This is a genomic window from Rhizobium sp. FKY42, from assembly GCF_005222835.1.
GTDB lineage: Bacteria > Pseudomonadota > Alphaproteobacteria > Rhizobiales > Rhizobiaceae > Neorhizobium.
On record NZ_STGA01000065.1, the window covers coordinates 24,845 to 82,515 of the forward strand.

Consider the following 57,671-nt stretch of genomic DNA (forward strand, 5'->3'; position numbering starts at 1 on the left):
CGGCAGGCGCGCGACAGCATGCTCGGCCTGATGAAGACCTGCCAAAAGCTTGGTCTGTCGTTCTGGCACTATCTGGGCGATCGGCTGGGGATCGGCGACGACAATCATCCTATTCCGCTCCTTGCTTCCATGGTTGCGGCACGCGCCTGACGCCTCATCCCTGCCCATTGGGCTGGCACTGCCACCGATTTTGCCCCGCTTACGTTTCGACCCGAGCTTGAAACTACCCCTAGTCTTTTGAAAATACGAAACAAAATTCGACATTGGAACGCTAAAGTTGCCTTGATGTCCGCTAGTCAGACCTAGATTTAGCAAGATGCTTACCACCGATAAGTAACCCTTATCGGTGGTGATAGAGTCTGTTAGGTTGACCAACCTCAAAACGGCGCTTATTATTTGGAAATCCGAGCTGGAGAAAGCGTCCGATGAGCACCACCGTCAAGATTTCAGAGGCCAAGGCGCATCTGTCAGAGTTGTTGGCGCGTGTCGAGGCAGGCGAAGACGTCATCATCGCGCGGGGCAACGACCCGATTGTACGGCTCTCACGCATTCGCAAGGAGACCGATCGGCAAATTCTGCTCGCCGAGGTCCGAGCTGCGCGCACCAAGATGCATCCCGTGACGCATGAGGAGATCATGACGTGGCGCGACGAGGGGCGCCGGTGACGGATTTTGTGATCGATGCATCGATGGCAGTCGCCTGGCTGATTCCAGAAGAATTTACAGATTCCGCCGATGCGGTGGTCGCGACAATATCGGATGCCTGCATCGCCCCTTCTCTGTTCTGGTTCGAAGTTCGCAATATCCTTGCCATGTCAGAACGCCGAGGTCGGCTCGGAACGGGTGGTGCATTGATCTCCATGGAACGGCTGCGCAGATTGCCGATCGACGATGCCGGGATTGGCAGCGACAGCGCGATCCTGCTCTTGGCCTCAAGCCATGTCATCAGCGCCTACGACGCGGCCTATCTCTCCTTGGCACTCAACAGGAACTTGCCTTTGGCAACGCTGGACCGGAAGCTCGCCAATGCGGCTCGCAAGGAAGGTCTCACCGTCCTTGGGCCGTTTGCACATGGCGACTGAACCGGATGCGTTGGCCCAGCGCGTCGCCGAACTCGACACCATTGTTGCAGTGTTGCCGATGGAACGTCGCGACGAGCTGGCAGAACTGCTGACGGACCAAGACGTCGAGACACTGCGCCATCTGGTCAACGAGGGCATGGGTGCCAATACGTTGCGAGCACTCACCTCGGATCTCGCCTACCTGCAGGCATGGTCACTCGCTGCAACAGACCGATCCCTGCCCTGGCCCGCGCCGGAGGCTCTCCTGCTGAAGTTTGTCGCCCATCACCTCTGGGATCCGGAGAAGCGCATAACAGATCCGGATCATGGCATGCCGCATGAAGTTGACCATCATAGATTGCGGCGAGCGCCAAGAGACGGCGCGTCTGGGCCGAATGCTTGCTCTGGCGGGCCAGACGCCGAAGACCTTCTGCGTCAAAATCCGACCGCAATGAAATCGCTGCTGTCATGGGAAACCTCCGGTTTGCACCAGAGATTCTGAATTCATCACATTTTGGAAAGCCCAAGAGTCGAATTCAGCGAGGGGACGTATAATACATACATTAGCGTGTAATTATATTAAGTCTTCCGATGTTAACCCGGCTCCCCTCATCTGTCTTCATTGCCCACAATCACAAGAAGAACATAATTATATTATTTTAGTCCCTTGAGCGTCTATGAGGTAAATGCTAAAAACCGATCAATGATCACATAAAATTGCATTAGAGAATAATATGAATAAAAGTGAAGACAAAGACCATACAGGACGGTCAGGCCCTGCTCTGTTGTCAATTGTTGTTCCTGTCTTCAACGAAGAAGAAGCAATTGATATCTTTATTAAAACTGTCAGAAAACATCTTTCATACAACAGTATTCTCTACGAAATCATTTTCGTGAACGACGGCAGTCACGACTCAACCTTGAGCACTGCACTCTCCCTGCAGACCAAAGAACCTTCCATCAAGGTCATCAACCTAAGCAGGAACTTCGGCAAGGAAGCTGCCATGTCTGCCGGGTTGGAATATGCCAAGGGTGACGCGGTCATCGTTATGGATGTTGACCTGCAAGAACCACCTGAACTCATTCCGCAAATGATCGCTAAATGGCGAGAAGGCTATGATGTCGTTTATGGAAAACGTATCTGCCGCCAGACGGATTCTCGTCTGAAGCGCCTGACGGCGGGCCTTTTCTACAAGGGCTTCAACAGGATTGCGGATTTCAAGATTCCCGCGGATGTCGGCGATTTTCGCCTGATGGATCGGGCCGTAGTCGATGCATTGAACGCACTCCCGGAACGAGTCCGGTTTATGAAGGGGCTTTTTGCCTGGGTTGGCTTCAAAAGCTATGCGGTTGAGTTCGAACGCCGCGAGCGCCAGGCCGGGTCAACCAAGTTCAATTACTGGAAGCTCTGGAACTTCGCGATCGATGGCATCACGTCGTTCTCAACCATCCCATTGCGGATCTGGACCTATTTTGGCCTGCTGATTGCCGGATTGGCTTTCCTCTACGGTAGCTTCATTGTGTTGAAGACGTTGGTGTTCGGCGTGGATGTACCGGGCTACGCATCACTCACCACCTTCATTTTATTCCTGGGCGGGGTGCAACTGATTGGCCTAGGCGTACTCGGGGAATATCTTGGCCGCGTCTATGTCGAGGTGAAACAGCGCCCTCTCTATTTGACGGCCAAGATCTACGAAAACACACCGATGGCGTCTTCCACCGGGGATAAGGCGTGAGCCGGCTGAGTATTTCCGGGACCCCTTTTCCGCAGATCCGGCAATTTCTGTTCTTCGGTCTGGTCGGCGCCTCTTCTACCGCCGTTCATTATATCGTGGCGCTCGTCCTTTCGCAGTTCGTCACACTTGCCTGGGCAAATCCGGCCGGTTTCATGACCGCCTTCCTCGTCTCATATTTCGGGCACACGCATCTGACCTTCGGCGTTGAAAAGATGCATCGTAGCCACGGCAGTCGCCTGCCACGGTTCGCGCTGGTGGCCTTTGCTGGATTTTGCCTGACGCAGGGCATTGTCATGACACTGTCGTCTCACTCTACTCTACCAAACTGGTTGATCCTGGCCGTCGCGCTGGCAGTGGTGCCAATCCTGACCTTCCTCGCCACAAAGTTCTGGGTTTTCAGCGTAAAAGGCAGCACAAGACAAGAGAACACATACCAATCCGCACAAATCCGGGCGGCTGTCCTGGCCTATGGATGCGCCTCCTGTCTGGCGGTGTTCTTTTTTTTTCTCACCTATCCGCATCCGATCGGCTTTCTGCAGGGAACCAGCGCCTATTTCGATAACGGCGACGTGCTTCAGCATGTCACTGGCTGGCTGCTTTTCGCGAAAGATGCGTGGCGCTGGCCGCTTTTGAAGACAGAGCTTATCAATCCGCCCAGCGGCGCGCATGTCGCGTTAATGGATAGCATTCCGCTCGCGGCGCTTTTGTTCAAACCCTTACAGCCATGGCTGCCTGAAAACTTTCATTATTTTGGCCTATGGCATCTGCTGAACAAACTGGCGCTGGCCTGCGGTGCTATATTCCTGCTGCGAAGCCTTCGGCAGAGAAATCTCCTGATCGGACTGTCCGGCGCCTTGCTGGCGCTCCTCTTGCCAGCAACAATCGCACGACTGCCACATACGGCGCTTGCATCTCAGGGCTTGCTGCTAGTTGCGCTCGGTCTTTATTTCAGGGCAGTCCGAAAAGAGCGGCTGGAACGCTGGCATACCATTGCGTTCACGGGTCTGAACGGAGCGCTGCTGCTGATCCACCCCTATCTTTTGGCTATGGCTTTCCCGATCATGCTGGCAGCCGCCCTTGACCGCATGGCAAGGTATCGCGATTGGCAGAGTGCATTGGCGATGGTGGCTTGTAATCTTGGCTTCGTGGCTTCTCTTGCCCTCTTACTGGGCTATGGGGGCAGTCCAGGCGATACCAATGACACTTTCCGCATTTTCAGCATGAACCTCATCGGCCCCTTGTGCGGCGGTGCGTTATCTTTCTGCTCATCGGTAGATGCAACAGGCGGCCAATATGAAGGCTTGAACTATCTCGGTGCGGGCGTTCTGCTGATTACACTTGTGGCGATCCTGCGGTGGGACGGAAAGGCATTCCGTCGCTTCCTCTTTACACATCCGGCTTTTCTACTGTTGCTCGCGGGCCTCACAGTCTACGCCCTGTCCAATCATATCTATTTCGGACAACGTGAGGTCGCCTCCTACCCACTCTTCTTGCCACTCAAGTCCTTGGCAGAAACTTTTCGGGCGCCCGGACGCTTCTTCTGGCCGGTGGGATTTTCGATCCTGTTCCTGTCAATGGCCTATGGCCTGAAAGACAGAAAAATAGAGTTGGCACTACCGCTCCTGACCATCGCCATCGGTTTGCAATGGCTCGATACGAAGCCGTTCCGCGATGCGAACAATGCCATATTCGAAATTCCGAAGCCCTTTGATTACAGCGTCTGGAAAAACTTCAAACCTCGTTTCGAAGCCATTGCCATTGATACACCCTATGGATGCAATGCTGACGTTGAGAACATGAAATATATGTATTTTCAGATGGTTGCTGCGCGCAGAGCCGTGCCTGTCAATACAGCTTATCTGGCGCGTTCGGTAAATGACTGCTCGATCGAAACGACGAACCGCTCACTGCGACCCGAAACGCTTCACGTATTTTTCTCTCACCCCAAGACGGAAACGCTTGCTCAGGAAATCGATCAGGGCATTGCAGACGGTTCCTGTATGTATTGGAGCGGATGGAAGACGACACTCTGTCTGAGGGGGGCACGAAAAGAAGACTGGCAAAGCCTGCATCTTTTTTGAAGGGCCGCCGGCTAGACCAGCTCGCACCCCATGGAGGCTCTTGGCAAGAGCAACCTGTTCAGTTGCGATAGGCAGCAGGCGGAACCCGACCCCTGCCCTGCCCACTCGATGGCATCCCCAAAACGCGAAAACCCCCGGAGCAATCCGGGGGTTCCTCTGTCCAATCCGAGAGGGATTAGGCGAGAATGAAGTCAGCCTTGTCGATGTCGGCGAACGTTGTACCCGTTACCTTGATGGAAACGTCAGAACCTGCATTGAAGTTACCATCGTTGTTGGCATCGATGTAGATCATCGCATCACCACCACCGAGGTCCTGCTTCACGATCTTGCCCGTGCCAGTGAAAAAGCCCGAGAAGTCGCTGGCAAGCGCCGTTGTGCCGCCTGCTGTGTAGGTTGCAACAGTCGTATCAGAAGCAAAAGCGAGAGCCTTAATGTCGAACTTGTCAGAGGCCGTGGCATTGAAGCCGTTGATCGTGTCCAGATTAACAAGTGTAGACTTGTTAGCAGCGGTGTAAACGATCGTATCAGCGCCCGTACCGAGCGTGATCGTGTCAGCCTTTGTGCCGCCGGAGATGGTTTCGCCGTTGTTGGTAGCTGTGTAGGTCAGCTTGCCGGTAAGAGCAGAAGCATCAACCGTCTTGAGTGCAGCAGCCGTGCTCTGGTTGAGCGTCAGGTCGTTTGCGCCAGTGATGACCAGCTTGGTAGCCTGCGCAGCAGAGATCGTTGCAACGTTTGTGTCAGCAGCCGCAGCACCGGTGCTGTTTACCGTCAGCGTTTCGATCGCGTCTACGGTGATACCAAGACCAGTTGTAACCTTCGCGAGCGAGATAGCAGCCGAGTCAGCAGAACCGGCAGCATCACGGAAGGACAGAGCAACGTCACCGGCAGCATCGCCTGTGATGTTCTTGAATTCAACAGTCGCAGCCTTTTCAACGTTCGAAATCGTGAGCGTTTGACCAGTAGTAACGGCATCAATGATCTGAATTTTCTGAGCGCCAGAAACATCGTTTGCATTGAACGTTACGCCGCCTGCGAGCGTACCGTAGGTCAGATTGATGTTTTCAACGTTCTTGATGACAGCAGCTACGCTTGCACCTGCGGTAACTGCCATAGTCGCGTTCAGCGTATCGGTACCGGCGCCTCCGTCGATGGAGTCAGATGTTCCGAGATCGCCAGCAGCAACGGCGCGGAGAGTGTCATTACCAGCAGTTGTCTTGGTAGCATCGGTCGTCGTGTTCGGACCGATCGTGTCAGCGCCAGCAGCAAGCGTCAGCGTTACGCCAACGGTGCCCGTACCACCGTTTGTGGAAGCCGTGACCATAGCAGCAACAGCCGTATCAACTGCAGCAGCTGTCGGAACAGTCGCCGAAACGCTCGTTACGAAAGCACGGCCCTGAGCAGCGGCAGCCAGACCGGAGTAAGCTACAACTTCAGAACCTGTGTCGAGAGCCTTGGTGTAGAGATCTGCAGCAGCGATCTTGTTGTTGGAGATCGTGCGGTCAGTGCCCTGGGCGCCGTCAAGGATCGCGATTGCAATGTTGTTGATGTTGAGCGAGCCGTTTGCCAGCGCGTTGGAGAAGAAGTTCAGGCCAGTCAGGTCCGCATCGCGGCCGAACAGGGACTGGTAGATCGAGTTGATGATCTGAATGTTGTTCAGGCCCGTGAAGCGAGCCTGATACTCAGCCGTGGAGGCGAGGTTGCCGATACCGGACAGGTCAGCGCCGTTCTTCGTAACAGAGTTGAAGTAGTTCAGACCAGTCGGGTCAGCCGGACGGCCGAACAGCGCGACGTATACGCCCTGGATGGTAGCCATTGTAGAATTCCTCTCGATTGGAACGACCAATGTGTCGGTCGAGCCAAGAAGTATAGCGATCCACTCAACAGGTCAATAACTCACTATACGATTTTCTGCTAAAATTTCTCGCCTTTGGTGTATGATACTGAATCATAACATCTTTTTCCGCGCTTGAATCGCATAAATCTGGAAACCTTATGCGCATATTAGATTTTTTTCGCATTTTTTTCCTATTCATGATGAAATGTCGGCTCTTTTGCGGTTTACACAAGTCAATGATTCACTATATAAGGAGGCCTGTAACAGCGCGCGCTTTGGCAGCGGCGCCTGAGGGGCCGGGAAAGTCATGCACTCACAGTTGGAAAACGTGTCGACCAAGGATGAAGCCGCCGCACTACGGCGCGAAGCAGGTTCCTGGCTGAAGGAAAGGCGCGAGGCCGTGGGCCTCAGCCAGCGTGAACTCGCCGTCAAAGTCGGTATAGAGTATTATACATTTATCTCGCAGATCGAGGCAGGTCGCGGTCGGGTTCCGGCAGAGCGTTACGAGGCCTATGCCAATGCTCTCGGCATCAATCCGCGCGAGTTTACGCTGATCATGTTGAGCTATAACGAGCCGGCGATCTACCGCCTGCTGCAGATGAGCGCCAGGCCGGACGTGGCGCCTGCGCCTGAGAAAAGCGGCTCCGTGATCGTAGATCTGGAAAAACGGCTCTCCATGCTTGAGTCCATGCTCATCAAGTAAGAATAGGTATAGCGGCGACACATCACCATGCCGCTGCGCCAAACTCTCCGATCACCCATTCCTGGATGCGTCGCTGGCAGGCAGGGTCCAGATCCTGTGGCAGGTCCGCCATCGAGAAGAAACGCCCCTCGATGATTTCGAGGTTACGGCTGAAGCCGTCCGGTTGCGACACCTGTGCAGTGAACAGTACAATATGCTCCCGCCCCGAGCCCTTCGAATTGAAGTAGACATATCTTAGCGCAGGCTTGCCGAGGATCTGGAGATTGCCCTCTTCCCGCAATTCGGCAGCAAGCGCTTCTTCCACGCTGACACCATTATCCACCCCGCCGCCCGGCAGATGCCAACCCGGTGTATAGCTATGCCGAACAAGATAGATGCGGTTTTCCGCATCGGTGCAGATGGCCCGTACGGACAGGATCTTTCCGCTGAAAAATGAATAATGGAGCCGCAATATCTTCGAGAAGAGACGGCTGACGGCGGAAGCGAGATGCAATTTCATGGCGCTCTGATATCTTGGATTCTGCTGTGATGCACGTTTATCCTGGCTGATCTCCTGACGAGGAACGAAGATGGCCTCCTACACACTGGCTGGCCCCAAATGGGGCGACGCGACCTACGGCACAAGTGGTGGCCAGGTCACGTGGAGCTTTGCCACCCAAAGCTGGGGCGGGTTCAACTTCAAGCCGATAACGGACACCGCCTATCAGCAATTGGTACGCGATGCCTTTGCCGCCTGGTCTGCGGTTGCCAATATCAGCTTTGTCGAAATCCCCGATGGAACATCCGCGAAACTGCGGATCGGCTGGGATCAGATCGATGGGCCCGGCAAGACACTGGGCGAGGCAAGCTGGCAGGCAACATCGACCAACAATGTCAACTTCTCGATTTCGGGTGCCGAGATCCGCTTCGATACGGCCGAAAGCTGGTCCACCAACAAGAATACGACGACCGCAGGTCCGCTTTCCAATTTCTACACCACGGCCCTTCACGAAATCGGACATGCCATTGGTCTTGGTCATACCGATGACAAGAGCCAGATCATGTACGCGCTCGCCAATGATCAGGTGACCTTGAACACGGGGGATATAGCAGGGGCACAAGTCTTGTATGGCGCCGCGCCCATCCGCGGTTTTGTTGCCACCAATGGCAATGACACCTTCACGCTGACAACCGGCAATGACGTTATCGATGGCCTCGCGGGGGTAGACACCGCCATCTTTGCGGCAAGCCGCGCCCAGATCAACGTTGCCAGTTCTGGCGCCACGATTACCGCGACAGGCCAGGGTACAGACCAACTGACCAATATAGAGCGCCTTCAGTTCAATGATGGAACGCTGGCCTTCGACACGACGGGGAATGCCGGTCAGGCCTACCGCCTTTACAAGGCAGCTTTCGATCGTACGCCGGATCAATCAGGCCTTGGCTACTGGATCAAGCAACTGGACGCTGGCAAGGGCGATATCGTCTGGATGTCAGCCAATTTCATCGATTCCGCCGAGTTCAAGGCCACCTATGGCACGCCGCAAACGGTGAACAACACGGCCTTCGTCAATCTGGTCTACAAGAACGTGCTGGGACGATCGCCGGATGCTGCGGGCTTCAGCTTCTGGGAGGGCAAGCTGGCGGGTGGCTATCAGCGCGAGAAGCTGATGGCCGACTTTTCCGAAAGCACCGAGAACCAGACGAATGTGGCGACCGCCATCAAGGATGGGATCTGGTACGTATAGCCTGGTATGTGTAAATTACGCCACATATGCACATAACACGTGCAGAAACGACAACTTACCCTCCATCGCCATAAGCCTTCGGATTGCCAGATGACGCAATTTGGCATAGTGCTTTAGACCTTGCACTGCTGCTTCGAAGGCGGCACGGATAGCAATGAGTAAAACAGAGAACGGATTGCATGCGGATTCTGCCTTTCCCGACCAAGAACGCCCGCAAGCCCGCACCCCAGATTGCGGACTGGTCACAGCAGGAAATTGCAGATTTTTACCGCGCACACCGACTTCTGGCCGAAAACGGCGCAGCGATCGGGATTGATCGTGGCCTGAGCGATATCGGCGAACCATGGCTCGTTTTCTTTGACCAGAGCTCGCAGGACGTTTTCCTGCATGTGGCGCGCATCGATGACAGCTGCCATCTGATCTGCGACCCGCTGAACCTGCGAATTTCCGCTGCCAACATTGCCGCGCTGATCATGGAATTCGAGGCCGCCGTCCGCACCTCGCTGTCCATCCGCTCCGAGCGTGCGAAGAACGTCGTCATCCACCCGGCGGCACGCATCATCATGTCAATTTCCGCCATCTTCCTGCTGTTCAAGCTGGAAAATAGCGAAGCCCAGGCCAAGGGTCTGGCTGACAAGGTTTCCGTTGCCGGTGATGCCACGGGCCCGACCCGGCTGATCGACAAATCCAGCGCGGCCTTTGCGCGCGCGCAAAACGCATTCGCGCGCGCTTTCGATAGCGTGGACGCTCCAGCCAACGCCGCTCTTCTGGCAGGCGTCATTCTTGCTGGCGAACTCGCTATGTCGTTGGAAAAGACAACGACGAGCGTCACTACCGAGACTGCAAAGGCTGTAACGCTCCCGCCAGTTTCAGATGCTGCGATCCTTAATCTGGAAGGGTCGGAACAGCATAATATGGCCGTGCCTGAGAGCGAGACTGCAATTCATGTGCAATCATCGATACACGCGAAACAAGCCCCAGAGGTGCTTGGAACCGGCAGGTCTGGTGAAAGCGCCGCGCATCCGTCCATTCAATCTCCGCCGCTTGTCATAAAGCAGAATTCTTCGGCACCCGATGTTGCAGTGGTGGAACCGCACACAAATGCCTCTACTACGGTATCAAATCAGGACGTGGTGGTAAAAACCTCGGAGACGATGGCTCGCACGGCTGACACAGAGAGCAGCAGCAACGGCCTGAAGTCGCTCACAGAAGATAGCATCCAAACCGGTGGCATACTTCTCACTACAAAGACGACAACCACGACGACAACTACAACGACAAGCACATCTGAAACACCTGTGGCTGCGTCAGAACCCGTTGTGTCGGTATCAATCAGCACGCTGGATGAGGTAACGACCAAAGCGGGTTTTGCCCTGAAAACGAGCTTCGATATCGTCAAGGCCTATGCCCTTCAGGACTATCTGACGAAGCAGATGGGCGGCGAGTATACGTTCGAGTATCAGACAAACGGCAAGCTGCTCATCGAGCAGGTTGGTATCGACAATCTGAAAACCAGCGAGATCGGCATCTGGACGAACGTCATCGGCGATCAGAGCTCTGTTTCGGTTGTAGGCAAGGCGTCAATCATCGACGACGCGCTGACCTTTTTCAGCTGAGCCTGAAAAAACCTTATCCGGCCACATCCCGATAAATCTCCGCATAGGCGGCGGTCATGCGTTCTGCGGTAAACATCGCCTCATAGCGCCGCCGCGCCGCCGCGCCGTAACGGGCGCATAATGCCTCGTCGCGCCAAAGCACCTGCATGGCGGACGCCAGCGCCTGCGGGTCGGCAGGCACAATAGTCAATCCTGTCTCACCGTTAAGGTTCACATAGCTGGTGCCGGTTCCGATTTCGCAGGAAATCATCGGCTTTCCCGCCATGGCAGCTTCAACCAGCGACAGACCGAACGCTTCGGAACGCAAATGCGAGGGAAAAACAAGCGCACGGCAGAGCGAAAGCAGCGCCGTCTTGTCGAGATCCTCAAGCGGCCCCAGAAAATGAAGGTCGCTCAATCCATCGGCTGCGGCGCGGCTGCGAAACTCCTCTTCCGCACCGCCACCGCCAATCACTACGATCGGCAATTGCGTAAGCTTTGCGGCCTCATAGAGAATGTGGATACCCTTGTAATAGCGCAGCACGCCGACGAAGAGAAAGAAACCACCCGGAAAACGCTGGCGCCAATGGTCTGTTCGTGCCGAATCAGCGGCGGGATAATCCGCTTCAGCCAGACCGAGCGGCACCACCTCAACCTTGTCGCGATGACGTTGAAGCACCGGGCTGGAAGCCAGATAATTCGGCGACGTGGCAATGATTCGATTCGCGCGTCCCAGAAACCGGTGCATCAGCGGGCTATAGAGCTTCAAGAGCAGCTTCTGCTTCACGATGTCGGAATGGTAGGTCACCACCACCGGCTTGTCATGCGGCACCACCATTTCCACCATATCCATAAAGGGCCAGGGGAAATGATAGTTGATGACATCGGCCTCGCTTGCGAGCCGCCGGAACGCCCCGAAAGCCTCGCGAGAGAAGCCGGTGGAGGCGACATCGAAGTCGCACTTCACCTGCGTCACGCGATGATCATCGAATTCAAAGGGCTCAGGCCTGGGGGCTGGACTCAAGGAAAGAACGCCTGCCTCAATCCCATGTACGCGGCACCCCTTCGCCAGGGCGTGAATGGTTCGCTCTACACCGCCAAACGTATCGGGCCAGTAGGTTTTGAAGAAATGAAGAACGCGCATGAGAATTCCGTAACAAACATGAATTCTCTTTTGCCGGTTTGCCGTGGCGGGGGCAAGGCATCTTGTCCAAAACGCAAAACGGCGACCAAATGGCCGCCGCTCAATGCAAGAGTATCAACACATCTCATTCGACCGAGTCTCAGTCTCCAAGACGCGCCTCAAGACGGCGCAGCCGCTCCTCGAGATCGGAGATGGAAGCCGCCTTGGCTTCAACCTCTTCCTTTGGTTCTTCGAGCAACCGGAAAATGATCGGGTCGTTATAGCGCAGCATGGTCATGGTGAATTCACGGGGAGAAACGCGCAAGGCCGCAGAATAAGCCTCGTAGCGCTCTGCCGGAACACGGCCGCGGCCTGCCTCAATCTGTGAAATGAAGGTGTAATATTCGATACCGACGCGCGCCGCGAGCTCGCGCTGGCTAAGGCCCGCCGCCTCACGTTTTTCCTTCAGCCAGGCGCCGCCTTCGCGCCGCAGGGCAACGGTGTCGTCCCGGCTCAAGACCTGCTGAAGTTGCGAACTCATTGGCGCTGTACCCTTCGGAATGGAAAGAGGTTTACACAAGGCGTGTATCTGTTCTCACTCTATAGTGCGAATGCTTAACTTTTGTAAAGCGCAAATCATTTCCTCGAGCCATATTTTTGCCAGAAGGCTTATCAGATCCCTATGAAAGCTGCATTGCACCGGCAAAAATCGTTCTTTAAGCGAGGAAAACGCAGTTATCTTCTCCTATGGTTGCAAAATGACGTGAAAAATTACAGCAATCACTATAGCAGCTTATTGACCAATGACTGCACTGCGTATAGCAATCACTACCGACCACCAAAACGGTCGTTCCAAATCTCGAGAGGAATTTCATTATGGCTACCATCCAGGGCGTATATCTCGCGCTGTTCGGCCGTCCGGCTGACCCGACGGGTCTCTCTTTCTTCAACTCCGTTACGAACAACGGTGCGAACCTGAGCGCGATCGGTAACCTCGCCACCCAGGCTGAGTACACGTCTCGCTTCACGGGCATGAGCAACGTTCAGATCATCAACTCGATCTACCAGTCCCTGTTTGGTCGCGATGCTGACGCAACGGGCCTGACGTTCTTCGCGAACCAGCTTGCCTCCGGTCGCCAGACGATCAACACGATTGCAATCAACATTCTTGACGGCGCAACGGGCTCTGACCTGACGACCGTTAACAACAAGATTGCTGCTGCAAACCTGTTCACGGCTTCGCTCGACACCGGTTCTGAGATCGTTGCTTATTCCGGTACAGCTGCTGCAGACGCTGGTCGCGCCTTCATCGCCGGCATAACGACCACTGTTCCGACGCAGGCTGCTGTTGATCTGGTTATTACCAACATCGTCAACAACCCGGCTCCGGCGACCACGACGGTTCTGACAACCGGCGTCGACAACTTCGTTGGTACGGTCAATAACGACCTGTTCACCGGCTTGAAGTCCGCTACAAACCCAACGCTTACGGCTTCGGACACAATCAACGGTGGCGCTGGCATCGATACGCTCAACATCACTGTCGATCAAGCTGGTAACGTTCTCGCTGGCGCGCAGATCTCCAACATCGAAATTGTTGGCATTCGTGCAACCGCCAACACTGCCAACGAACTCGATGCGACGGGTCTGACCAGTGTCGTGCTGACGGGTACCAACACGAGCACCACAGCTATTACGAACCTCGCCAACAGCGCAACGGTGACCGTCGGTTCTGGTGCTAACCTCACCGGTGCAATCACTGCTGGCTACGTTGCTGCTGCAACGACTACCAACATTGCTTATGCTGGCGGTACCTCTGGCGATCTGACTGCAAACGGCGCAACTGCCTTTACAACTGCAAACATTTCCTCCACCGGTTCTGCCAACAAGGCTGGTACGGTCACTGTTGGTGCAGCAACGACGATCAACGTCAATGCCACGACCAACTTCACGGCAACGGCTATCTCAACGACGGGCACAAACTCGACGCTGAAGGTTTCCGGCGTTGCTGAATCCGTAAACGTCGGCACGCTCGACAGCGACCTGCGCACGATTGATGCTTCTGGCCTCACCGCTGGTGGTTTGACGGCAACGCTTTCCAACGCTGCTCAGGTTGTTACCGGTGGTGCTGGCAACGACGTCATCAGCACAGGTGGCCTTGGCCTGCTGACCGGCTCTGTCAACGCTGGCGCTGGAACGGCTGACCGCCTCGTTCTGACGGCAACCGCTGACCTCGACACCACTGCAAAGGGCGCAAAGTACACCAACTTTGAAGTCCTCCAGGTTGAAAATGGCGTGACTGGTAACGTCGATAACATCGCTGGTATCACCGCAATCCGTATCAACGACGCGGGTGGCGCAACGGCTGTTAACAACCTGACGGCAACACAGGCCGGCGCAATCACGGTTGTTGCAGGCGATGCAACTGGTGCCATCACCATCGGCGTCAAGGGTGCCGCAACGGTTGGCCAGATCGACACAGTGAAGATCGACGCTAACGACGGTGCAACAACTGTTGGCACCATCGCTCTTGGCAAGATCGCTATGGCTGGCGTTGAAAATCTTGAGTTGACGGCAACGGACAACATCACGATTACCGACCTCACGGACTCTGCTGCTCTCTCCAGCATCGTCCTGAAGGGCGCAGGCACCATCAACATCACCACTGAAGCTCTGGCGACAGTGAATGCTCACATCGATGGTTCTGCTGCAACCGGTGTGCAGACGATCAATGCCAGCAACTTTGCAACCAACGGCATCAAGATCACGACTGGCTCCGCCGCTGATACCATCACAGGCTCTGCCCAGGCTGACAACATCACTTCCGGCGCAGGTAACGACACGATCACCGCAGGCGATGGCGCTGATACGGTGGTAGCAGGTGACGGCAATGACAGCATCACCGGTGGCGTTGGCGCTGACACGCTGACGGGTGGCGCAGGCGTTGACACGTTCGTTTACACGACCCTGACACACTCTCTCGCTGCTGCCGCAGACCGTATCACCGACTTTGTTGCCGGTACGGACAAGATCGACGTCACGACTGTTCCTGCTGCCATCCTGCAGGGCACAGCCTACACGGCAGCTGGCACAGGCACGCTTGCAACAGACATCGCAACAGCTCTGACAGCTGGTGGTGGTACTCTCGCTGCAGACGGTGCAGCAGTCGTCACGATCACCGGTACGGGCGCTGGTACCTACCTGATCCTGAACAACGGTACGGCTGGTTACGTTGCTGGTGACGACGCTGTCGTCAACATCACTGGCCTGACGGGCACTCTCACAGTCTCCGACTTCGTCTAAGACTTGTGTACACAAAATTGGACGGGGAGAGCGAAAGCTCTCCCCGTTTTTGTTTTGAGAGCAAGGCTATGAGCCGCATGCCTTGCACAAGGCTCCATCTCTACCCATCCTTCATGGCTCGCTTAAGGCATTTGAGGAAATTCGTATGACATCATCGCAATGGTCCTCCGGTTACGTCACCGACATTACCTATACCCATGGCTATTATAACGAGCTGAACATCCAGCGGGCGCGGCTTGCGCTCATCCAGGCGGGTTATGCTGCGCCGGAGATTACGAATGCCTGTGAGCTGGGCTTTGGTCAGGGCGTCAGCATTGCCATGCATGCGGCGGCGACCGAGGCCCGCTGGGCCGGAACGGATTTCAACCCCACCCAGGCTTTGCACGCGCAGGGGCTTGCGCGTGCATCCGGTGCGGATGCAGATTTTCGCGATCAGGCCTTTGCCGAGTTTTGTGAGCGAGACGATCTTCCGGAGTTCGATTTCATCGGCCTTCACGGCATCTGGAGCTGGATTTCCGATGAAAACCGCGGCGTGATCGTAGACTTTATTCGTCGCAAGCTGAAGGTCGGCGGCATTCTCTATATTAGCTACAACACCCAGCCCGGTTGGGCGGCGGCGGCACCTTTGCGCCATCTGATGACGGAAATTGGCGCAAACCTCATTTCGCCTGCTGGCGGCAGCACGGCACGGGTCGAGGGTGCACTCGAATTCGTTGACAAGATTTTTGCGACCAATCCCAACTACCTCAAGGTCAATCCGGCCATCAAGGAACGCTTCGACGGCATCAAGAAGCAGAGCCGCTCCTACCTCGCGCATGAATATTTCAACCGCGACTGGCACCCCATGTATGTGGCGGATATGGCCCGCTGGCTCGGCCCCGCAAAGGTGAATTTTGCGGCCTCCGCGCATCTGCCGGACAGTGTCGACAACATCAACCTTACGCCCGAACAGCAGGTGCTGCTGAAAGAGATTCCAGACCCTATCCTGCGGGAAACCGTGCGTGATTACTGCGTGAACCAGCAGTTCCGCCGCGATCTCTGGGTCAAGGGTGGACGTACCCTTACCCCGCTTGAGAAGGTGGAGGCCCTGCAGGCTCTTCGCTTTGTTCTCACCATGCCGCGCGTCAATGTTCCCATGACGGTGGTCGGCTCCCAGGGCGGCGCCGGTCTTGCCGAGGCAATCTGCACGCCTATTCTCGATCTGATGGCGGACTTCAAGATCCGCACGATCGGCGAAATCGAAACAGGCCTGAAGGGAACGATCGGTTTCGAGCAAATCGTACAAGCGCTCGTTCTGTTGACCTCTGTCGGTGGTCTTGCCCCTGCTCAGGATACGGCCACCATTGCCAAAGCCAAAAAGCGGACCGAAAAGCTGAACCTGCACCTGATGGCAAGCGCCCGCAGCAGCGGCGACATTGGCTATCTCGCTTCGCCAGTCACCGGCGGCGGCGTTCAGGTTGGGCGGTTCAACCAGCTTTTCTGCTATGCGCTGAAGCAGGGCCGCAAGACGCCGGCAGACTGGGTAAACTTCGTTTATCAATGGCTGAGTGCCCAGGGTCAAAGAATTGTAAAGGAAGGCCGTATTCTGGAAACGGAAGAGGAAAACCGCGCTGAGCTGCTCCGCCAGGCCGAAGAGTTCAGCACAGGCATGCTGCCGGTTCTAAAAGCGCTGGAAATTGTTTGAGAGGACCAGCGCCAAACGACGTAAAGGATATCTGAATCCGGCGACTAAACTTGCATTTTGCGCCTAAAATATATTTCAAATTTTATCGCTTATGGTCTGCTGGTCAGTCAGGGGATGGGCGGTGATTCATGGCCAGTGCATTCAGGAATGTCGCTTCGGGTTCCGCGGTCATTGATGACCTTCTGGCCTCTCAGCGCTGGGGCGGTGGGTCGATTACGTTCGGCTTCACCACATCGGCCAGCCAGTACGGCACAAACTATGGCTCCGGCGAACCATCCAAGGGCTATCAGCCGCTCACATCCACCCAGATGTCGGCGGCGCGTGATGCTTTTGCAAGCTGGGCGGAGCTGATCAACCTCAAGATTACCGAGACATCTGCTGCCGCGACGGCAGATCTGCGTCTGGCATCGTCATCCGCACCGGCAACGGCCTGGGCCTATACGCCGGGCTCATCCGCCCAGTCAGGCGATATCTGGATGGGAACCACCAAGAATTATACCAACCCCGTCGACGGAAACTATGCCAAACTGACCTTCCTTCATGAGATTGGCCATGCATTGGGCCTGAACCATCCGCATGAACCCATTCTGACAACAGGCAATGATACGGAAGCGTCAGCAGGCGCCATATGCCCCTGTTGCGGGGGAGCCGCCCATGGAGAGAACTCTGGATTCGAGGCTTCCCCTGTTCTGGACGAGCCACTTTCGGTCAATGGCGATCCCATCGATTTTGGCACCATGGAAGACTACGACGCCATAGATGCCATGGCCTATAGCGTCATGAGCTATTCTTCTTATGCAGGAGATGGCCGCAATGGCTATACCAACGGCACCTGGGACTATGCACAGTCTCCCATGATCCGCGATATCGCCGCCGTGCAATATATGTATGGCGCGAACTTCCAGACCCGCTCATCAGACACGATCTATTCCTGGAGCACGACGACCGGCGAGAAGTTCATCAATGGCGTGGGTCAGGGTGCTCCCGGCGGCAACAAGGTGTTTGAGACGATCTGGGATGGCGGCGGGCGCGATACCATCAACCTGTCGAACTATTCCAGCGACCTGACGATCGATCTCTCGCCCGGTGGCTGGATTGATTTCAATAACAGCCAGGTTGCCAATCTCGGCAAGGGCAATTTTGCGCCCGGCAATGTAGCCATGTCGCTTCTTTATGAGGGCGACATGCGTTCCCTGATCGAGAATGCCGTGGGTGGCTCCGGTAATGACACGATCGTCGGAAATTTCGGCGGCAATGTGCTGATCGGAGGCGCGGGCAACGATTATATCGAGGCCATCGATGGTCACAGTATTCTCGGCGGCGGCACCATCAACAGCGAACTGGGCCTGTTGGGGCTGGATCGCAGCGCCTATATTTCCGTTGTCCCGACTATCAACGGGTTTGATGGAAACGACACGCTGATTGGCGGTAACGGTAACGATATCTTCGTGGTTGCCACCGGCAGCGATACCATCGACGGCTATCTGGGTATGGATACGCTGGTCATCGATACTGCATCGGCAAACCTCAAGCTGGTTGGCACGACGGGCAGCTTCACCATTGCCTATGGTACGGCAACCATTACCGCGAGCCATATCGATTTTCTGGTCACAAAGGACGGTATCTTCGCCATTTCCGGCTCCGATGCGGGCATCATTTCGCCGCGTCTGGTCGAGATCCAGAAGAATATATCGCTGGTTTACAATGCCGGTCTCGACCGCGCAATCGATGCATCCGGCCTCACTTACTGGTCCAACATGCTCAGCAATGGCGGCTCCCTGCGCGAACTGGCGAGCGGCATCATCAATGCGGATGAATTCGCCAAGCTGTTTGGAAACCCGACGAGCATGAACGACACGAGCTTCGTGCAAGTGCTCTACAAGAACGTACTGGATCGCGAGGGCGAGGCGGCCGGCCTCAACTATTGGGTCAGCACTCTCGCAAGCGGCGCAAATACACGCGCGGATGTTCTGGTTGGATTTTCCCTCAGTGAGGAAAACCGCGCAGCCGTGGGCAATGATACTCCCAAAATGCAGGTGGATGGCTCCAGCAACCCGGTGGAACTGGTGGCTGTCACACAAACGCAGTGGCACGATCTCTGGGCGTGAGAGACCCCACCCATCCGCCCTCTTTCATGGTTTCAACGCCACAGAGCATACATTCTGCTGGCGTAAAGAGGCTCATTGGCCTGCGAAAACCGTTCCATAGCCGCCTGCGATAGGGTAGAGCCCGTGTGCGAACCATGATTGACTGCAGGAGCTGACGGGCAATGTCCGACCATACGCCGACAATTGACGAGATTCTGGCCCGTGTGCGTGCCGAGACCGCGGCTGTCGCGGTAGAAGAAGCGCCACCAACCGGCCGTCGTCAGGGGCTTGGCACCATTCCCCTCGTACAGGAACCGGATGACGGCGAGAAGATCCCGCTCGGCCGCCCCTTCTATACGATCGAGGAATTCGCCGCTCTCGATGACGAAGATTTCCTGCGCAATGCCTATCGCGTCGTCTTGGGCCGCGACATGGATGGCGTCGGCCGCAGCTATTATCTCCCTGCCCTTCGCCAGGGTCACATCACGGTCGTGCGGGTGCTGAGCGCGCTTTCGCGCTCGGCAGAAGGCAAGGTGCGCGGCGTGAAGATCCGCTGGCTGCTGCCCGCAGCGGTGCTGGATCGTCTGGCCGGCCTGCCAGTCGTCGGCAAGATTTTCGAGCCCTTCATGCGGTTTCTGGTGCGCTCCACTACCAATCGTCGCCTTTCGCTTCTGTCGGAACGGCATACGGCGCTGATCCACGAAATCAACAGTACGCTGTCGGCCATCCGCAAGAACCAGGCGATCCATGATGCCAACCAGTCCTTCCTGGAAACGGCACAGTCCGCCGTCGAAAAGCGCATGACCTTGACGGAATATCGCGCCGCCGACGCCCGCGCCGATGCGGAAGCCTCCAAGGACAAGGCTATTGCCTCGCTGTCTGAAATCCGCTCCATCCGTCAGGAAATCGTGGCACAGCGCGCTGCCGTAAATGCGTTGATTGCGGATGCTCGCACGAAACTTCCGGCAGAGCACCAGGACATCGTCACCCAGCTGGAAGACGCATCGCTGGATTCGCTCTACGTCGCCTTCGAAAACCGCTTCCGTGGCTCGACAAGTGAGATCCTGCGCCGCTCCGAGCGCTATCTGCCTATCTTCAGAACCAACAAGCCCATTGCTGCCGGCGGCATTGTACTCGATATCGGCTGTGGCCGGGGCGAGTTCCTGTCTCTTCTCAAGCGCAACAATATCGCAACGCGCGGCATAGACCTCAACGGCGCCATGGTAGCGGAAGCCAGCGCGCTTGATCTTGATGTGCTGGAAGGTGATGCCATTGCCTATCTGCGATCACTGCCGGATAACAGTCTGGCGGCCATTACTGGCTTCCATATCGTCGAGCATATCAGCTTCAAGGAACTGGTCAGCCTGTTCGATACGGCAAACCGCGTGCTGATGCCGGGCGGCCTCGTGTTGTTCGAGACGCCAAACCCGGAAAATCTCGTCGTGGGTGCCTGCACCTTCAACTACGACCCCACGCACAACAAGCCGCTTCCGCCGGATTACCTGCGCTTCATTGCGGAAGCACGCGGCTTCACCAATGCCCGCATCATCCGCAAGGATGAGGACTGCGATCTCTCACAACCGGAAAGCGGCTTCGAGCCGCAAGAAGTCAACGACTGGTTCCGCCAGCCGGCAGACTATGCGCTCTATGCGGAAAAGCCAGCGGCTGAAACGGTCGAGAACGGTCAACACTGATGCGCGTGGGAATTGCCACAGTTCATACACCCGGCATTTACGGCGGGGCCGAGTTTCTGGTGGACGGTCTGGTGGAAGCGGTACGCGCCGCGGGCCATAGCGTTCACAAGATCTCGATGCCCTTTTATTTCGAGCCCGTCGATGCCGCCGCCCACACCATGGATCAGGCGTTGGGGGCAAACTACCTGCCTTTCAATGGCGGGCGTATCGATCGCATGATCTGCCTCAAGTTCCCGGCCTATATGCTGCGCCATCCCGACAAACGGGTCTGGCTGCTGCACCAGCATCGTGCGGCGTACGATCTCTACGGCACGCCCTATGGCTGGCTTCCAGGCAAGCCGGAAACAGACGCGCTGCGCGAGGACATCATCGCGGGCGATAATGAAAGCCTCGGCGGCATAGAGCCCGGATCGGCGCGGGCTGTCTTCACGATTGCGGAACGCGTCTGCCAGCGGCTGCGCGATTTCAACAAGATCGAGTCCAAGGCGCTCTATCACCCGCCCGCCAACTGGGAAGAATTCCGCTGCGAAGAGGCGCTGCCCTATATCTTCGTGCCGAGCCGTCTCGAAGGCCTGAAGCGGCAGGATCTGATGCTGAAGGCGCTTGCCGCCTGCAAGACGCCCATCAATGCCGTCATTGCAGGGTCAGGTGGTATGCGCAGTCATCTGGAGGCTATGACCGCGCAACTGGGTTTGAGCGATCGCGTTCGGTTTGTCGGCGCCATCAGCCGCGAGGATATGCTGAACTTCTATGCCCATGCATCTGCCGTCTTTTTCGGTCCGCTGGATGAGGATTACGGCTATGTGACGCTGGAAGCCATGCTCTCCGGTAAGCCAGTGGTTACCTGCCGCGATTCCGGCGGACCGCTGGAATTCGTCGTCCATGGCGAGACCGGCTATGTGACCGAGCCGGACCCGGCAGAAATTGCCGCGGCTCTCGAAAAACTGATGACGGATACTGCCCTTGCGAAGCGTCTGGGTCAGAACGGTCGCGCTCGCTATGAGGCTCTCAACATTACCTGGTCGCATGTGGTGGAAACGCTGCTGCAGGATCTTCCACCTCTGCCGCCTGCGCCGAAGAAGGATATCCTTCTATGAAAATTGCTCTCATTACGCCGCATCCGGTTCCGTTGGCGTTAGGCGGAGCCGAGAATCTATGGTGGGGTCTGCAACAGCATTTCGAAGAGCATACGGATCACCGTTGCGATATCGTCTCCATCATCGCACCGGAAGGCAATTTCTGGGATCTCATAAGTTCCTATGAAACCTTCTCCAAGTTCGATCTCTCAGCCTATGACTGCGTCATCTCCGGCAAATATCCCGGCTGGATGGTGAAGCATCCGAACCATGTCTGCTACATGCTGCATCGTTTGCGTGGCCTCTATGATACCTATCCGGCAAGCCAGCATCATCCAGCGGTGCTGAAACATCCGAAGCTCGGCAATCTGGCGGAATGGCTGGAAGAGGGGATAGCCAATCCCGATCCAGACCAGATCCCGGAGCTGTTCGACCGTCTTCGCGCCCTGCGGGACGCCGATCTGCCGCCAGAGGTCCTGGCTTTTCCGGGAGCCTTCAGCCGCGCTGTCATTCATTTTCTAGACAATGCGGCCCTCTCACCCATGCGCATGCAGCGCTATGCAGCGATTTCGGGCACAGTAGCGCGCCGCAAGAGCTATTTCCCGCCTGACATGCCGGTGGATGTGCTCTACCCGCCTCCGCATCGGGACAATTATGCTTGCGGCAAGAGCAACTACTTCTTCACGAGCAGCCGTCTGGATCGGCCGAAGCGGATTGATCTTCTGATCGAGGCCATGAAGTCGGTGAAGAATGATATCCCCCTCCTCATTGCAGGCACTGGCCCGGACGAAGCACGATTGAAAGCGATTGCCGGGGATGATCCGCGCATTCGTTTCCTCGGCTATGTGCCAGATGACGACATGCCGGGTCTCTATGCCGATGCGCGCGCCGTGCCTTTCATTCCTGTCGATGAGGATTATGGCCTTATCACCATTGAGGCGATGAAAAGCGGTAAGCCTGTCCTGACAGTCGTCGATAGCGGCGGCCCATGCGAATTCGTTCAGCACGGAAAAACGGGCTTCATCTGCCAGCCGCAACCCGCAGCCCTGGCTGAATGGCTGAACCGTTTGGCGACAAACGAAGACGAAGCCATTGCCATGGGCAAGGCAGCGCAGGAAAAGGTTTCCACCATCAACTGGGCGACCGTGGCCAAGGGTCTGCTAGAGATTGCGTCCCCTCAGGTGCGCACCCGTGTCATCCGCCCAAAGATTACCGTGGCTACGACCTTCAAGGTCTATCCGCCGATGAATGGCGGCCAGTCCCGCGTGTTTCATCTCTACCGCAATCTGGCGAAAACCTTCGATGTCGATCTCGTGACCCTCGGTTCCAACACCGATGTGCGACATGAGGCCGAGATCGCGCCGGGTCTGATGGAAATCACCATTCCACGAACAGATGCCAGTATGGAGGCTGAGTACCAGATTTCGCGACAGCTGGATAACAAGCCAGTGAGCGATGTTACGGTGAATGCCTTGGCGGGCCTGATCCCGGACTATATCGAAGCCTTGCGGGCCTCTGCACTGACCAGTCAGGTCGTCATTGCAAGCCACCCCTATATGGTGGAAGCTCTTAATCGCGCAGTTAGCGACAAACCGCTCTGGTACGAAGCGCATAATGTTGAATTGACATTGAAAACCGCTGTCTTCGGCGTTGGGGATGCCGCTTCCAGTATTCTGCGCGAGGTTGAAAAGGCAGAACGACAATGCTGGATTACCTCGCAACGCGTTTTTGCCTGCGCCAATCGCGATCTGGATGAGTTGGCCAAGATCTATGGCCCAACACGGGCACGCCTATCAGTCGTGCCAAACGGGGTATCGCTTGATCATGTTGCTTTTACAGATCTTGCAACCCGAAGAAGATTGCAGGAAAGAGCCGGCATAAAGGGTCACCAGCTCGCAATTTTCATGGGCAGCTGGCATGGTCCCAATTTGGAAGCAGTCGAGGAATTGATCCTCGCGGCACCCCATAGCCCGAACACCCGCTTCGTCATTCTTGGCAGCGTGTGCCTGCCCTTCAAAGACCGGAAGCTGCCTCTGAACGTGGAGCTCATGGGCGCTGTGGATATGGAGACGCGCGACCTGATGATGTCGATTGCCGATGTCGCGTTGAACCCAATGCTCTCTGGTTCTGGTACGAACCTGAAAATGCTGGATTACATGGCGGCAGGCGTGCCCGTGATCTCCACCGAATTCGGTGCGCGCGGATTGAACATTGCCGACCGGGAACATTACTTCCGTTCGTCCACCAGCGATCTGCATACGGCGCTTGCGGCAATCAGGCAAACCAGCGAGGCAGATCTTGAACGACTGATCCTGGCGGCGCGTGCGCGTGTGGAAGAGGAATATTCCTGGGCTGTCATTGCCGATCGCTTCCTTGAGGAAATCCGCACCGACATCTGAAATCGATCATGACCCAATGAGAAAGGCTCTCCCGGCCAAATCCGGGAGAGCCTTTTGTTTTTACGCCTTGCCGAAGGACGGCAGGATCAACCCAGCCAGATGCCAGAATTGATCTGCGGCGCAACAGCAGCCACGTTCTCGGCACTTTCGGCGAAAGAGGCCAGAACGTAAGCGCGGCTAACGCCCTTGTTGAGCTCGCCAACCCAGTAGTTCATACCGCCCGTTTCACCCTGACGATCGAGTACGTTCAGGTAAAGACGGTTCACATAGTCGAAGTTCGACGGATTGGAACCATAAACCGAGCGGAATTCGGCGGACTGCACGAAGCCCCAGCCCACTTCCGTCAGGCTTGCGCCATTGTCCAGCTGCTTTACCCAGTAGTTCAGACCACCGGTATCCGGCGTACGATCGAAGGCCGCCTGATAGATGCGATAGGCCTGTCCGGCATTGCCGTTGAGATCAACAGCCAATGTTCCGTTGTCAAAGCGAACGCGCTCGACATTCAGGAAATCATTGTCGGAGGTGCCGTTCTTCTTGTCGAGGAAGATGTAGCTTCCGTCCGAGCTGATCGTGTAATCGGAGCTGCGTCCGGAAAGGACAACCGTATCGATACCGCGGCCACCATCGACGATGTCGCTACCACCTCTGGTGTAGATGGTGTCGTAGCCATCGTAACCGGCAAGCTTGTCATTGCCGGTTGAGCCGTAGATCGTGTCATCACGCTGCAGCATGAGGCCGATGAAGCCTTTCAGATCACCACGGCTAAGGTAGAAATTCGCCTGCGCGGCGGAAATGGAGAAACCGTAGACTTCGCCGACGATGGAGTTTCCAGTGTACTGACTGAAACCGGTCATCGTGCCGGTCACAAGATTTCGGCCGGAATAGCCGAAGCCATAGCCGTCGTAATAGGCCGTTCTCGTACCATCGCTGATCACGAGTTCCGTTGACGTGCCGCGTACGATATCCCCCGCCCAGAATGTCGGGTCGATCAGGTTCGTCGTCGTATAGGCCTGGGATGTCGCCACTTTAGTCCTCCATCAAAGCATGTGCCATCGGGATTACATTAGCACATCTTTATGTTCAATCATGGTGTCTAGCTTGCCATCAATCCGGGGGAAATTGAGGCGCAACGCCCCAGAAGCAAGAGCAGCCTTTAAAATTATCACTATTTTCCTTTGGCTTGCCTGTAGCGTTGCTGAACAGAAAGGGCTGATCGAGGAAATTTCAGCGACAGGGGCTGGCTCAAAACATTGGTAACCATTTGCCGCTATACAGGATGCACGGGCCGTGTTCTGCCCCATGCCGTCGAGACGTCCTTGTAGTGCGTCCGCCTCGACGGCCAATGCCTTACCCAGAATCGGGAATAAGGATCGTCTGTCTTCGATCCTTCAGGCAGTCAGGCGCGACGGATTATACCGCCACGCCTTTTCTTTCGATCAGTTCTTTTCGCGCCCGAATTCATCAGAAACGCGCACGATATCGTCTTCCCCGAGATAGGAACCCGTCTGGACCTCGATCATTTCCAGCATGATCTTGCCCGGATTGTGCAGCCGGTGCAGTTCGCCCTGTGGAATGTAGACGGACTCGTTTTCGCGGACGAACATCACCTTGTCGCCGACAGTCACTTCCGCCGTACCCTTGACGCAGACCCAATGCTCGGAACGGTGGAAATGCTTCTGCAGCGAGAGCTTCTTGCCTGGAAGCACGAAGAGGCGCTTTACCTGGAAGCGGTCGCCATGCAGCAGCGACGTGTAGCCACCCCAGGGACGATAGGATGTCGGGTGGGTCTGGGTCAGATCCGATGTCGCCTTGGACGCAGCAAGCTTCTTAACCAGCTTGCCGACTTCCTGCGCTTCATCCAGACGACCGACATAGACGGCGTCCTCGCTGGCGATGACCGCCATATCCTTCAGGCCCTGAACGGCAAGATGCGTGGAGCGGGACAGAACCAGCGAATTCTCGCTGTTGACAACAGTCGCATTGCCGAGCACGACATTGCCGCCTTCGTCTTTTTCGCCAAGCTTCCAGACGGCATCCCAGCTGCCAAGATCCGACCAGGGGAAGGTGGAAGGTACCACAGCGGCGTTCGAGGTTTTCTCCATAACCGCATAATCGATGGAGATGTCCGGGCTCTTCGAGAAGCTTGCTTCATCGAGGCGCGCGAAATCCAGATCAGTTGCGGCGTTTGCAACTGCTTCCTGGGATGCCTGATAAACTTCCGGCGCAAAAGCCAGGAGTTCGCTCAAGAGCAGGCTTGCCTTGCACATGAAGATGCCGGAGTTCCAGTAGAAGCCACCGGCAGCCAGCATTTCTTCCGCCTTGGCGACAGGCGGCTTTTCCACAAAGCGCTTCACACGGTAGGCGCCCGTTTTCAAAGCCTCGCCCTGCTCGATGTAACCGTAACCGGTCGCGGGTTCGGTCGGGGTAATCCCGAAGGTCACGATCTTGCCGGTCAGCGCCGTATCACGGGCAATCTCGATTGCCTTGCGGTAATGCGCGCCCGCATCGATCTCATGGTCTGAGGCGAGAAGCTGTAGAACGGCATCCTCGCCAAAGCGGGCGGTCAGGAAGAAGGCTGCTGCTGCAATCGCCGCGGCCGTGTTGCGGGCAACGGGCTCCAGCAGGATGCCGGAAAGGTCTACACCCACTTCACGTGCCTGCTCGGCAACCTGGAAACGGAAATCCTGGTTGGTGATGACGATCGGCGCCTCATAAAGATCCGGATCAGCAACGCGCACCAGAGTTTCCTGAAACAGGGTACGGTCACCAACGACCTGAATGAACTGCTTTGGTGCACTTGCACGCGACAGCGGCCACAAACGCGTTCCCTTGCCGCCAGCCATGATGACGGGGATGATCTTGACGCTCACGAATATCTCCCAGACTTCCAGTAAATGCGGGGCGACACGGCCTCGCGCAGGTTTTCTTCAGCGGTTGCCCGCAGCCCATTGACGAATAAGGCCGAGGCCCTGCTCCAGCAAGTCGCCAGCCGCCTGTTCGTCGCCTGCCTCGACATAGCAACGCATTTCCGGCGCATTTCCGGATGGACGGAAGTGGATGATACGACCGTCATCCAGCGTGACCCGCAAACCATCAATGTCGCTCTTGTTTGCAACAGTGGCAATCGGCTGCAGGAAGGCGGAAAGGTTTGCGTCCGACTGACGAAGATGCGCCATCAGCGCAGCGCTTGTCTCGACCGGAAAATTCTCCAACCGGTCTGCCGTGGCAAAGGGCAGTTTGAAGGAGGAGGCAACTGCAGAAAGCGGCTTGCCCTCCCCTTTTGCCAAGGCAAGCGCTGCCAGAACCGGCAGGAAGCTGTCGCGCGTCGGAAGCGGCTCAAGATCCGTCCCGGACAGGGAGAAAGCCGAGGCTGTCAGGACACCGCCATTGGCTTCAAAGCCCATGACGGCCTGTTTGCCGCTCGCCAACGCCGCGTTCATGCCTTCGATGACATAGGGAGAACCGACACGCGTGCGAGTGACGCTATAGGTTCCGGCGGCTTCGATGCCTGAATTCGATGTCACAGGTGTTACGACGATCTGGGCTTCCAGCAGGCGGGCAACAATCAGGCCGAGAAGATCGCCCCGCACGGGAGTACCGGTTTCATCTGCCACGAGCGGCCGGTCACCGTCGCCATCGGCGGACACGATTGCATCGAGTTGGTGTTCAGCAGCCCACCCTCTGAGCAGGCCTATGGTCTCCTCGGAAACCGCCTCGGTATCCACCGGAATAAAGGTTTCGGAACGACCAAGCGCCAGGACCGACGCGCCATAGTGCTTCAGCACCTGGACCAGACCATCGCGTGCGACAGTGCTGTGCTGGTAGACACCGATCTTCAGCCCGGCCAGTACTCCATTTTCTAAGAGCGTGGCATTACGATCCAGAAACTGGCCGAGTGCCTGCGCTTCCTGATCCGGAGCTTTGAAAGCAGGAAGATCGAATTCAGCATCACCCAGCTCCCCGGCGATCCGGGTGATCTGCTGCTCGTCATTCTTGTCGATCTCACCGTCCGGGCGGTAAAACTTGATGCCATTGCGATCTGCCGGGATATGCGAGCCTGTCACCATCAGCGAAGCCCGCTTGCGCGACATGGCATAGAGCGCAAGCGCCGGGGTTGGAATGAACCCGCAATGGATCGGCTTCAGGCCGGCAGCAACCAACGCTGCGATGCATGTACCGACAATAGAGGGGCTCGACGGGCGAAAATCGCCTGCCACGTAAATCTCATCGCCAGCCTTTGCCATGCCGGTTTCAAGCAGATGGCGCGCGAATGCCGTTGCATAGAGCGCAGAGGCATGGCCCTCAAGTTCCGTGACAAGTCCGCGAAGGCCGCTGGTGCCAAATTTCATGACAAGGTCCTCATGTCCCTGCGTGGCGGCCCATTCTCTCCTGTAACAGGCCCACCCGCACATTTATTCGTGTGCTGGGTTAAGCTGTTCTTGCCCTGTGTCAAGCAAGGCGTGCGAGGCAATCCTCTAATTCATAGATGGCGCACACAATATGGTAGAACGAGCTTGCCGGTGCATCCTCATCGACAAAGCTGCCATCGGCCTGCAGCTTGTCTCGCCACAGGCCTTTAAGCGGTACATCCAGAAACAGCTGGAGCGCATCCAAGGCACGCACGGCCGAGGCAAGATAGGCCCGCCGCTCCTCACCTTCCGTGACAACAGCCAACAGCATGGCGCTCTTCAACCATTCTGTTTGTGGCCATAGGCGTGCAAGAGGATCATGAACGGAGAAATCGTCCAGCAGAGCCATGACAGCAACCTTGCGCACCGCACAGAGGCCGCGCCCCTCGCCGATCTCAAAAAGCCGCTTTGCCTTGAGAAGCGCATCCGGGCGATTTCTGGATATCGCCCAACGCGTCAACAACCATGCCCATTCGAACTGATGCCCTGGTTCCATGATGCGACCGCGCTCATCCGGGTGCGGCCTCCACTCACCGTCGAAGAATTCACGTAAGCCACCACTTTCCTGATCGATGAAATGGGTCAGACAGAGCTCGGCGATATCGTCGGCCTGAGCGCGCCATATCTCTTGGTCGAATCCGGCTTGCGCCTCACAAGCCAGAGCCGCCTCGAACAGATGCATATGTGGATTGGAACAGAGCGGCAGCTTGCGGGGGCTTGCCTCTTCAAAGCCAGCCTTGGGATGGGCATAGGTGGCCTTCAGAGTGTTCAGCATTTGAGTGGCGCGTACACTGAGGTTGTGACTGCGATGGGGCTGCGCCTTTGCGATATGGGCATAGGCCAGAATTGCGAATGCCTGATTGTAAAGATCGAAGCTTTCGTCCAGTACCTTGCCCTCATGATCGGCGAGACTTGCGTAAAGGCCGTTTTCGAGTTGGTAGGTTCGATCGTAATAAGAAAAACCGCTTTCCACCGCGCTTTGCCAATCACCGGACCATCTGCGGACGCCCGCTTCTGCAAAACAGAAAACCTGGCGCGGATGCACACGAGACCGACGGTGTGTAGTCGTCGCTTGACCGGTCAGTGTTAATGTTTCCGAATATCCGCCTTCTGCACCATGGAAGCCCTTGGCATGCCACAAAGGAAGCGCGTGATCGTGAAGCCATTTCCTGAGCGCTGATGCGGAGCGATTGAGTTTGTCGACCAGCAGAGACGCGTGTTGCGATCGGGAAGGTATCTCGTGATCTGCGATGGCTGCGGATTGTAAGTTCAAGCCTGTGATCTCTCGGTTGGTTCAGCGTCTATTTCAAGCAGGTAACAAGATGCGGACTCTTGCGGGCTTTTGGACGCAAGGCTTATCCGGCGGGGCCTGTCTTGGGAAGAGGTCCGGCTCTGTCCTTCCCCGTGCATTGATCAGCAGTAGTGCAGATGGAGCACGATATCAATCAACATGCTATCGAGATTGCTATCTGATAGCATTTTGATTGATATCATCAAGATATCTGATTGCTTGTAGGAAAGCTATCAATCAATCAAAATGCTATATGATAGCAATCTGATTGCGATATGAATGCTATTCAGATAGCTTTCTGGAAAGCATTCTTGCGGAGATTCGCCATGCCTGTCATCTGTGCCGCCAATCCCAAGGGCGGAGCCGGAAAGTCGACAACCATACTCGCAATCGCCACCGCACTTGCACAGCAGGGAGGAACGGTGACGATCATCGATGCCGATCCGAACAAACCGATTACAGACTGGCGCAAGGGTCCGAGCAAGCTGCCTCTCAAGGTTATCAGCGATGCAACCGAAGCTAATATTCGTGATCTGATCAACACGGCGGCCGCTGAAGCCCAGTTCGTCTTCGTCGACCTCGAAGGCACCGCCAGCAGACTGGCTTCGCGTGCCATCATCAGAGCCGACCTGACGCTGATCCCGCTCGGCGGCAGTGCGCTTGATGCAAAGCAGGCAGCGCGCGCCGTTGGCCTCGTGCGGGAGAGCGAAGAGGATATCGGCCGCAAGATCAATTTTACGCTCGCATTCAACCGTACGAGCCCGCCACCTTTCATTCGGCGCATCGAGCGGGAGATAACCACCCAGATGCTGGAGAACGAACTGCCGGTCCTTAAAACCCATCTCTATCGACGAGAGGCCTATAATGCCATGTTCATGGAGCGGACCAGCCTCTTCGAACTCAACCCAGCCAAGGTCAACGGTCTGGAAGCCGCCATCGACAACGCGATCCAGCTGACCGAGGAAGTCCTCGACGTTCTCAAATCCAATGCAACGGAGCGTGCCGCCTGATGAGCAACGACCTTGGATTTGGCAAGCCGAAGAAACTCGATCTCTCTGCCTTCCAGCCACGCGCGCCTGAGCCACTGGAAACCAAAGCAGCCGTCCCTGTTCGGGATGAAGAAGAGGCAGCTGATCGCGCTGCCGAACGCGTAGGCTTCCAGAGCCGGGAACCTGTGCAGCGCGTGAAGAGAATCCGGCGTGTCAGCGAACCGCTCGATCAGGCTTTCGTGCGCGCCCCGATCGACGTCATCAACCGCTTCAAGCAGTACTGCAACCAGACAGGCATGTCCTATGGCGAAGCGCTGGACGAGTTGATGCGCAAGGCGGGAATTTGACGATGACACCAGGCTGAGACTGGCTGTGTGCTCCTAAGCGCTTTTGCACCGCCGGTTGGAGCCTTTATCCATTAGGAACGTCAATCTTACGAGCGAGTGTAGTGATGTTCTCAAGTGTGGATCGGCGTGTTTGAACGGCATTATGCCGGAAGCTGACGATCGCTGTTTTCCAGCTCTTGGATGCTTCGATCGCACGAGCCTTTCCGTCCTTAGATTTTTCAGACCTTTATCGGGGTGCATTCCCCGATGGTCGCGAAAAATGTAAAACATTTTTGCGTATCCTGCCACTCTCACTCCCACCTCGGTGCCACTGCCATAGCATCACATGCGCAGTGATGATGGCGGCCCGTTAAGGCCTACCCGTCCATGAAAGTGAATGCATGGCAACTGAGGGAGCTGTCTCGTAAGGCAGCGGGCATCATCACGGCTTCTGGTAACCGACGAACAAAGAACCGTCTCTTTCCCGAAGATCACAATCGCCAAACGCTATGGTCTGACGCTACAGAGTAGCGCTACAATAGCGCGCTACAGTCGTGCTGTATTATAGCGAAGTAGTGTAGGGATGTATGGTTGTGAAGTTATGTTGTTCTGCTCAAGCGCGGACAACACTTCAGATGCTTCGAGCGTTCAGACGAGACTTGGAGCTCGATACCTTGTTGCTGACTTGATCGCGAAAGTGCTCAAAAACTCGGAAATTCTGCGTCCCGGACCTTTCTTGCCTGGGCTCAAACAGGCAATTGCGGTTCGCGAAATTTCGTTCCGTACCTGACCGACACGACAAAAACTTCGAAATCCGCGTCCGCGACAAAATCTGTTTTTGCTTGGCCGAATCCAGTGTGAATCCCGATCGTAAAAACCGACGGCTTTTTGTTGGGACTGGCCGGTCTTGGTGCAGTCAAAAGCCATTTTTGTCGTTCCGGATTTTTCCTTCACCCCTTCAAAAGCCTCTTTCCGGCTATTCGTTTTGTCGGCTTTTTGTCGCCCTCGCGGAGTTTTTGTCTAGTTTTGATTGTTTTATATAGTTTTACGAAAAAAAAGGGGCTTTTTTTGCCTTCAAATCAGAGGCTTATGGATTTTTGTCGTCGGCGATGTACGGAAAAATGTCGGCCAAGTACGGAGTGTCGTCGGCCAAGTACGGAAACAAGTCGGTCAAGTACGGTCTGTCCACAGGCACGACAAAGAGGGGTCAATTCTATTTTGTCGTCGGCAATGTACGGAAATGGCGGATGATTTTTGTCGTCGGTCATGTACGGAAGTTCACGACAAAAATGACAGACAAAAACGAGTGGCTTTTCACTCGCTGTCGATGAGCGTCGGCACGTTGTGCGCTGCCGTTTCCTCGCGCCGTTTCATGACGAGAACAGTCCCGTCCTTGCCCTCCTGAAGCGCCAGATCATAGTCCGGCATGGGGAAGGCCTGCGTGCGGGTAATGAACTCTTTCAGGTCATAGGCGAACTTGCGATATTCCTGGGTGGAGCCACTGCGCTTGTAGATTTCGCGCACGCTGTAGGTTGCCTCACCCTTGCCAGCCGCCTTGCGTGCCAGGCGGTAGATGAAGCGACCAAGGCCCGAACTGATGAGGAAGTAGTCCTCATGAAGCGTCAGGAGCGGAATGGTCTTCTCGTTGCGCACCACGCTCGTATAGACCCAGTCGGGAATGGTGATCTCGATCATGTCGATGCGGTTGGCATTGGTGCGGCTCACCACGCTGTAGCCGCCGATGAGCGGGCGGCTGTCCACCTGCCGGCGGCGGCCGTTCGACAGGTTCACCACCTTGATCGTCGTATTGGCTAGGCGATCGAGCGCCGCTTCGAGATCCTCATAGGATTTTCCGCCATCGGAGCGGCGGCAGAATTTCAGGACGTGCGAGGCGCTTGGGCGATAGGTCTTTGGCGGCAGGCTGGGGCGCAGGCCCTTGGCCTCCTCACGCCGATAGCGGGTGACCTCGTCGGCCAGATGCGAGACCATGTTGAGGAAGATGTCGTAATCGAACACGGTGGCAAGGCCAGTTTCGGCGCCGCCCTCGATGGTGATCAGGCTGTCTTTCAGCTCATAGCGGATGATACCGGCATTCGAGCGCTTGCTGAGCGAGAAGGGGGCAACGTCCATCAGGTTGACGTCGTCCTTGATCGGCGCGTCATAGACGGTCGGCACGAAGAAGGTGAGTTGTGCATCTTCCGGAGGTGCCGAGCGCAGGATGCGCTTGGGCTTGCTCTCCTGCATCAGGACGGCTGCAATATCGGCCTGCAGGCTTTCATTGCGGATGGCTTCACCGAGATTGCGGATCGCACGCGTGATCGGGCTGTCATCGTCCTCGATCTGGTCGAGCTTCAGGTCGGCCCACACACGGCGGCTGTAATAGCGTCTCAGACGGCTCAGCGCATCCTTGTCCAGTTCACACTGGTCGCGGCCGTGAAGGGCGGCAAAACGCTTGGAGAGATCCTGCAGATAGGCATTCTTCTCGTGCAGGGAGAGGCTGGCGAATTCCTCGCGCGGCATCAGGTTGAATTTCGAGCGTTTCATTCCGTCCTGCAGGCTTTCGATCCCAAGCAATGGGTTTCTATCATCGACATTTGGTATAAGAACCGTCCCGAACGTCGTCGCTCTGGCATCACCGAGGGCGATGCCCCTATCCAATGACAGGAAATGCCGAAAATGCTAGCAAAATTGAAACAGCACCTCAAGGAGGTGATGCAGAGTATCAAGGTCATCCAGCCTGATGATCGCAAGCATTTTTCGGCTGAAATTGATAAATTATCTGCGCGGCTCGACCGCATTTCCCAGCTGAACAGCGGGATCTATATCGACCTTCTCAAGGAAAAATCCCAGCGATATTCGGATCAGAGATCGGTCTCTGCTGCTTATGGACAGGTTTATAGCCAGAATAATGAAGATGGTATCATAGCCGAAATCTTCCGGCGCATTGGAATCGACAGCAAGACCTTCATCGAGATTGCTGCAGGTGACGGTATCGAGAACACGACCCGGCTCCTCTTAGAGACAGGATGGCGCGGCCTGTGGGTGGAAGCAGGCGATGCGGAAGCCGACTGTATCCGCAATCTGATGCGCACACCCATTGCCGATGGGCGGCTTGCCTTCGTCAATGACAAGGTGACCCTCGACAATGTGGAAGCCATGGTCGAACAGAGCGGCTTCGTGACGCCTGACTATATTTCCGTCGATATCGACTACAACACGTCGCATGTCTGGCGGAAGCTGATGCGCTTTCGTCCACGTCTCTTCTGCATCGAGTATAACGGCCACTACCCGCCAAGTATGGATTACGAGGTTCCTTACCGCGAGGACAAGTTCTGGGCAGGAACGACCAGGTTCGGGGCAAGCCTCAAGGCGATGGAGCGTATTGGCGCCGAGCATGGCTATCGACTGGTGGGCTGCGATATCTTCGGGGTGAATGCTTTCTTCGTGCGCGAGGATCTCTGCAACGAAGAGCTTTTTATCGGGCCGTTTACCGCAGAACAGCATTACGAGCCGCCCCGCTTCAGTGCTGTCGCCATGCGTGGCCATGCACGGCATCTGCCGTTTGCGGAAGAGTAGACCGAATTTTCCGGATCATCACCAGAGGGTGATGATCCGGTCAGTTGCGCAGTCGGGCCCGCTGTGCGTCTAGAACCGATTGCAGTGTCTCTTCAAGATCGATCGATGGAGACCAGCCCAGATCGCTCTTCAATGACGATGGATTGCCGGACGCTGTCTCCACCCTGTTGGGGAAATAGCGGGCAGGATCGACCTGCACGGTGATTGATCTCGACGATTTTGCCAGCAAGCCCTGCAAGAGGGCCTCGATCGTCACGGGCTGACCGGTCGAGACATTGTAGCAGCGACGGGCGGGGAGGGGGCCCGCAGCTGCCAGCAGATAGACTTCCGCAACATCCTGTACATTGAGGAAATCGCGGCGGGCTTCCAGATTGCCGACATTGAGGATCGGTTCCTGGAGGCCTGCTTCGATGCGGGCGATCTGCTCTGCGAAAGCCGGAACCACATAATCCGGCGTCTGCCCGGGCCCGGTATGATTGAATGGCCGGAAGGCGATTGCCTCAAAACCATCCTCGGCCATCTGCCGCAGCATGATGTCGGCAGCCGCCTTGGTGGCGCCGTAGGGGCTCATGGGCTCAAGGGCAGCACTCTCCTCGACGGGTGCTTTGTCGCGGTTGAAGGCATTGCCATAGGCTTCGGAACTGCCAGACCAAAGAAGCCGTGCTTTCGGTGTCAGGCGGCGCATGGCGTTTGCGATATGGAGTGTGCCCATCACATTGACGCTCCAGGCCTGGGTCGGATCCTTCTGGGCTTCCCGTGGCGCGGCAATCGCTGCCAGATGCAGGACTGCATCGGCTTCGGCAGCGCCGATGGCGCGCTCAACCGCCTGTGCGTCGGTAATATCGGGACGGTATGCGGTATTTGGGTCGATGAACTCGACCTGTTCGATCCGGTCAGCATGATGGCTGAGGATGCGGGCCGTGACGGCACGTCCCACGAAACCCTGCGATCCGGTGATCAGAAGGCGGCGCTTCGGCATGGTGACGTGCTCCTGTCTTCACGATTGATCCTGCCCCACGATAGGGTGGGGCAGGATGAAAATGTTAAAGCGCAGATCAGGAAAGGCGCTTCAGGTCAGCCTCGACCATTTCCCGGATCATGTCTTCCATGCTCGTGGTCGGTTCCCAGCCGAGCTTGGCCTTGGCCTTTGCCGGATCTCCGAGCAGGATGTCCACTTCAGCCGGACGGAACAGCTTCTCGTCGATGACGAGATGATCGTCGATGTTGAGGCCGACATGTTCGAAGGCAATTTCGCACATGGTACGAACAGTCGAGGTGCGGCCGGTGGCCACGACGTAATCGTCAGCCTTGTCCTGCTGCAGCATCAGCCACATGGCCTGAACGTAGTCCTTGGCATGGCCCCAGTCGCGCTTGGCGCTGGTGTTGCCGAGGCGCAGTTCCTTGGAAAGGCCGAGCTTGATGCGGGCAACGCTGTCGGTCACTTTGCGGGTCACGAACTCGATACCGCGCAGCGGAGATTCATGGTTGAACAAGATGCCGCTGGAGGCGTGAATGCCGAAGCTTTCGCGGTAGTTCACGGTGATCCAGTGACCATAAAGCTTTGCGACAGCATAAGGCGAACGGGGATAGAACGGCGTCTGCTCGGACTGGATCGGATGCTGAACCAGACCGTACATTTCCGAGGACGATGCCTGATAGAAGCGCGCATCCGGCTTTGCCAGACGAATGGCTTCCAGAACATTGGTCACGCCGAGCGCGGTCACCTGACCGGTCAGGATCGGCTGCTGCCAGGAGGATGCCACGAAGGATTGCGCCGCCAGGTTATAGACTTCGTCCGGCTTGATCGTCGTGATCGTGCGAACAAGTCCGGAAAGATCCTGCAGGTCACCATCGACGATCTGCACGTCTTTTTCGATCCCCAGCCATTTCAGACGCGTCAGGTTCACATCGGATGTGCTGGAACGACGGGCAAGGCCGTGAACTTCGTAGCCCTTGGACAGAAGAAGCTGGGCGAGATAGGCGCCATCCTGGCCGGTGATGCCAGTGATCAAAGCTTTGCGGGTCACTTCATGCTCCTGGTTGGTCAAGCAGCGTCATCTGCTTAGATAAGGGTCGCTGTTAGCTGATATTCATATTATTGATTCTGAGCCCTCTAGCGGATGCCCCTTTATCGTTCAAGCGGATCCGTGGCAAATTCCTCGCACTCACAAACAGACTTGAGTGCGCATTATAGTTGAGTTTCCACTTCCCATTGCCTTTGCAGCAAACTTCGCTATGAACCGGGGGGATTCAGTGTCAACGGGCTGAAAGACATCGCAATTCAGCCACAATGTTGATACGTTGGTCAGTAAATGACGGTACTGTATTCGCAGGGCATGTCCTGTCAGCAGCGATTGGAAGATAGCTTCATGAAAGTAAATCCGTTTCAGCAGGCGTTGACGACCTATCGCACGATCATAGTCGCGACCATGATCTTCAGTATCGCAATCAACGTGCTGATGTTCGTAAGCCCGCTCTACATGTTGCAGGTTTACGATCGCGTCCTCCATAGCCGCAGTGAAATGACCCTCATCATGCTGACGGTCATCGCGCTGGCAATGTTGGCTCTCTACGGTTTGCTGGAGTGGATCCGCTCTCGCGTTCTGGTTCGCGCCGGTCTTCGCTTCGACGAAATGATTGCCAAGAGCGTTTTCAGCCGCGTCATCACGTCGACATTGAAGAGCCCGCAATCGCGTTCCGAATTCGCCCTCATGGACATCGACCGTCTCCGTGAGTTCCTGACCGGTTCCGGCCTGATCGCTCTTTGCGATCTGCCGTGGATGCCGATCTTCCTCGCGGTCTGTTTCCTTTTCCATCCGCTCATCGGATGGATATCGTTGATCGGTGCGGTCGTCATTTTTGCCATTGCCATCGCCAACGAATTCATGACCAAGAAGCATCTGTCGCAGGCCACCATGGCCAGCCAGGGTGCGATGCACTTCTCCAACTCAACGCTTCAGAATGTGGAAGTCATTCGCGCACTCGGCATGGAAGACAGCCTTCGTTCGCGCTGGAGCTTCATGCATCGTGGCATGCTGGAGAGCCAGGCGATCGCCAGCGACCGCTCTGGCGCTCTGCTCTCGATCTCCAAATTCGTGCGTATGGCCCTTCAGACCATCATTCTGGGTGCCGGTGCCTATCTGGCGCTTGAAGGCGCGATTTCGCCCGGTTCCATCATCGCTGCCTCAATCATGATGGGTCGCGCCCTGCAACCTGTTGACCAGGTTGTCGGTCAATGGAAGCAGTTCCTCGGCGCGCGCCAGGCCTATGACCGCCTGAACAAGATTTTCGTTGAAATGCCGGAAGAAGACGACAAGCTGCCACTTCCGGCCCCAAGCGGCACACTTCATATCGAGCAGCTTGCCGTTGCGGCTCCCGGTGGCAAGACGCCGCTCGTTCACAGCGTTTCGATGCTAGTGAATCCCGGTGAGGCCGTGGCGATCGTCGGCCCGAGCGGGGCTGGCAAGTCCAGTCTCGTGCGTGCTCTTGTCGGCGTCTGGCCTCCAGCTGCCGGTACGATCCGTATCGATGGTTCCGAACTCCAGCATTGGGATGCCGATGCACTGGGTCGCCACCTCGGCTATCTGCCGCAGAGCGTGGAACTCTTCGCCGGTACGATTGCGGAGAATATTTCGCGCTTCCGGGAAGACGCAAATCCGGATGATATCATCGAGGCGGCCAAGCTAGCCAACGTGCACCACCTGATCCAGAACCTGCCGGATGGCTACGATACGCAGATTGGCGTCGGTGGACGCTCTCTCTCCGGTGGTCAACGCCAGCGCGTCGGTCTTGCCCGCGCACTCTACGGCAATCCTTCGGTCATCATTCTGGACGAGCCGAATGCAAACCTCGACAGCGAGGGTGAAGAGGCGCTCAATCAGGTTATCCTGAAGCTGAAGCAGATGGGTAAGGCCATTCTCTTCGTCAGCCACAAGATGAGCCTTGTTGCCATGTCGGACAAGACGCTGGTTCTGGCACAGGGCCGCATGCAGGGCTTTGGTGCCACCCGTGATCTGCTTCAGCCGAAGCCCGCGGTTGCCGCCGTTGCCCAGCAACCGGCCGGGCAGGATGAAGGCGGTCAGTCGCAGGAGCGCAGTGCGGCGTCCTAAAGGGCGCCACGCGATGAAGGCAGGTCCTTGCCGGGATCTGGTGGACGACAATCGGCGCATGATGGCGCTAGCGAAAGAAGTGAATGCCTGAGATGACGAAAGCAAAACCTGAAACCAAGCGTTCCTTTTCTCCCAAGCCCTATATCGCAGCGGGCTATGCCTCCGTATTCCTGGGACTCGGCGTCTTCGGAACCTGGGCCGCGACTGCGCCTCTGGCCAGCGGTGTTGTGGCCCACGGTGTCGTCTCGGTTGAAGGAAACCGAAAAACCATCCAGCATCTGGAAGGCGGCATTGTTTCGGAAATCGTCGTCAAGGAAGGCGATATCGTCAATCCGGGTGATGTTCTCGTCAAGATCGACCCGACCCAGGCGACCGGCAACTACACGGTCTGGAGTACAAAGCTTCTCTATCTGCAAGCTGCAGAAGCCCGGCTTGTGGCAGAAGCCAAGGGAAGCGCAGACATTGATTTTCCGGACACCCTGCTGACCAGCACCATGCCGGAAGCAAAGGCTGCCATGGCGCTTCAGAAAAACATTCTGGAAACCCGTCTCAAGACCCGGGACGGTCAGGTTGCGATCCTGAACTCTCGCATCCAGCAATTGGCGAAGGCAACGGAAGGCCTGACGAACCAGTTGAATGCGAGCGACAAGCAGGTCGCGTCGATGAACGAAGAAATGGATCGCATGAACAATGGCCTGAAGACAGGTGCAGTTCCGATCAACATGATTTCGCAAATGACGCGTCAGCTGCTGGAAATGCAGCGTATTCGCGGTGAAGCCGAAACCGATCTCGCCAAGATCCATGAGACGATCAGCGAAACCGAGTTGCAGATCGTGCAGACGAAGCAGGAATATGCCGACAAGGCCGTCAGCGAGCACAAGGAAGTGCGCGACCAAATCGAGGAAGTGCGTGAGCGCGCCCGCGTTGCCAAGGATGTGCTGGAGCGGACCACTGTTCGCGCGCCTGTCCGCGGCATGGTGCAGAATATCCGCATTCACACCACGAACGGCGTCATTCGTCCCGCCGAGCAGCTTCTCGACATCGTACCGCTGGACGACGATCTGCTCGTCAATGCCCAGATCCGCCCGATCGATATCGATAGCGTAAGCTCGGATGCAAAAGTGGAAGTGCGCTTCTCCGCCTTCTCGGCCAAGACCACGCCTGCGATCTACGGCGAAGTCTCCGTTCTCGGCAAGGATGTTATCCAGCCGGAAGCCGGCACGAACCGGGAGCCCTATTATCTGGCGCTCGTACGTGTCGACGACCAGAACGTTCCGCCGGAAATCAAGGGACGCATCATCGCCGGCATGCCGGTCGATGTGATCATCTCGACAGGCGAGCGGACATTTGCCCAGTATCTGACCAAGCCGCTGATCGACTCCTTCCACAAGAGCATGAAAGAGCATTGATCACGCGCATCGCTTGGTGATCAATCGGGGCTAGGGGTCCGCATGGATGTCGTTCTTTCGGTGCAATCGATCAAGTATCCGCTGACGGGTATTGGTCGATACACCTACGAGCTTGCTCGTCATCTGCCAGATCTTCCGGACGTGCAGAGCCTGCGTTTCTTCGATGGAGAAAACTTCGTTGATCGCCTGCCGGATGCCAGTTCGCTCAGCGCGGATGATGCGGTGCGCGCTTTCCACAGTGGTCCGGTTCATCGAATGAAGCGGTTTCTGGCGCGCAGCCGTCTGGTCGTCGATGCCTATCGCTTCCTGAAGGCGCGCACGGAAAAATCGCCCTTCGCCGGTCTGGAAAACCATGTCTATCATGGCACAAATTTCTATGTCCCGCGCTTTCCCGGGGCCTCGGTCGTGACGATCCACGATCTGTCCGTCTTCACGATGCAACATTTCCATCCGCGTGAGCGGGTGACCTATCTCGGTCGCGAAGTCGAGGCCTCGTTGAAGCGGGTCGATCGCATCATCACCGATTCAGATTACATCAAGGCGGAAATCATTTCCTATTTCGGCTTTCCGGAAGAACGGATCAGCGTCGCCAAGCTTGCCTGCGGCGAAGAGTTCAAACCGCGTACAGCTGATGAAGTGGCCGAGGTTCTGGGCCATTATGGCCTGACTTACGGTGAATACGCTTTTTATGCTGGAACGATCGAACCCCGGAAGAACCTGTCCAATCTCATCGAAGCCTATGGACGGCTGCCCTCCTCTGTTCGAGAGAAGCGCCCGCTGGTGCTGGCAGGTTTCAAGGGCTGGAACAATGCCGACATCCTGAACCGGATCGAGCAGGGCAAGCGGGAAGGCTGGATCAAGTATCTGGGCTATGTGCCGAATGACCACCTGCCGCATCTTCTCTCCGGTGCTGCCCTGTTTACGTTTCCGTCCTGGTATGAAGGTTTTGGTCTTCCCGTTCTCGAAGCCATGGCGTCCGGCGTGCCGGTGATGACATCTCCTCTGTCCTGTCTTCCTGAGGTCGGGGGCAGTGCGGTGCTCTATGCTCAGCCTGACCGGATCGACGACATGACTCAAGCCTGCGAACGAGCGCTATTCGATGAGGTCTGGCGCGGGAAGGCGCGCGCCGATGGGCTTGCCCGTGCAGCAACCTTCAGCTGGCAGCGTTGCGCGGAAGATACCGCGCATGCCTATGCGCTTGCGCTGAAGAACCGAAAATAGTCCTTCAGGATAGGCTTCTCAGGAGAAATGCTTTAGTCGACTGCCAGGGCATTTCTCCGGAAATGCAAAAGGTGCTCGTCAAAGCGCCTGGTGAAACCAAACAGTCAGGCAAGGCGACCCCTTATCAATGCTGAATGCCATCTGGAACTATCGATATTTCATCGTGACGTCGGTGCAGGCCGATTTCAGGAACCGTGTGGCGCGCAGCCGTCTCGGTCTGTTGTGGCTCGTCATTGCGCCGCTCGCCCAGATCGTCACCTATGCCTTTGTTCTTTCGTCCGTGATGTCGCAACGACTGCCCGGAATCGACAATACCTTTGCCTATGCCATCTATCTGATGGCAGGCTTCCAGGGCTGGTTGCTGTTTGTCGAGATCATCAGTCGCAGCATGAATGTCTTCATCGAGAGTGGCAATGTTCTGAAGAAGATCGCCTTTCCCCGCATTGCCCTGCCATTGGTCGTCGTCATCACCTCTGTCATCAACAACCTGATCTTCTTCGTTGTGCTGCTGGCTGTCTTCACCCTGGCCGGTTTCCAGATGGGGTGGAACGTTCTGTGGTTGCCGGTTCTCATCGCCGTCAATGCGGCCTTTGCCGCCGGACTTGGCGTAACCCTCGGCGTCCTGAACGTCTTTATTCGCGATGTTGGCCAGATCGTACCGATCGTCATTCAGTTCCTGTTCTGGATGACGCCGATCGTCTATGTGAAAGACATTCTGCCGCCGGCCTTCCAGTCGATCATCAAGGCCAATCCACTGTTCTGGATGGTGGAAAATTATCACCGCGTCATGGTCTACAACACCATGCCCGACCTGAAGGTGCTTGGCGTGCTTGGTTTTCTGGCACTGGCGTTCCTGGCTCTCGGCTTCACGCTCTTTCGCAAGGCAAGCCCTGAAATGGTGGATGTGCTATGACGAATGTGGTCATGACCGTCGACAAGGTCGGCAAGGTTTTTCGTCGCTATCGGCACGAACTGCATCGCGTTCTCGGCTGGTTTTCTCTGCCCGTCGGACAACCGGAAGAACGCTGGGTGCTGCGTGACATCAGCTTCACTGTCGAGGCAGGCCAGGCGCTGGCGATTGTCGGTCGCAATGGCGCAGGCAAGAGCACGCTGCTCAAGCTGATTACCGGAACCATGCGCGCGACCGAAGGCAATATCGGCCTTTCGGGCAAGATTTCCGCTATTCTCGAATTGGGGATGGGCTTCAATCCGGATTACACCGGTCGCCAGAACGTGTTTCATGCGCTCGGCCTCATGGGCTACCAGCATGCGGATATTGCGGCAGCCATGGAAGGTATCGAGGCGTTCTCCGAACTGGGAAGCTATTTCGATCAACCGCTGCGTGTCTATTCCAGCGGCATGCATATGCGGCTTGCCTTTTCGGTTGCGACGGCATTTCGTCCGGACATTCTCATCGTCGATGAGGCGCTCTCCGTAGGCGACGCCTATTTCCAGCACAAGAGCTTTGACCGCATCAAGGAGTTCCGCCAGCAGGGCACGACCCTGATCCTCGTCTCGCATGACCGGATGGCACTGCTCAGCCTTTGCGATCGGGCCATTCTTCTGCACGAAGGTGCCGTGGCGCTTGATGGAGAGCCAGAAACCGTTCTCGACTATTACAACGCCCTGCTCGGGCAGAAGGAAGCGCAGCCGATCCTCACCGAAGAGCGGGAGGATGGTCGCGTCCAGACAAGCTCCGGTTCGCGTAAGGTTTCGATCGTCAAGACATGGCTGGAAGACGAGAAGGGCGGTCTTGTCGATACGCTGGATGTGGGGGCGGAAGTCTCTATTCGTGTGAAGGCCAAAGCGAACGAAGACGTCGAGTCTCTCGTCTTCGGCTATGCGATCAAGGACCGCTTCGGTCAGACCATGTATGGCACGAACACCTATTACAGCGAACAGGCGCTGACCGATGTGAAGGCCGGGGAAGAGATCGAATTCTCCGCGCGCTTCAGGGCGGACCTGGGTGTGGGAACCTATTCGGTAGCTCTGGCGCTGGTCGGTGGCGAGAGCCACATCGAGGATAATTATGAATGGCGCGATCTCGCCATCATCTTTGATGTCGCCAACACCAGTAAGCAGACCTTTGACGGGCGGATCTATCTGCCGTCAGTCTTTGCCGTCTCAAGACGCTAGCAACTTCTCATAATCTTCGCCAATGACCGTGACGTCGAAGTCGCGCGATCGGCGTTTGAGAGCCTCGATGTCGTGCGAGGCATCGAGGGCTGAGGTGATTGCTTGCGCCAGCGCGTCCGGGTCTGCGACAGGCACAAGAGTTCCGAACGTGCCGTCTTTCAGAATCTCCCGCGGACCGTGGGGCGCATCTGTCGATACGACCGGGATGCCCGAAGCCAATGCCTCAACCAGAACATTGCCAAAGCCTTCGGTTCTGGAGGACAGAACGAACAGATCACCTGCCGCATAGCAGGTTGCCGGATCGTTCACATAGCCTGCGAAGAGAACGCGTTCGGATATTCCAAGGGACCGGGCATAGTCCTGCAGTTCTGTGCGCAGCGGACCATCTCCAAATAGAACCAACCGCGTGCCCCGCGACGGATCCAGTCGGCTGAAAGCGTCGAGCAGGGTCCGGTGATCCTTCACGGCAACCAACCGGCCAAGCGTGATGACAACAGGACCCTCGCCCATTTCGGCAAGCTTATCTTCCCAGGCATACCGCTCATGACTGCGCCGCGCCGGGGAGGGGAGAGGATTGCAGATCGTAACGAGCTTGCTTCTTTGAAAGCCCCGTTGAACGAGATCTTGTCCGATTCCATTCGAAACGCTGATTGCCTTGGTGCTGCGCCTTGCTGTCACCCGGTCGAGAAGGTCGACGACCCTATAGGCGAGGCCGCCAAGCTTCATCTGTGAAGCCGCGTGATAGGAAGGGAAAAACAGAGCTTTGGATCTTGCGAGCAGCAGAGCTACAGCCATCAGGGCGTTGGCAAAATCCAGTGCTGAAAAAACGGCATCCGGTTGTTTGCGCCGCAGGAAAAGAATTGTCCGGAACATTCCCTGGAGGGTGATTATCTTGCCGAACCGTCCGTGGTCCGCCGCAAGATCCAGACTGACCAGCCGCACACTCTCGCCGACGAGCTCCCTGTTAGGGCCTTCCTGATTCCAGACGAACAGAGTGACCTCATGACCTCGGCGCGCCATTTCATTGGCAATCAGAACGCAAACCCGTTCTGCGCCGCCGCCAATCAAAGCGGGGATGTGGAAGACGAGACGACGGGGCACAGTCACTGATGTGCTCTTGCAGAATGGTTCAATCGCATGTCGACATACATACCGCGCATGACTGAAAGGCCAAGACCGAACAGAAGACCGAGAATTGCGCCGATGACGAAGAGCGCGGCTGTACCGGGTGGCCATGAGCGACCATTCGGCGGTAGTGGGGGCGTAACAATCCGGACAGTGTCGGTTGTAATCAATTCCCGCTCCGAGATTTGCCGGACGCGGACCAGAAAACTTTCGTAGATCTGGGTCTTTGCCAGTGCTTCCCGTTGCAGATCGCGAAGTTCGACCTGTGACTGAGCATCGTTGAAGGCGGAATTCTTAAGCTCGACCATATTGGAGCTGAGGTTCCGCAAGGCCTCATTGGCTTTGTCCAGATCCGCCTGGGCAGCGTTTGTGGCGCGCTGAAGCTCATTCTTGATCTGTTCTCGCACCGAATTGAGTTCGCTTTGCGTGCGGGTAATCGAGGGGTGGCGCAAACCATAGATCATCTGCTGGGAGCTCAACTGCTGTTCTAAAACAGCAGCCCGCAGTTTCAGGTCGCGCAATGTGTCAGAGACCACAGGAATGGTGGCGGCTGAGTTATCGCTGGCCCGGATCAGAGCATTATAGTTAGCCTGGGCATCGATCACTCGTGTTCGGGCAGCCAAAACCTGGGTATTCGTCTGCGACATTGTTTGAGAACTGACGAGTTGACCATTTTCGCCCGTCGTCAGTCCATGGGTTCGCTTATAGGCCTCGACAGCTTCTTCTGCGGCAAGGGCTTGTTTCTTCAGATCAGTCAGGCGGTCATCCAGGGCCTTGGCGGCTCTTCCTGCCGTTTCAGATTCCGTATTGGCCAGCTCTGCATTGAAGGCTTCGATGATTGCCTTGGAAATTGCAATTGCCTTGTCTGTGGACTGAGCGGTTACCGACAATCGCGCAACGAAGGAACGATCGTCAAGGTTCAGGGAAATCTTTGTCTGCAGAACCTTGAGTGCTGCCAGATTGGGGTCCGGCTTGCCGTTGGATATGCTACCGCCAAAGATGGAGGCCATAAGCCCGACGCTTGAGGGTTTATAGAACTCGCGATCTTCACCCAGTTTCAGACTTTCCACGACCCGTGCCAGAACATTGCCGGAGGTCATCAGGCGCGCACGGTTGGAAATTGCCATACGCAAGCCCTCGCCCTGTTGTGCTGGCTGGGCGTAAAGATCGTTATTGATAATCTGAATATTGGCGGGCTCTATCAACACATCCGTGCTGACGGAGTAGTAACGGGTAGCAAGCAGGCCGTAGGTGGCGGCCACAAAGGCAAAGAGAAAACTACACACAAGCGTAAGCTTCAACCCTGCTTTGAGCCATACGAACAGGCGCCGAAGATCTACCTCAAGAAAGTCACCCATCTTCTCGATCGTAATGGGTGTGTCCTGGCCACTTGCTTCAGCATGTTGCGCACCGGTGCGACTGGGGCCGTTCTCATAGGTGAGCAAGGAGGGCGCAGCTGTTGCGCGCGCTGATGGATCTCGCTTGAGAGCAGACATATGTTAACGCCTCATTTTCCTTAAGACGTTACCTTAAGTCCATGAGGTTAATGTCCCACTTATGGATTGCTGGGATACTTGCATTGCGTCTTATATAAGGTGGCATGACATGACCGATGAGCGGATGATCTCCGCAAGCCGCCAGAACGCTGTCGAACTGGCCTTTCTGGTACTGACAGTCACGGCATTGTTGCTGCGCCTTTTCGTTCCCAACCTTCTGCTCGATCTCTTCGTAAGCTACACGACCGAAGGCGGCAATTTCCTGGTGAAATTCCATCTTGCAGCCTATGCAATCGTGTTGGTCCTGTTCGGATCGCTCTTTGCAAGGCCTTTTGTGCTACAGGGATCAGACATTGCTCTCTTCAAGAGTTTCATCGTCTGCAGCGGTCTGATCATTCTTCTGACGGCCTTTATCGTCGTCACAAATGGCTTCGGCGCTACCGGCTTCTTGATCGACACCTATCTGGTCGCGATGCTGGCGGGATTGTTGCTTATCAGCCAAAGCCGCGAGGCGCGCTACAGAACCGGAGAAATCATTCTCATCATCATGATCTTGAGCGCTGTTCTGGGCATTGTCGAAATGCTGTTTCAGCAGCGGCTCATGCCGTTTAGTGAGGGAGAACCAGTCTTTCGACCTACAGGCTTGACGGGACACCCCCTTTCCCTCGGTTCACAGACTGTCCTTGCAATTGGCTTCTTGACGCTCACACGCTGGCGGCTGTGGGTCAAAATAGCCATTGCTCTCCTTCTGTTCGTTGGTCTGGCGGCTGCTGGCGCTCGACTTGCCATGCTCGCCGGGGCGGCCCAGATCATTTCTCTGCTTTACTTTTCTTCATGGAGCGGTCTTTCAAAGCAGCAGGAAAAGAAAATCAAGTTTTTCGCCATTTTGTTCGTGCTGGTCATGGGATGCGTGCTGATCGCAGGGCTTTTTGCTGCAGGTTTCCTCAGCCGTTTTGGAGGCAGTCTGTTTGACGAAAACTTCATGGCGCGCGTGCGAATTTACCAGGTCTTCAGTTTGGTCACATGGCGGGATATTTTTTCAGGCATGGACGCAAACGTTCTGCTGGCACTGGTTCGAGAAAAACTGGACCTGCCTTTCATCGAAAGTGCGCCCGTTTATATCATCCTCACGCTAGGCCTGCCCGCAGCACTTGGCTTTACCTATATCATCGTCAAATATTTCAGGGCTCTTTTGACTGAAGTCCCGGTTCAGGCAAAGATCGCAGGCCTCACCTATATCCTTGTGAACCTGTCGAATAATGGTTTGGCGACGAAGACACCGGATATCATCTTTCTGACGGTTCTGGTGGTCGCTTTTCGCCACGCAGGATCATCAGTGCCTGCAGTGCGCGTAGATCGGCATTTTCACCAGGTGCTATCGACAACCTCCAATGGGCCGCACCGATTAAGTGTGTGAATACCTTTCTTCTGCCAAGCCGAGCCTGTAGTAACCGGGAAGACATTTCCCAAAATCACGTCCTCATCGTTGAGGGACAGGATTTCGCGCAGTCCCAGGCCACCACCATAGACCTCACTGCCATCTTGCACTGGCAGAAAGAGGCGGCCGTTTTCTTCGAGAATACATCCACCCGGCCGCGCGCCGCGTTTGTCTACAAGAATGGGATTTAACTTATGCGGTAGCCAGGGCCCCATGAGATCCGGGGCGCTGTAGACTACGAGCGTATCGGAGGCACTACCTTTGCCGATCTTCTCGGTTGCGAACATATAGAAGCGGCCATCGCGTTCGATCAGTGTCACATCATTGATGTTTGCACCTTCGATCAGGACTCTCTCCCTGATCCATCGATCGGGAAATTCCTCTGCTCTATAGAGAACCACTTTCTGCGCGCCACCGGACTCCGGGATCATGAAAATGGAATCCTTATGTCGGAAGACATTTGGATAGGACAGATGGTGAGGTTCACGAAGCACGATACGGGGCTGAGAGAGCGTTCCATTGTCTTGAAGCTCCGCAACGCTGATGACGCCCTTGTCCTCCCGATAAGGAAATTCTTCGACAAAGACATAGAAACGCCCCTTGTACTCGAAAGGAAACGGGTCTGCGTAAAACCGCTCCCCGTCATCTTTCAACTCAATGAAAGGGGTTGGATCAGGCCTATCTCGCGCAGGCGAAATGCCGTTTCCTTCTGTAACTCGCCAGGCCGTTTGCCAATAGAATGGCTTATGGTTCTTTGACAATCGGGCAATCACCTTTCGCAGCACAGCGCGGCCAAAATCATAGGGATAGCGCAGGAGGAAAAATGAAGGTGTGACCTTGTCCGCGGAGCAGGAAATTTCATGGCTTTGGCCCGCTGACAGGCGGGCAACAGCACTCAGCACCAATGTTTCGACAGCAGCGTTCAGTTCATCCCTTGTATGAGATAGAAAGACTTGCCGACTCATCATTGGCTGACCTTGCGCGACGGCGCGTCCATCAACAAAAACCACGATATTGGCATGCCGCGATTTAGTTTTGGTACTGGCGAGGGCTGCCAGGAAATCCGCGTGGCCGTTGATCTCGACTGTAAGACGCGGCGCCTGCGTATTGACAGACTCCTGGGTTAAATCGACGATCAGATCAGCATCGAAATTTGACGATTTTCCCTCGGGCACCGTAGGCTGTGGCAGTCGCAAAAGCTTTCTCTCACTCGCGAGAATGAAGCGTAGAAGGATATTTTTGGAGGTGCAGCTTCGGCCTTTATGGATACAGACGTTATGGCCCAATAATGTCAAACGGTGCTGGAGGTTATCTAGGAAAACATCCGCTCCTTCGTCAATTTTCAATACTATATTCATTCTTCTCCTGCCTCGATACACCAAGCTGTAAGCAATTCCCCAATATATCATTAACTTAATATATTTCCGGGTGTCCCTAAGTGCGCCTAGATTAAAATTTTACGTATTTTAGTTTTCGAATATTCATTGCTCCTGCGCCATTTTGCCTTTCAGAAATTCAGGGAGAGAGTGCGCGTGGAATTCCCCGGGTCTAAGCAATGATTGCCAGGCCTTATCGGAAGCAATCTTACGCTGCACTTTCCAACAGAAACTTGCATTCTGTCAGTTTGCGTGGAGTGAGGCAGTCATGAAAGTAGCGATCTTTGGCCTGGGCTACGTCGGGTTTACTGCCATGTGCTGCATTGCGGCAGACGGACATTCGGTCGTCGGTTTTGATGTCAGTGAAAAAAAAGTCTTGGGAATTCGAGCCGGACATCCTCCGATCATCGAAGCAGGTCTTGAAGAAATGCTGCAGTCGGGCCTCACCAAGGGCTTGATCTCCGCCCATACGAAGATCGGCAACCGTCTTGCCGATGTCGACCTCGCGATCGTTTGCGTCGGAACGCCAAGTGCGCCGGATGGCTCCCACAATATGACCTATATTGCGGAAGTTTCACGCCAAATTGCTTCGGCTGTCAAATCAGGTCATCGCAGTACGCCTCTGGTCGTTGCCTATCGTTCTACAATTCGTCCTGGCACCATAGAGGGACTGATTGCGCCGATCTTCCGTGCTGAACTGGGCGCTGATTTCGCCGCTTCTGTCGAAATTGTCTACCATCCTGAGTTCCTGCGTGAAGGTTCGGCCGTCAAGGATTACTTCGATCCGCCCAAGATTGTGGTGGGTACCGTTGACGGACAGCCGAATGAGTGCCTCGCTCTACTCAACCGGAACATCCAGGCACCAACGTTCGTGGTGAATTACGGTGAAGCGGAACTCACTAAGTTTGTGGATAATACCTGGCATGCGCTGAAAGTCGCCTTCGCCAATGAGGTGGGCCGGGTCTGTCTTCAGCTTGGATTGAGCGCATCGAAGGTCAGTGAGATCTTTCTTTCAGACACCAAGCTGAATATTTCGAGCTATTATATGCGCCCCGGCGGTGCCTTTGGTGGCTCCTGTCTGCCCAAGGATGTGCGGGCCTTTCAATATATTGCAGCTGACTGCGGTGCCCACACGCATGTTGTGGATTCGCTCCTGCGCTCGAACGAGGCACACAAGTATCGGCTTTATCAGTATGCTGCCAATGGCTTGAAACCGGGGGGCAGAGTGCTTCTCGTAGGGCTGGCCTTCAAGGCTAATACCGACGACTTGCGTGAGAGTCCGAACATTGATCTGGCGCGCGCTTTCCTACGCGATGGCTATGACCTGCATGTGTTTGATCCCGCAATTGATGCCACCAAGCTGGTCGGCGCCAATCTGGGCTACGCTTATACGCAAATTCCAACCCTCTCAAAGCTTCTGGTCGATAAGGCAACCGCCGAGACGACCGCCTACGACCGCATCGTCGTAACCAACGACACAGGCAAGCTCCTCGAGCTCGCAGACAAGGCAAACGTCGTCGAGATCGCACGGCTGCCTTGAGCAGATCAGTCGATGCTGGCGTCCCCGGAAGGATAAGAAGATGAATGTCAACCAGACATGGAAAACAAGCACTAGCTTCGGGCCTGTTCTGGCTGGTCGCAAGATCCTGATCGTCGTGGAGAATCTGCCTGTTCCGTTTGATCGGCGGGTCTGGCAGGAGGCGCGCACATTGCAAAAATCAGGTGCGCAGGTTTCCATCATCTGCCCCATGGGCAAGGGTTACAACGAACCTTACCAGTTCCTTGAAGGCATCCATATCTATCGCCATCCCATGCCACTCGAGGCAAATGGTGCGTTGGGCTATCTGATGGAGTATTCCTCGGCTCTGTTCTGGGAGACGGTGCTATCGTGGAAGATACTCTTCAAGCACGGCTTCGATACTATTCAGGGGTGCAATCCGCCGGATCTGATCTTCCTTATCGCATGGCAGTTCAAGCTGTTGGGCAAACGCTACATATTCGATCATCACGATATCAATCCGGAGCTGTTCGAAGCCAAGTTTGGCAAGCGCGGCCTATTCTGGCGGTTGCTGTGCATGTGCGAATGGCTGACATTCAAGGCGGCGGATGTGGTAATCTCCACCAATGAAAGCTATCGCAAGATTGCGATCGAGCGGGGTGGCAAGAAGCCGGAAGATGTTTTCGTCGTTCGCAGTGGGCCGGACCTCAACCGGGTAAAGGCGGTCGAGCCAAACGGCAGCCTCAAGAATGGCCGCGATTATCTCGTTGGCTATCTGGGTGTCATGGGAGATCAGGAAGGGATTGATCTCCTTCTGGAGTCAGTTGCTCATCTGGTTCACACCAAGGGGCGTCAGGACATTCAGTTCGCGTTGGTGGGAGGTGGCCCTGCACTCGAAAGCCTGAAATGTATGGCGCATCAGCTTGGGGTCAGCGACTATGTCACCTTTACTGGCCGCGCACCAGATCAGGTCCTGTTTGAGGTCCTGTCCACATCCGATGTCTGCGTCAATCCGGATCGGGTCAATCCGATGAATGACAAATCGACGATGAACAAGATCCTGGAATACATGGCAATCGGCAAGCCGATCGTGCAGTTTGATGTCACGGAAGGTCGTTACAGCGCTCAGGCCGCTTCCTTGTATGCGAAGGCGAATGATCCAATTGATTTTGCCGACAAGATTGAGGAGCTTTTGGCCAATCCCGAGAAACGCGCCTATATGGGCGGGTTCGGAAAGCGTCGCGTTGAGACGGAAATGGCCTGGACTTATGAGATTCCTAAACTTCTGAGTGCCTATAAGGCAGCAAAGCGCGCCTAATCTCATTCACAGGATCTCAGTTCATGAACCTTGTCTGGCTTGTCAATCGGCTCCGCTCCATGAGCCCGGCCGAGATCGCCTGGCGGGTTCAGGAACAGGCTTTGCGAAAAGCCGCGAAAGGCCGTTTGGACCGATGGGATCGATATGATCCCTCTGGAAGTGAGGCTCCGCAGATGCCGGGGCTTCTGGCGTCCCTTGAGAAAACTTCACCGCAGCTGCGTCTTGCAATTCGCATGTCTGCCGAGCGCATTCTGTCGGGACAGTTCAGCGCCCTCGGTGTGACCTGGCCGAAACTCGATTGGCGTGACGGATTTCCGCTACATATCTGGACCCTCGACCCTGTGACGGGAAAGCATTGGCCGGGTGCAGATGCTTTTTCCTTTGATATAGGATATCGCCACGCCAAAGATTACGGCGATATCAAATATGCCTGGGAATATCACAGGCTGCAGTTCCTGCAGCCCGTTGCAGCTCATTATGCCTTGAGCAGGAATAAGGATGCGCTCGCCTTCATCGAGGCCGTCATTGAGAGCTGGTTCACGCATAATCCGCCTTATCGTGGTATCGGCTGGAATTCCGGGATCGAGCTTGGCTTGCGCGCCATCAGCCTTCTTTTTGTCAGCACCTGCTGTGGATCTGACCTGTCGCCCGAAACACGCAAGCGCATCCGGCTCATTCTGGTGTCCCATCTTGCCTGGATGCGGCGCTTCCCGTCTGGGTATTCCTCTGCAAACAATCATCTCATCGCTGAATGCGCTGGTGAATTTCTCATTGCGCTGTGTATGCCGGAATTGCCGGACGCCTCCACAGTTCTGGCCAAATCCAGTCGTGTCCTGGAGCGGGAAGCGGACAAGCAGATCCTGTGTGATGGTGTGGGAGCGGAACAATCGCCCACCTATGGTGCCTTCACCGCCGAGTTCCTGCTGTTATGTGCTTGCATGGCGCGCAACGCAGGCCGTCCGCTTGCGGCCAATGTCAGTCAGGCCTTGTTGCGGTTTGCCCGTTTCGTCAGCTGGATGACGTTGCGTGACGCGACGACGCCGCAGATCTGCGATGATGACGAGGGGCGCGTCATCACACTTGCCGAAGCAGACTATTGCTATCCCGCGTCTGTCTCTGCTGCCATCTGGGGCTATCTGGGCATGGATGCGGAAGGGCCCCTGCCTGTCTCTCCGACATTGAGGGATGCTGTTTTCTCAAGCTGTGCGCAAACCGCTGCAGTGCCGCAGGGCGTTCGAGTTTTCGAGGCCGGAGGCTATAGTGTCTTCCGAGGACAGATCACCAATAAGGATGCGCTTGTGGTCTTTGACCACGGACCGCTTGGCTATCTTTCCATTGCCGCACATGGACACGCCGATGCCTTGGCCTGGCTGCTTTATGTGAATGATCGCCCCGTTCTGGTTGATCCCGGCACCTATCTCTATCATTCGGGAGGCGTCTGGCGTGACTGGTTCCGGGGGACTGCAGCGCATAATACGCTGCGGTTGGGTGGACGAGACCAGAGCATTATTTCAGGCGCATTCAACTGGTCGCACAAGGCCAATGCTCGACTTCTGGATCATGCGGACGGTCGTCATCCTGCTTTCCGTGCCTGCCATGATGGCTACTTGAAAGAATTCGGCCTTATGCATGAGCGCAGCCTTTCTGTGCTCGGCTCATCTATTCGTGTGCAAGATTGCCTTACTGGGGATCAAAAACCACCTCTCGTCGAGATGAGTTATCAATTGGCACCTGCTGCCACAGCCAGGATCGAAGACAACAGCGTGTTTGTCTCACTGGAAGATGAGCTGGTTCTCCGGATTGCCTTCCCCGGCAATGGCAGGCTTTCGATCATCGTCGGTGCAGGACCGGATCAAGGCGGATGGGTTTCAGGCACGTTCGGTACAAAAGAGCCTGCACCGCGCATTGTCTGGACCACGGACAATTTTCCGGCAGAGGCCGTGACTGAATTCCATATTCTTTGACTTCAATCCGAAGATAAGATCAGCTGGTCTCGCCTCGTACTGACAGACGAGCCCTGACCATTGCCAGTTTTTTCAGCGTAACCTTAGGATGCAAAGCCGCATTCAAGCCGAGGAAAACTAGTCCGCCAGCAAGGCTGGCGAAGCCCAAACGGAAGAACACCGGCAGAAATTGAAGCTCCTGCGTTGCAAGGGCTGCAGCACCTGCTGTGCCCAGAGCCACAAGGACAGCATAGGCAATTGCGCGCCATGGAACCGAGATGGGCGTCAGGCGATGGCTGATGATGATAGAGACGATCATATTGGTGACGGCGCCACCGGCCAGCGCCAGTGCCGCACCGACTTCCGACATGCCGGGGATCAGCACGAAGCACAAAGCGATACCGACCATGGACCCGATCGTATTGTTGACGATCAGAAGCTGCGGCCGCTTGTGAGCATGCACCATCGCATTGAACACGAAGCTGGTAACATTGGCGATGATGACCGTCAGGGTGATGATCGCGAACAGGATGGTGTGATGTCCGCTATAATTCGGCGGCAGAATAAGGGTCACCAGATCGTCGCTCAATGCAATAAGCAGGGCAGCGGCTGGCAGGCTGAGGGAAATGATCAGCGCCATGACCTGTGTGAAGAAGGCGCTGGCCGCGTCCGGGCCACGCTCATCGAAGCGCCCTACTGCTTCTGGAAAGGAGCCCGTGTTGACGGCATTTGCAATGGTGTTGATCGGTTGGCGCGCCAGCGAAAAGATTGCGGCAAAGACGGCAACGGAAGCGGCACCATGAAACTCGTTCAGTACGACACGCTCGACACTATGCAATCCGAAGCTGACGAGAACGGCTGCAATGATCGGCACGCCAAGCGAGAAGAACTCCCTGCTGGTAAAGCGTGATGGGCCAGGAACGATTTTTCGCGCAGCGGTGACGCCTGCAACGAGGCCCGCAATCAAGGTTCCAAGATTGGATGCGATCGACACGGTCAGAAAGGAATTATGGTCCATGACCATTGTCATGAGCGGCAAGGCCAATTGCAGAAAGGCGCGCAGGAATTCAAGCAGCATATAGGCAGTATGGCGTTGCTGCAGTTGCAGAACGAGCAATGCAAAACGCGATATAGCACCGGCAATCAGGTAGACGCAGATCGCGATGAAGAATTCCAGCCAGCGCTCCGGCAACACAAAGAGCGAGGCGGGGGCCGCTAAGAGGAATGCCAGCACCGTTGTTCCAGTTAGAATTCGCCCGGCCTGCAAAAGGCTGCCGCGGCTGACTTCTCCCTTGCCGCCGAGACGCAAGAGCGCGATGCGCATCCATTCGGTCACAGCCAGATCAATCAGTTCGCCGACGGTAACCACCAGCGTCAGAATACCGTATTCATGCTGATCGACGATCCGCGTGGCAACAACCACAAACAGCAACGCGCCCAGGCGCGTGAAGAGTGTGGCGGGACCGTAAATGAGCGTCGAACGCAGAAGCATGCAGGGTTCCTTGCGGGGGATCGGGCGAACATCCCGCTATAATTTACGAAATCCTTAACGTCGAAACCTTAACAATGGCTCGGCATAATCATTCGAATTAGAATTGAGACACATAATGATCCAACGGCGCGACGCTGACAGATCGATGAAGATCATGATTGCGACTCCGGGTGGCCGGTTGGGCCAGGGTGGCATCGATCGTATTATGATGTCTCTTCACGATGAGTTAGCGCGACAGGCTGCTCACGACGGATTGAAGATCGAAGCTCGTTTCGTTCAAACCCGCGGCAACGGGCACATCGTTTTCTCGCCCTTTTACCTCATCGGGTTCTGCCTGCGCATGGTGTTTGCGCGGCTCTCGGGCCAGTTGGATCTAATACATATCAATCTCGCCAGCGAGGGCAGTACCTATCGCAAGCTGGTCATTGCGGCTTTCGCCCGGCTATTCTCCATCCCCTATGTTCTGCATCTCCATGGCGCGGAATATATGATCTTCTGGTCCGAGCGCGACAGTTTCATCAATCGTCAGATCAGGATGATGTTCGAAAAGGCCAGCCGGATCATTGTTCTGGGCCGGCCCTGGCGTGAATTTGTGCTTCGAAAGGTTCCAGAAGCCGCCGATCGCATCGCCATTGTCCCGAATGCAACAAAAGCACCGACCCAGCCTCACGTGGGTGGCGGGGAAAAGGTCCACCTTCTTTTTCTGGGTCGCATCGGAGAAAGAAAGGGTGTTCCCCAGCTTTGCGAGGCGCTGGGCGGTATGAAAGACCTCTCTGGCTGGAAAGCTACGCTGGCAGGTGATGGTGAAAATGAATGGTTGCATCAGCGTCTGAAGCAGCTGCAGCTTGAGGAGCGCGTAGTCGCCCCCGGATGGCAGGGTCCTGAAGATGTTGCGCGCCTTCTCTCTGAGGCTGATATCCTTGTACTTCCGTCCTTTGCCGAGAACCTGCCGGTCTCGGTGATTGAGGGAATGGCAGAAGGCCTTGCGATTGTTGCAACGCCGGTCGGTGCGGTTGAAGACATCATCACACATGAGCAGAATGGTCTGCTCGTTCCTCCTGGAGATGTTGCGGCGCTGCAGACTGCCCTTGAGAGATTACTGCGTGATCCTGAATTGCGCTTGCGTCTGGGAGAGGCTGCCCAAGAAACCCATCGACGGCAGCTTGATCTGCCGCATTATGCCCGAAACATTTGTTCTGTCTGGGCTGATGCCGCCCGACGCAACCAACGGCATTAAGGATTGACGATGAAGGCACTGGATATTCTGCGCGGGCTCTATGTCCGTAGCCCCCGCTTCGTACAGAATGCAGTAAGGCCTTTTGTTTCACTGGTTCCAACCAAGATGAAATTCGGTCGCAATTATGCCGAATGGCGCCAAAGGATTGCCCGGGCCGCAAGCGATCCAAACTATTGCGCCCAACAGCACCTTGTCGCTCTGCGTGAGCTTCTCGCCAAGGCACATGCGGGCAGTCCTTTCTACAGTGCCGAGATTGAGCGTGCCTTCGGAACGTCTTTCAATCCATCAAGCATCATGCCTGCCGATCTGGAAAAGCTTCCGGTTCTAACCAAGGCTCGTCTGAGATCGGCGGGAGATGATGTTCTGGCCGTACCCCGTCGGCAGGTGGATAGTGCCGAGACCAGCGGCTCCAATAGCGAACCCAGTTTTTCGTTCTATCTCGATAAGGATCGCAGTCCCCGTGAGATGGCCTTCGTTTATGATGGGTGGTCGCGGATTGGATTTGATGAAAACACACCACGCGCCAGCTTTCGAGGCTTCTCGCTGGACGGTCTAAACCGGATTATGGATTGGGATCCGGCTCTTAAGGAACTCAAGTTTGCCGTTTTCCCTTTGAGTGCGCAGGATGCTGCACTTTATCTCGATGAGATCGACAGACGAGAGATCCGATATTTCTACGGCTATCCTTCCGCCATCGAACTGTTTTGCCGTCGTCTCAACCAGATTGGCCGCAGACCGAAATTACCGATCCAAGGGATTTTACCGATATCAGAACCTCTCCATGATCATCAGCGCAGCTTGATCCGTTCAGTGCTGGGTCCGGTCAAAATCGCTCCCTTCTACGGCTTGAGCGAAAAGGTTGCCTTCGCCGTAGAGATTGAGGAAGAGGGCGGTATCTATGAATTCAATCCTCTGTATGGACTGACGGAACTGCTGGACGATGACGATCGGCCTGTTACGGAGCCCGGTCGGGAAGGGCGGATCGTTGCAACCGGCTTTCTCTCCACCGGTATGCCCTTCATTCGGTATGATACCCGCGATTTTGCCCGGTTGGTTCAACTTCCCACGTCGGAGAACGGTTATAGGTTGCGCATCGGGGGCATTGCGCCGCGCCGCAAGCCGGGCTTTCTGATTACCCTCGATGGAAACCGGATTGTCGCGACTGACTTCTCGCCGGAAG

At 55.9% G+C, this 57,671-nt stretch carries 42 protein-coding genes and 2 pseudogenes (1 of these 44 cut by a window edge); 28 read left to right on the forward strand and 16 right to left on the reverse strand.

Annotation, left to right across the window (positions count from 1 at the left end; translation table 11 throughout):
- The first annotated feature begins 425 nt into the window (after nt 1–425).
- From E8M78_RS20980 to E8M78_RS20990, 3 genes and pseudogenes are all read left to right on the forward strand, one after another.
- Nucleotides 426–665, forward strand: coding sequence for a type II toxin-antitoxin system prevent-host-death family antitoxin (locus tag E8M78_RS20980; RefSeq protein WP_137136902.1), 240 nt, complete (start codon nt 426–428; stop codon nt 663–665).
- A complete protein-coding gene (locus E8M78_RS20985; protein WP_170973501.1) occupies nt 662–1,081 on the forward strand; it encodes a type II toxin-antitoxin system VapC family toxin in 420 nt (139 codons plus the stop codon). The genes E8M78_RS20980 and E8M78_RS20985 overlap by 4 nt, the downstream gene beginning before the upstream one ends.
- Nucleotides 1,071–1,409, forward strand: a pseudogene (locus tag E8M78_RS20990) (integrase); the annotation flags it as partial. The gene E8M78_RS20985 and the pseudogene E8M78_RS20990, both read left to right, overlap by 11 nt.
- Here E8M78_RS20990 and E8M78_RS23975 read toward each other — a convergent pair.
- A pseudogene (locus tag E8M78_RS23975) lies at nt 1,408–1,530 on the reverse strand (IS630 family transposase); the annotation flags it as partial. The pseudogenes E8M78_RS20990 and E8M78_RS23975 overlap by 2 nt on opposite strands.
- A gap of 264 nt (nt 1,531–1,794) precedes the next feature.
- Here E8M78_RS23975 and E8M78_RS20995 point away from each other — a divergent pair.
- Together E8M78_RS20995 and E8M78_RS21000 are read left to right on the forward strand one after the other, a co-directional pair.
- On the forward strand, nt 1,795–2,796 hold the full coding sequence (locus tag E8M78_RS20995) for a glycosyltransferase family 2 protein (RefSeq protein ID WP_137136903.1): 1,002 nt from the start codon (nt 1,795–1,797) through the stop codon (nt 2,794–2,796).
- Complete coding sequence (locus tag E8M78_RS21000) at nt 2,793–4,877, forward strand: DUF6311 domain-containing protein (protein WP_137136904.1); 2,085 nt, start codon at nt 2,793–2,795, stop codon at nt 4,875–4,877. Before E8M78_RS20995 ends, E8M78_RS21000 begins: the two co-directional genes overlap by 4 nt.
- 175 nt (nt 4,878–5,052) lie before the next feature.
- Here the strand turns inward: E8M78_RS21000 and E8M78_RS21005 are convergent, their stop codons facing one another.
- A complete protein-coding gene (locus E8M78_RS21005) occupies nt 5,053–6,690 on the reverse strand; it encodes a DUF4214 domain-containing protein (protein ID WP_137136905.1) in 1,638 nt (545 codons plus the stop codon).
- Nucleotides 6,691–7,018: 328 nt separating this feature from the next.
- On the opposite strand from E8M78_RS21005, the gene E8M78_RS21010 reads away from it, so the two are divergent.
- A complete protein-coding gene (locus tag E8M78_RS21010; protein WP_137136906.1) occupies nt 7,019–7,414 on the forward strand; it encodes a helix-turn-helix transcriptional regulator in 396 nt (131 codons plus the stop codon).
- A gap of 22 nt (nt 7,415–7,436) precedes the next feature.
- On the opposite strand, the gene E8M78_RS21015 is transcribed toward E8M78_RS21010, so the two are convergent.
- Nucleotides 7,437–7,913, reverse strand: a complete 477-nt coding sequence (locus E8M78_RS21015) for an NUDIX domain-containing protein (protein ID WP_137136907.1) — start codon at nt 7,911–7,913, stop codon at nt 7,437–7,439.
- Between the two features lie 70 nt (nt 7,914–7,983).
- Here E8M78_RS21015 and E8M78_RS21020 point away from each other — a divergent pair, with 70 nt between their 5' ends.
- Together E8M78_RS21020 and E8M78_RS21025 are read left to right on the forward strand one after the other, a co-directional pair.
- Complete coding sequence (locus E8M78_RS21020; protein WP_137136908.1) at nt 7,984–9,141, forward strand: DUF4214 domain-containing protein; 1,158 nt, start codon at nt 7,984–7,986, stop codon at nt 9,139–9,141.
- A gap of 179 nt (nt 9,142–9,320) precedes the next feature.
- The gene (locus E8M78_RS21025; protein ID WP_137136909.1) at nt 9,321–10,757 is read left to right on the forward strand and encodes a hypothetical protein; all 1,437 of its coding nucleotides are present in this window, start codon (nt 9,321–9,323) and stop codon (nt 10,755–10,757) included.
- A gap of 13 nt (nt 10,758–10,770) precedes the next feature.
- Here E8M78_RS21025 and E8M78_RS21030 read toward each other — a convergent pair whose 3' ends face one another.
- On the reverse strand, nt 10,771–11,880 hold the full coding sequence (locus E8M78_RS21030; protein ID WP_137136910.1) for a glycosyltransferase: 1,110 nt from the start codon (nt 11,878–11,880) through the stop codon (nt 10,771–10,773).
- A gap of 139 nt (nt 11,881–12,019) precedes the next feature.
- Entirely contained in the window at nt 12,020–12,400 is a 381-nt protein-coding gene (locus E8M78_RS21035; RefSeq protein ID WP_137136911.1) for a helix-turn-helix transcriptional regulator, read from the reverse strand.
- A gap of 335 nt (nt 12,401–12,735) precedes the next feature.
- Between E8M78_RS21035 and E8M78_RS21040 the strand changes: the two genes are divergently transcribed.
- The 6 genes from E8M78_RS21040 (at nt 12,736) to E8M78_RS21065 (ending at nt 24,102) form a co-directional block, all read left to right on the forward strand.
- The gene (locus tag E8M78_RS21040; RefSeq protein ID WP_137136912.1) at nt 12,736–15,162 is read left to right on the forward strand and encodes a bluetail domain-containing putative surface protein; all 2,427 of its coding nucleotides are present in this window, start codon (nt 12,736–12,738) and stop codon (nt 15,160–15,162) included.
- Nucleotides 15,163–15,307: 145 nt separating this feature from the next.
- Nucleotides 15,308–16,846: a class I SAM-dependent methyltransferase gene (locus E8M78_RS21045; protein ID WP_137136913.1), complete on the forward strand. Its 1,539-nt coding sequence runs from the start codon at nt 15,308–15,310 to the stop codon at nt 16,844–16,846.
- Nucleotides 16,847–16,974: 128 nt separating this feature from the next.
- Complete coding sequence (locus E8M78_RS21050) at nt 16,975–18,954, forward strand: DUF4214 domain-containing protein (protein ID WP_137136914.1); 1,980 nt, start codon at nt 16,975–16,977, stop codon at nt 18,952–18,954.
- 161 nt (nt 18,955–19,115) lie between these two features.
- Nucleotides 19,116–20,627 carry a methyltransferase domain-containing protein gene (locus tag E8M78_RS21055; protein WP_137136915.1) on the forward strand — a complete coding sequence of 504 codons (1,512 nt, stop codon included), beginning with the start codon at nt 19,116–19,118 and terminating at the stop codon, nt 20,625–20,627.
- The gene (locus tag E8M78_RS21060; RefSeq protein ID WP_137136916.1) at nt 20,627–21,724 is read left to right on the forward strand and encodes a glycosyltransferase family 4 protein; all 1,098 of its coding nucleotides are present in this window, start codon (nt 20,627–20,629) and stop codon (nt 21,722–21,724) included. The genes E8M78_RS21055 and E8M78_RS21060 overlap by 1 nt, the downstream gene beginning before the upstream one ends.
- The gene (locus E8M78_RS21065) at nt 21,721–24,102 is read left to right on the forward strand and encodes a glycosyltransferase (protein WP_137136917.1); all 2,382 of its coding nucleotides are present in this window, start codon (nt 21,721–21,723) and stop codon (nt 24,100–24,102) included. The genes E8M78_RS21060 and E8M78_RS21065 overlap by 4 nt, the downstream gene beginning before the upstream one ends.
- Before the next feature lie 86 nt (nt 24,103–24,188).
- On the opposite strand, the gene E8M78_RS21070 is transcribed toward E8M78_RS21065, so the two are convergent.
- The 4 genes from E8M78_RS21070 to E8M78_RS21080 form a co-directional block, all read right to left on the reverse strand.
- Nucleotides 24,189–25,127 (reverse strand): DUF4214 domain-containing protein, encoded by a 939-nt coding sequence (locus tag E8M78_RS21070; RefSeq protein WP_137136918.1) that lies wholly within the window; start codon nt 25,125–25,127, stop codon nt 24,189–24,191.
- A gap of 411 nt (nt 25,128–25,538) precedes the next feature.
- A complete protein-coding gene (locus tag E8M78_RS23635; RefSeq protein WP_205910278.1) occupies nt 25,539–26,972 on the reverse strand; it encodes a mannose-1-phosphate guanylyltransferase/mannose-6-phosphate isomerase in 1,434 nt (477 codons plus the stop codon).
- A 57-nt stretch (nt 26,973–27,029) separates the two neighbouring features.
- Nucleotides 27,030–28,451: a phosphomannomutase gene (locus E8M78_RS23640; RefSeq protein WP_205910279.1), complete on the reverse strand. Its 1,422-nt coding sequence runs from the start codon at nt 28,449–28,451 to the stop codon at nt 27,030–27,032.
- A 100-nt stretch (nt 28,452–28,551) separates the two neighbouring features.
- Entirely contained in the window at nt 28,552–29,718 is a 1,167-nt protein-coding gene (locus E8M78_RS21080; protein WP_137136963.1) for an AGE family epimerase/isomerase, read from the reverse strand.
- A 410-nt stretch (nt 29,719–30,128) separates the two neighbouring features.
- Between E8M78_RS21080 and E8M78_RS21085 the strand changes: the two genes are divergently transcribed.
- Together E8M78_RS21085 and E8M78_RS21090 are read left to right on the forward strand one after the other, a co-directional pair.
- Nucleotides 30,129–30,812 (forward strand): ParA family protein, encoded by a 684-nt coding sequence (locus E8M78_RS21085; protein WP_137136919.1) that lies wholly within the window; start codon nt 30,129–30,131, stop codon nt 30,810–30,812.
- Nucleotides 30,812–31,138, forward strand: a complete 327-nt coding sequence (locus E8M78_RS21090; protein WP_137136920.1) for a hypothetical protein — start codon at nt 30,812–30,814, stop codon at nt 31,136–31,138. Before E8M78_RS21085 ends, E8M78_RS21090 begins: the two co-directional genes overlap by 1 nt.
- A gap of 1,293 nt (nt 31,139–32,431) precedes the next feature.
- Here the strand turns inward: E8M78_RS21090 and E8M78_RS21095 are convergent.
- Nucleotides 32,432–33,661: a replication initiator protein A gene (locus tag E8M78_RS21095; RefSeq protein WP_170973502.1), complete on the reverse strand. Its 1,230-nt coding sequence runs from the start codon at nt 33,659–33,661 to the stop codon at nt 32,432–32,434.
- A 168-nt stretch (nt 33,662–33,829) separates the two neighbouring features.
- Between E8M78_RS21095 and E8M78_RS21100 the strand changes: the two genes are divergently transcribed.
- Entirely contained in the window at nt 33,830–34,693 is an 864-nt protein-coding gene (locus E8M78_RS21100; protein WP_205910280.1) for a hypothetical protein, read from the forward strand.
- A gap of 40 nt (nt 34,694–34,733) precedes the next feature.
- Here E8M78_RS21100 and E8M78_RS21105 read toward each other — a convergent pair whose 3' ends face one another.
- Nucleotides 34,734–35,672 carry a GDP-mannose 4,6-dehydratase gene (locus E8M78_RS21105; RefSeq protein WP_137136922.1) on the reverse strand — a complete coding sequence of 313 codons (939 nt, stop codon included), beginning with the start codon at nt 35,670–35,672 and terminating at the stop codon, nt 34,734–34,736.
- A 76-nt stretch (nt 35,673–35,748) separates the two neighbouring features.
- A complete protein-coding gene (gmd, locus tag E8M78_RS21110) occupies nt 35,749–36,720 on the reverse strand; it encodes a GDP-mannose 4,6-dehydratase (RefSeq protein ID WP_137136923.1) in 972 nt (323 codons plus the stop codon).
- 342 nt (nt 36,721–37,062) lie between these two features.
- Here gmd and E8M78_RS21115 point away from each other — a divergent pair, with 342 nt between their 5' ends.
- The 5 genes from E8M78_RS21115 to E8M78_RS21135 all read left to right on the forward strand — a co-directional run bounded on the left by E8M78_RS21115 (nt 37,063) and on the right by E8M78_RS21135 (nt 43,568).
- Nucleotides 37,063–38,802 (forward strand): type I secretion system permease/ATPase, encoded by a 1,740-nt coding sequence (locus E8M78_RS21115; RefSeq protein WP_137136924.1) that lies wholly within the window; start codon nt 37,063–37,065, stop codon nt 38,800–38,802.
- Between the two features lie 92 nt (nt 38,803–38,894).
- Complete coding sequence (locus tag E8M78_RS21120) at nt 38,895–40,211, forward strand: HlyD family type I secretion periplasmic adaptor subunit (RefSeq protein WP_170973503.1); 1,317 nt, start codon at nt 38,895–38,897, stop codon at nt 40,209–40,211.
- A gap of 42 nt (nt 40,212–40,253) precedes the next feature.
- Nucleotides 40,254–41,432 (forward strand): glycosyltransferase family 1 protein, encoded by a 1,179-nt coding sequence (locus tag E8M78_RS21125; protein WP_137136926.1) that lies wholly within the window; start codon nt 40,254–40,256, stop codon nt 41,430–41,432.
- Between the two features lie 127 nt (nt 41,433–41,559).
- The gene (locus E8M78_RS21130; RefSeq protein ID WP_137136927.1) at nt 41,560–42,345 is read left to right on the forward strand and encodes an ABC transporter permease; all 786 of its coding nucleotides are present in this window, start codon (nt 41,560–41,562) and stop codon (nt 42,343–42,345) included.
- The gene (locus tag E8M78_RS21135) at nt 42,342–43,568 is read left to right on the forward strand and encodes an ABC transporter ATP-binding protein (protein ID WP_137136928.1); all 1,227 of its coding nucleotides are present in this window, start codon (nt 42,342–42,344) and stop codon (nt 43,566–43,568) included. The genes E8M78_RS21130 and E8M78_RS21135 overlap by 4 nt, the downstream gene beginning before the upstream one ends.
- On the opposite strand, the gene E8M78_RS21140 is transcribed toward E8M78_RS21135, so the two are convergent.
- A complete protein-coding gene (locus E8M78_RS21140; RefSeq protein ID WP_246658423.1) occupies nt 43,557–44,675 on the reverse strand; it encodes a glycosyltransferase in 1,119 nt (372 codons plus the stop codon). The two genes, E8M78_RS21135 and E8M78_RS21140, sit on opposite strands and share 12 nt — an antisense overlap.
- Nucleotides 44,672–46,189, reverse strand: a complete 1,518-nt coding sequence (locus tag E8M78_RS21145) for a GumC family protein (RefSeq protein ID WP_137136929.1) — start codon at nt 46,187–46,189, stop codon at nt 44,672–44,674. Before E8M78_RS21145 ends, E8M78_RS21140 begins: the two co-directional genes overlap by 4 nt.
- A 109-nt stretch (nt 46,190–46,298) precedes the next feature.
- Between E8M78_RS21145 and E8M78_RS21150 the strand changes: the two genes are divergently transcribed.
- Nucleotides 46,299–47,606, forward strand: a complete 1,308-nt coding sequence (locus E8M78_RS21150) for a VpsF family polysaccharide biosynthesis protein (protein ID WP_137136930.1) — start codon at nt 46,299–46,301, stop codon at nt 47,604–47,606.
- Here E8M78_RS21150 and E8M78_RS21155 read toward each other — a convergent pair.
- Nucleotides 47,555–48,985 carry a hypothetical protein gene (locus tag E8M78_RS21155; RefSeq protein WP_137136931.1) on the reverse strand — a complete coding sequence of 477 codons (1,431 nt, stop codon included), beginning with the start codon at nt 48,983–48,985 and terminating at the stop codon, nt 47,555–47,557. The two genes, E8M78_RS21150 and E8M78_RS21155, sit on opposite strands and share 52 nt — an antisense overlap.
- A 286-nt stretch (nt 48,986–49,271) precedes the next feature.
- Here E8M78_RS21155 and E8M78_RS21160 point away from each other — a divergent pair, with 286 nt between their 5' ends.
- From E8M78_RS21160 to E8M78_RS21170, 3 genes are read left to right on the forward strand one after another with little or no spacing between them, the layout of a single operon-like run.
- On the forward strand, nt 49,272–50,543 hold the full coding sequence (locus tag E8M78_RS21160) for a nucleotide sugar dehydrogenase (protein ID WP_137136932.1): 1,272 nt from the start codon (nt 49,272–49,274) through the stop codon (nt 50,541–50,543).
- Between the two features lie 40 nt (nt 50,544–50,583).
- Nucleotides 50,584–51,819, forward strand: a complete 1,236-nt coding sequence (locus E8M78_RS21165; RefSeq protein WP_137136933.1) for a glycosyltransferase family 4 protein — start codon at nt 50,584–50,586, stop codon at nt 51,817–51,819.
- Nucleotides 51,820–51,842: 23 nt separating this feature from the next.
- The gene (locus E8M78_RS21170) at nt 51,843–53,783 is read left to right on the forward strand and encodes an alginate lyase family protein (protein WP_137136934.1); all 1,941 of its coding nucleotides are present in this window, start codon (nt 51,843–51,845) and stop codon (nt 53,781–53,783) included.
- 19 nt (nt 53,784–53,802) lie between these two features.
- Here E8M78_RS21170 and E8M78_RS21175 read toward each other — a convergent pair whose 3' ends face one another.
- Nucleotides 53,803–55,254 carry a lipopolysaccharide biosynthesis protein gene (locus tag E8M78_RS21175; protein ID WP_137136935.1) on the reverse strand — a complete coding sequence of 484 codons (1,452 nt, stop codon included), beginning with the start codon at nt 55,252–55,254 and terminating at the stop codon, nt 53,803–53,805.
- A gap of 115 nt (nt 55,255–55,369) precedes the next feature.
- Here E8M78_RS21175 and E8M78_RS21180 point away from each other — a divergent pair, with 115 nt between their 5' ends.
- Nucleotides 55,370–56,491, forward strand: coding sequence for a glycosyltransferase family 4 protein (locus E8M78_RS21180; RefSeq protein WP_137136936.1), 1,122 nt, complete (start codon nt 55,370–55,372; stop codon nt 56,489–56,491).
- A 9-nt stretch (nt 56,492–56,500) separates the two neighbouring features.
- Nucleotides 56,501–57,671, forward strand: the 5' portion of a protein-coding gene (locus E8M78_RS21185; RefSeq protein WP_137136937.1) for a hypothetical protein. Its footprint extends 245 nt past the window's final position; only the first 1,171 of its 1,416 coding nucleotides appear in the window; it begins with the start codon at nt 56,501–56,503; the stop codon falls past the right edge of the window.

Coding starts and splice junctions, on each gene's coding strand:
- E8M78_RS20980 (WP_137136902.1), top strand. CDS start 426: ATGAGCACCACCGTCAAGATTTCAGAGGCCAAGGCGCATCTGTCAGAG.
- E8M78_RS20995 (WP_137136903.1), top strand. CDS start 1,795: ATGAATAAAAGTGAAGACAAAGACCATACAGGACGGTCAGGCCCTGCT.
- E8M78_RS21005 (WP_137136905.1), bottom strand. CDS start 6,690: ATGGCTACCATCCAGGGCGTATACGTCGCGCTGTTCGGCCGTCCGGCT.
- E8M78_RS21010 (WP_137136906.1), top strand. CDS start 7,019: ATGCACTCACAGTTGGAAAACGTGTCGACCAAGGATGAAGCCGCCGCA.
- E8M78_RS21015 (WP_137136907.1), bottom strand. CDS start 7,913: ATGAAATTGCATCTCGCTTCCGCCGTCAGCCGTCTCTTCTCGAAGATA.
- E8M78_RS21020 (WP_137136908.1), top strand. CDS start 7,984: ATGGCCTCCTACACACTGGCTGGCCCCAAATGGGGCGACGCGACCTAC.
- E8M78_RS21025 (WP_137136909.1), top strand. CDS start 9,321: ATGCGGATTCTGCCTTTCCCGACCAAGAACGCCCGCAAGCCCGCACCC.
- E8M78_RS21030 (WP_137136910.1), bottom strand. CDS start 11,880: ATGCGCGTTCTTCATTTCTTCAAAACCTACTGGCCCGATACGTTTGGC.
- E8M78_RS21035 (WP_137136911.1), bottom strand. CDS start 12,400: ATGAGTTCGCAACTTCAGCAGGTCTTGAGCCGGGACGACACCGTTGCC.
- E8M78_RS21040 (WP_137136912.1), top strand. CDS start 12,736: ATGGCTACCATCCAGGGCGTATATCTCGCGCTGTTCGGCCGTCCGGCT.
- E8M78_RS21045 (WP_137136913.1), top strand. CDS start 15,308: ATGACATCATCGCAATGGTCCTCCGGTTACGTCACCGACATTACCTAT.
- E8M78_RS21050 (WP_137136914.1), top strand. CDS start 16,975: ATGGCCAGTGCATTCAGGAATGTCGCTTCGGGTTCCGCGGTCATTGAT.
- E8M78_RS21055 (WP_137136915.1), top strand. CDS start 19,116: ATGTCCGACCATACGCCGACAATTGACGAGATTCTGGCCCGTGTGCGT.
- E8M78_RS21060 (WP_137136916.1), top strand. CDS start 20,627: ATGCGCGTGGGAATTGCCACAGTTCATACACCCGGCATTTACGGCGGG.
- E8M78_RS21065 (WP_137136917.1), top strand. CDS start 21,721: ATGAAAATTGCTCTCATTACGCCGCATCCGGTTCCGTTGGCGTTAGGC.
- E8M78_RS23640 (WP_205910279.1), bottom strand. CDS start 28,451: ATGAAATTTGGCACCAGCGGCCTTCGCGGACTTGTCACGGAACTTGAG.
- E8M78_RS21085 (WP_137136919.1), top strand. CDS start 30,129: ATGCCTGTCATCTGTGCCGCCAATCCCAAGGGCGGAGCCGGAAAGTCG.
- E8M78_RS21090 (WP_137136920.1), top strand. CDS start 30,812: ATGAGCAACGACCTTGGATTTGGCAAGCCGAAGAAACTCGATCTCTCT.
- E8M78_RS21095 (WP_170973502.1), bottom strand. CDS start 33,661: ATGAAACGCTCGAAATTCAACCTGATGCCGCGCGAGGAATTCGCCAGC.
- E8M78_RS21100 (WP_205910280.1), top strand. CDS start 33,830: ATGCAGAGTATCAAGGTCATCCAGCCTGATGATCGCAAGCATTTTTCG.
- E8M78_RS21105 (WP_137136922.1), bottom strand. CDS start 35,672: ATGCCGAAGCGCCGCCTTCTGATCACCGGATCGCAGGGTTTCGTGGGA.
- E8M78_RS21115 (WP_137136924.1), top strand. CDS start 37,063: ATGAAAGTAAATCCGTTTCAGCAGGCGTTGACGACCTATCGCACGATC.
- E8M78_RS21120 (WP_170973503.1), top strand. CDS start 38,895: ATGACGAAAGCAAAACCTGAAACCAAGCGTTCCTTTTCTCCCAAGCCC.
- E8M78_RS21125 (WP_137136926.1), top strand. CDS start 40,254: ATGGATGTCGTTCTTTCGGTGCAATCGATCAAGTATCCGCTGACGGGT.
- E8M78_RS21130 (WP_137136927.1), top strand. CDS start 41,560: ATGCTGAATGCCATCTGGAACTATCGATATTTCATCGTGACGTCGGTG.
- E8M78_RS21135 (WP_137136928.1), top strand. CDS start 42,342: ATGACGAATGTGGTCATGACCGTCGACAAGGTCGGCAAGGTTTTTCGT.
- E8M78_RS21145 (WP_137136929.1), bottom strand. CDS start 46,189: ATGTCTGCTCTCAAGCGAGATCCATCAGCGCGCGCAACAGCTGCGCCC.
- E8M78_RS21150 (WP_137136930.1), top strand. CDS start 46,299: ATGACCGATGAGCGGATGATCTCCGCAAGCCGCCAGAACGCTGTCGAA.
- E8M78_RS21155 (WP_137136931.1), bottom strand. CDS start 48,985: ATGAATATAGTATTGAAAATTGACGAAGGAGCGGATGTTTTCCTAGAT.
- E8M78_RS21160 (WP_137136932.1), top strand. CDS start 49,272: ATGAAAGTAGCGATCTTTGGCCTGGGCTACGTCGGGTTTACTGCCATG.
- E8M78_RS21165 (WP_137136933.1), top strand. CDS start 50,584: ATGAATGTCAACCAGACATGGAAAACAAGCACTAGCTTCGGGCCTGTT.
- E8M78_RS21170 (WP_137136934.1), top strand. CDS start 51,843: ATGAACCTTGTCTGGCTTGTCAATCGGCTCCGCTCCATGAGCCCGGCC.
- E8M78_RS21175 (WP_137136935.1), bottom strand. CDS start 55,254: ATGCTTCTGCGTTCGACGCTCATTTACGGTCCCGCCACACTCTTCACG.
- E8M78_RS21180 (WP_137136936.1), top strand. CDS start 55,370: ATGATCCAACGGCGCGACGCTGACAGATCGATGAAGATCATGATTGCG.